This window comes from Methylobacterium tarhaniae, from assembly GCF_001043955.1.
GTDB lineage: Bacteria > Pseudomonadota > Alphaproteobacteria > Rhizobiales > Beijerinckiaceae > Methylobacterium > Methylobacterium tarhaniae.
The window spans coordinates 1-41,965 of sequence record NZ_LABZ01000060.1; the positions used below are offsets into that span (position 1 = coordinate 1).

Sequence of the window (41,965 nt, forward strand, 5' to 3'; positions counted from 1 at the left end):
GGCCGGGCCCTCGTCGCCGGGAGCGGGCCGGCCGGGGCGGCGGGGAGGCGGGCGGGAACCGGGGCCGCCTCGCGGGTGAGGTGCGCGATGATCCGCTTCGAGACGGCGACGATGTCGGCGCCTCCAGTGAAGGCGTAGCGGCAGGCACTCACCAGGAAGCGCGGCGCCAGCCCGGCCGGCACGCTCCCGGCGACGAGGGCCCGGCCGGCCGCCTCGATGGCGGCCTGGTCGGCGGCGGTGAAGGGGATGACGCGCGCCAGCGATCGTTCGCTCAGGTTCCGGCGCGGCTGGTACATGATCTCGTTCACGATGGCCGGGATGGCCCGCGGCGCCGCATCGAGCAGCACCTGGGGGATCCGGTGGCCGCGCCGGGGGTCGTAGAGCCCGCGCCAGACCGTCTCGAGCGCCTCGGCCTCCCGGGCAAAGCCCATGCTCCTCATCGCCTCGGCCAGGATCAGGCCGCGCAGGAGACCGGTCGGATGGGCGCCGCCCGGGCGGTAGGTCATGACCTTGTCCTCCGGATGGGCCAGGAACTCCGCCATGCCCCAGCCGACGGCCGGGCCGCCGAGCAGGAGTGCCGCCAGATCGGCGAAGATCTCCTTGTGCCAGCGCCCGAAGATGCTGATCGCCCGGGCCGGCAGATCCTCCGTGACCAAGCGCTCCAGGACCGCGTGCTGGTTCTCCTCCCAGATCCCGAGATCCGCCTGGAGATTGTGGGCGACCTCGTGCAGGAAGGTGGCCTGCCAGGGCTTCTCGCGGTCCCAGGGAATCCGGATCAGCGGGAACGGGTTGCGCTCGCCCATCAGGCGGCCCAGCGTCACGCCGCGCCGCATCGTCATCGGCGAGTAGCCGTGCTCCAGATACGTGACGGGCGCCAGCAGCGACCCGGAGAAGATCCGCGGCGCGGCCTTCCGCACCGCCCTGTAGCAATCGGCCGCGATGACATCGTGCGCGGCCAGGGCCGGCGCGAAGGCGCTTCCCCGCTGGGCGAAGACCTCGAAGAACATCCCGAAGGAGCGCCGGGCCCGGTCGATCTCCCGCTCGACCATCGCGAGGGCCAGGAGCCGGTCCGAGGGCGTGGCCTGGGGTCCGATCCGGTCGAGCTCCTCCAGGCGCTGGCGGATGACCGCGTCGATGCTGGCGAGGCGGCGGTTCGCCGCCTCGAAATGGGCCCGGGAGGGGGCATGGCGCAGGTCCTGCGGGCGCAGGCCGACCGTGGCGGGGCTGAGGGTCGTCAGACGGTGAGCCCGGCTCTTCAGGGTCCTGGCCTTCGCCACCAGGAAGCGGTGCAGGGGACTGGCAGCCATGCGGACCTCCCGGTGCCGGCCGATCCGCAGGGGATCACCCGATCACGATGCGGATCTCTCCCGGGCCCGACACGCGCAGCGTGCGGCTGCGGCCGGGCTCCCCGTAGCCGCGATGGCCCTGGTCGAGCCCGCCGCCCGAGGCCAGCCGCCGCAACAGACGCTGGCCGCGCGGCGAGGGCTGGGCCAGGCGGCGCAGGAGGGCGGGATTCTGCGAGACCTTCGCGGCCGTGCTCGCGACGACCCGCGGCCGGAGGGCCGCCGGCGTACCCTTGGAGACGGTGGTGCGCAGGACGCTGCGGGCCACCTTCGGCAAGGCGCGCACCGCCGAAGGACCGCCCTGGCGCACAAGGGTCTGGGCGGCGCGGTTCATCGTGCGCACCGCCTGACGCCGCTGATGCGCGGAGAGCTGGGCGCCGCTCTGCTTCATGACGGTCCGGGCCGCGAGCCCGGCGACGACCGGAAGCGCCCGGCGGTCGCGGGCGGCGAGTTCGGCCACGGCCTCCAGGGCTTCCTCCTCGGACGCCCCTTCCGCGCGCAGCTTGCCGATCATCCGGGCCGCGGTGGCGGCGGCCTGGGCGGCGGGATGCGGGATCACGCTCAGGACCGGGGCGGCGGCGCGGGCGATCTTGCCGACGACCGGCAAGGCGCTGCGGATGCCTTTCACGATCTTGCCGAAGAACTCGTCCTCCTCCTCGGCCATGAGCGCGGACGCCATCACCTCCTCGAGGGCGTCGCTCTCCTCGGCCCCGTCGGCCTCGGCCTCGTAGCCGTCCATGCCGTCGAAGCCAGCCCCGTCCTCCTCCTCCCCGCCCCACTCGGCCTCGCCGGCGTCGAACCCGTCTTCCTGCTCGCCCTCGGCACCGTGGCCGTCGAGAAAGTCGGCGGAATCCGCATCGTCCGCATACATCTCGGCGGCGCCTTCGGCTTCCTGGTAAGCAAGGTCTTCGAGTAGTTCGCGCTCGTTGATCGCCATAGCACGTCCTCCGTCGAAAGGCGGCTTTGCCGGCCGCCTGGCTACGTTGCGGTCCGCCGGCCGGGGGCCGGTCACGAAAACTCCCGCTGCGCCGACGCTGCCGGACAGGGCAATGGCGGCGATCGGGAGCGTCATGAGGGACACTGAGGGTGAACCGGCTGAGCCGATCTCCAGGCGCCTTCATGCCGGCATGACATCAAGAATCGGCGCTTCTCGACAGACGCCTGTTCTTCGTAGAGGGGCCAGGCTAGCCGGGGCGCCGTAGACTGGGCGGGCTGGGCCGGCTGGTGTAGCTCGGATGAGCGATCTCGCCTGAACGAGGCTGTTCCTCGGAGGAGCGTGGCGCCTGATAGGCAGCGATTCCCGCCAGCGCGCCGCTCGCCGCCAGCGCGTGGCGCGATATGTCGCCGGTGACGGCGAGCGGGTCAGGGAGCCACACGCGACGCCGTGTCGCCAGCTCCCGGATGGCGTGGCGCCGCATGATCGCCCGAACCGCGATGGGCGGGCTCATCCCTTCGGGGTCCTCTGGCGCAGATCTTACACTTTTGGATGAGGTGCGCGGGAAAAGTGACGGGGCGATGCGAAGTTTGGCGATCGGCAGTACCACGATATGCAGGCTGCCCATCGCGGATGCGGTGTGATTTGCATGTGTTGCCACTGAATGTTGCCGGCGTGATCGGTGGAGTGAGTACGATATTGATGAATCGATGACAGAAATAATTGATTTTGTTCGTATTGATTTTAGAGATTTCATTTGATTTATGACAATTACTAAATAGGAGAGTAGATCATGGCGAATGATTCATGAGATATTCTTGTTGATTTATTTGAATTCCATCTCGCAAGGCGATCGGAGCTCCATGAATGACGATCTCGGATGAGAGCAACTCCGGTGTCCATCATGACTCGTGGATCGCTGTTTTTGCTCTATTGCTGCTATTTGCTCTCACAGCTGCAGCGCCGCTGACGTCCCTGACGGGTGGTGACGTCGCAGGCGAAGGAAGCTTGCTGCGGCAAGTCGGATTTATCGTAATATTTGGAGTCGCCTTTGTGGGTGTGAAAGGATATTCTGATTTATCAAAAATCATCGAACTTCCGCGCTCAATCATTTTAACGCTTATGTTCTGTGCGGTGACACTGTACTGGGCAATCGATCCGGAAATCGGTGCGCGGCGTCTCATTCTCACATGCGTGATCATTTCTACGATATTCATGTTGGTGCATTATCTGTCAATCGAACGGTCCATCGAGCAGGCACGTATTGTTCTATCCTGTGTTTTGCTTGCAAATTTTGCGAGCGTATTGCTCTTTCCTCAATACGCAATACATCAAGAGGAGGCTTTCGGTGATCCAGGCTTGGCAGGCGATTGGCGCGGAATCTACCCGGAAAAAAATGCGGCGGGTGCAATAACGGCTTTCACAATCATTTTATATATTTTCCACGCCGGCGCATCGAGCGTTATGTATCGCGCAGTTATCGTCGGCGCGAGCTTTGTTTTTCTCTATTTTAGTGGATCGAAGACTTCTTTCGCTCTCGTCATATTATCTATCATATTCGGATGGATTTATTCTAAATACAATTCAAAATACAATCATGTGATTTTTTGGTCGCTCTGTTTTGTATTGTGTGTCATGGGCATTATCATGATGAATTATTGGGACGAGTTGTTAATGCCGTTCAGTCGCGAAGATGCTTTGACCGGCCGCGTCCAGATTTGGCCGATCATGATCGCGTATCTTTCGGAGCACCCATTCGGAGCTGGCTTCGGTTCATTCTGGAACATTGGTGCTGATAGCCCGATCTACGTATATTCCATGAATAAAACTTGGATCAAAAAAATTACATCAGCTCATAATGGTTATCTTGATATCGCGTCTCAAATCGGACTCGTCGGGCTAGGCGCAGTGGTTATAACTTTTGTAATCATTCCTTTATCTGATTTGGCTATTAACGCGACGGTCTATAAACCAAGAGGTGCAATTGTATTTGCTATCTTGATATTCTGTATCGGTCACAATTTTACAGAATCAAGCATTCTTGATCGCGATAACATCGTTCAGATATTTTTTATGTTTTCCCTTGCCTTGTTGTCGACGATGCGTAAGGAATCGCCGTTGGATACTGTGTCGGAAGAGCCTTCGAGATCCGAGGCTGTAGCCCAAAAAATGTACAACGAAATTTGAAATATTTTTGCGGCATATTCAAATGACATCGATTCAGGAAGGGATGTCGATGATTGCGCCGACCCGCGATCCATGAAATGTGATCGCGGCGAAGGATGATAAAAGATATAAATTATTCTCAAGGCTAAATGTATGTTCTTATACCGCACGCTCAGATGTATTAATTTGACAGAAATAATTCTCTAATCTTTGATATACATAAAAATAATTACTCAAATACCTCAATGGTAAATCCCTGATGCAGGGCTATCATACCTTTGTTGTAGCAGGTGCTCTGGTCAGCTTGCGCAGCACGATGTGACATGCTCTTACTTGGCGACAATCTCGGCGAGATCCTCGGAGAGGAGTGGAATCTTGCGATTCACGATCGCGTTCGCCTTGTCCGTTTCAGCTTCGAGTAGAGTACAAACCCTCCGGGTCGATCTTGACGACGCATTTGCGAGATTCTGTCATTCGATCATACGTCTTGTTCTCTGCACAGCGCTGTCTGAGATGATACGATCAAACTTTCTGGTGCCGCGCAGATCTGTGGCGGGGCGCCGGTCGTCTGCCGTCTTCGCCTCTCTCAGGGCATCGCGCCGGAACCCAACTGCGCCGCACCCGACGGCAGGATGCTCGAACGGTAGCGTGTCCGGGCCGACGGGCATGGCATGCGTCGTCCTGCTGGCGGGAGCGGTGCTCGGCGGGTGCGTCGCCCAGCGCGCCGCAGCACAGCCTGAAACCTATTCCTGGAAGCGGGTCGCCATCGGTGGTGGTGGCTTCATCACGGGATACAGTTCAGATGATGCCGGCGTCACCCGTGTCGCTCGGACAGATGTGCATGGTGCTTACCTGTGGCATGCCGAGCGTGACCGCTGGGTACAGCTTGTCTCGAGCGCAACGATGCCGGAGAAATTTCATGTGCAGGACGGCTTCAACGAGGGTGTCTATGAGGCTGTTGTGGCTCCCTCGCGGAGAGATCGCATATACATGGCAGTGAAGGGGCGAGTATTCTGGTCTGACGATCGCGGGCGTCGTTTCTCGGCATCGGAAGCCGGCCTCCCCACCCCGCTGAACCTTCATCCGAACGGGGAATTTCGCGGCTATGGACCGTTTCTGGCGGTCAGCCCGGACAATCCCGATCTCGTTCTGTTCGGAACGCCGGAGAATGGGCTCTTCCGCTCGGAGGATGGCGGCAAGAGCTGGGCACGCGTCGAGACGGTTCCGCCAGCCGCAAGGCTCCGCCATCGCGATGTCGAGCCCAGCCCCGGCCTTCCGATCTGGTTCGAACGCGGCAGGCAGAATTCAGCGAGCCGTGTCTGGGTTATGTCCGCTGGTCACGGCATGCTGCTGTCCCAAGACGCGGGCCGCAGCTTTCTCCCACTCCCGATCTCCGGTGGCCCACGACCGACCGTGATCAGCCAGGGAGCATTCACGTCGGACGGTACCTTCTACGGGGTCGATCCCGAGCAAGGACGCGTGTGGCGGTTCCGGGACCAGCGATGGACGGATCTCGTCGGGAGCAAGGCGATCCCGACGGCGACATTCGTGTCGGTCGCCGCCGATCCGCATCGAGACAGGATCCTGGTTTTCGATCAAGGCGGCGTTGCCTATCGCTCGAGCGACGGGGGCGCGAGCTGGGTCCGCCTGTTTCATCGATCGCGGCCGGGCGAGCGCGACCCGCCCTGGTTGCGCGTCAGCAATCAATCGTATTTCGCGATGGGTCCCGTCCTGTTCGACCCGAAACGTCCCGACCGGATCTGGGCCGGGACGGGAACAGGCGTCTACTACGCCGACCTGCCGGACTGGCTCCCAACCGTGACCTGGATCAGTCAAACCCGTGGCATCGAGGAGTTGGTGGCGAACGATGTCGTTCAGGCATCAGGTCAGCCGCCGCTCTTCGCAGTTCTCGATTTCGGCGTTCACCGCAAGGTCGATCTGCAATCGTATTCCACCACCTACGGACCCAAGGAGCGGGTACTGATCGCGGTGCAGCAATTGGCGCTCACGCCGGCGGACCCGTCTTTCGTGGCAACGAACGCGTCGGACACCAGGACTGGCTGCTGCTGGCAGGACGGAGACGCCGTGCTCGCCGGGTTCAGCACCGATGGGGGACGGACCTGGACGAAGTTTCCGAGCCTCCCGACCCCCCAGGGCACGAGCAGCAGCGATCCATGGCGAATGTCGTTCGGGACGATCGCGGTATCGGCCGGCAGTCCCGACAACATCGTCTGGGAGCCGTCCTTCCATCGTGCGCCGTTCTACACCCGTGATCGCGGCCGGACATGGCAGCCGATCCGGCTCGATGGCCGCCCGACGGTACGAGGTTCGCACGGGCAGCGCTTTCTCCAACGCAAGACGCTGACTGCCGACGGTCGCGACGCCGGCACGTTCTATCTCGCCTATGGCGCAGGCAGCGGGGACGCAAAGCTCGCCGGCTTGTGGCGGACGGTGGACCAGGGCGCGACCTGGCAACAGGCTTACAAGGGAGAGATCGCACCCGGGAGCGATCACGCGGCGAAGCTTCGCGCCGTGCCAGGTCGGGCAGGGGACCTCTTCTTCACCTCCGCGGTGTCCGGCGAGAGCGATACCCGCCTCAGGCGAAGCTCCGACGGCGGCGCAACATGGACGCCGATCCGCACCATGGACCGCGTCGACGATATCGCCTTCGGCAAACCCTTCCGCGATCCCGGCCCGCCGACGATTTTCGTCTCCGGCCGCCTGTCCGGGCGCTACGGGATATGGCGCTCCATCGATGATGCCGCGACCTGGACGCGGGTCGGGCGCTTCCCCCTGGGATCACTGGATCAGGTCACAGTACTGGGTGCCGATCCAAACCAGTTCGGGCGTGTTTACATCGGGTATCTGGGTTCCGGCTTCGTCGTCGGGGAGCCGGCGCCCTGCCGTCCTGGACCTTACGCGTTTGCCGATCCGGACGAATGCACCGCCGTCGAAGCGGGTGAATGACGTTCGCAACGAGAGAGCGGGATCGCTTGCCGATGGACCTCAACGACGAAGCGAGTTTGCCGGTGCCGTGCGGGAGCGCCCCCGACCGGAGCCGCCTCCGCAGCCTGCCGGGCTGCGTCCGAGGTGACGTCCCGTCGATCGTCGCTCGCAGGGCCCGGCCTCGATGAGCTTCGGATCGGATTCCGTTCAGGGCAAGACCCTGTGGACGATCGGCACCTACGCCGCCTCCTTGGCGATCCGGCTCGGCACCAACGTGGTCCTGTCGCGCATGCTCGCGCCGGACATCCTGGGCGTGATGGTCGTCGTGCACAGCGTGAGGTACGGCGTCGAGCTTCTCACGGATGTCGGAATCGAGCAGAACATCATCCACAATTCTCGTGGAGCAACCAGGCCGTTCTTGAACACTGCGTGGACTTTGCAGATTATACGCGGCGGTATCTTGAGCTTGGTTTTTTTGTCGATGTCGCCGTTTCTTTCAAATTTATTCAATATTTCTAGGGATATTTTCATGGTCATAAGCCTGGCGCCGTTCATCAACAGTCTTTGCTCGACATCAGTCTTTCTTCTCGTGCGGTCCCTCAATGTCAGGGCGCGCAACTTGTTCGAGCTCGGCGCCGAATCCCTGGCGTTCCTGATCAGTGTTACGTTTGTGTATATCACGCCCACGATCTGGGCGCCGGTCCTCGGCGTGATCTGCGCTCTGATCGTGAGAAGCGCCCTGAGCTACCTCTTACCGCATCCCGCGCATCGATTGACCCTCGACGCACGCTCGACACGCGAAATCCTGAACTTCGGGAAGTGGATCATGGTGTCGAGCTTCACCATCTACGCTTCCACCAACATTGACAAGTTGTACCTCGGAACCTCGATCCCGTTCCAGCTGCTCGGCATCTACGGGCTGGCACGGACGATCTCGGATCTTCCGCCGATACTGGCGACACGCCTCAGCTACCAGATCGTCTTTCCCATGCTTGCGGCCACGGAAGAGCGGGGTGAGTCCGTCACGGGATCGCTGTCGGCCACTCGGTGGAAATTCGTTCTGCTCGCGTCGCTCTCCATCGGCAGTGCAGCCTCATGGTCTGACTTTGCGATCAAGATTCTGTACGATGCCCGCTATCACGAAGCGGGCTGGATGCTGTTCGGACTTCTCTTGGCGGCATGGTTCGCCGTGATCTCGAACCTGAACGAGGGAACACTGCTTGCCCGCGGCAAGCCGGCTTACAACAGCTTGTCCAATACCGTCCGGCTGCTGATCCTGGCAGTCGGTGTACCCTTGAGCGTCGCAAACGCGGGGCTCGTGGGCTGCATCGCCGTTATCATCGCGAGCGAACTATGCCGGTACGTCGTCGTCCTATATGGACAGAGCCGGTTCGGGCTGATGTATCTCCGACAGGATACGATATCGACGATGCTGTTGATCGCCACGATCGCAATCTGGGCCTGTCTACGCTCGGCCTTGTCGCTCGGACAACCCTGGCAATAGGACATGATCAACTGTTCTCAGCCGCGATCGTGCCCGACATAATGTATATATTCGAGAATTTACATGTAAAAAAGTTAATCGCTTGCATTCAGTAAGAAGGTCGGTACATCAAAGAACCATGCCGGCCACCGGCAAGGCCGTCGCACGATCCGACGACATCTCGATCAGGCATCCAGGCCATGGCGGGGCCGTCGGTCGTCCCCCTGCACGGACCGACAGCCGATACGCTCCGCCGGTCGCCTCCACCCTCCTCGGGCCGTCGCAGACTTCGCCTCCGGCAGGATCCCGACTGGTCGATGCGCGACCCCATGCGCATCGAGTTGCCGCCTGCCGCCCTGATGACGGCCTTCGACGGCAGCGACCAGCAGACGGGCTCGTCCGCCGAACCGCAGCGCTCTCGAGCAGATTCGTTCGAATGCGTTGTGGTTTGATGGTCTGCATTGGGTGCCGATCGCGCGGAAGCGATGGAGACCGGGCTCGGCGCCTCCATCAGGTGTGAGCAAGGCCTCACGCGGTGAAGACGCCGGAAGGCGACGACTGAGGCCTCGGCATCGGCTCAGATCCAGGAACAGGACAACCAGACATTGGTGCACCGGGCGCGGTCCATGGTGCTTCTGGGGGCATCGAGTGTCGGAAGGCCGCATCTGATCATCGGTCGAAGCGAAAAATGCGGTCATGTTCAGGCTGAAACTGGGCCTTAATCATATCAGGCGCCATTCATAACTGTGACATTCTCTAGCAATCCGCGTGGCACATGCGATAAAAAAAGACGATTACCAAGCTTGATTGGGGGCTCATGCCATTTTCGAGTCAAAAATCAGATTGTCGAGAGGGAATAAATTGATAAAAAACCTCCGATAGCCACGCTTTGTTCTGCAAGGGGTCACCCAGGCGCGCTGCCGTTTTGGAAATTTGAACGCCCGCCGCGCATCGGATCATCACTCGGTGCTTTCAGTGATCAAGCACCTCAGAAGACTATCTCTTCATCTGCCATAGGTTTTGCCATCTCGACCGATCGGTTGAAGCATGAATGATGCAAATTCGCATGATGGCCTATTCAATGAATATCCATTTCTCAGAGTTGTATCGGGCGGCGTCAGAGATTCGAAGCAAAAACGCGTCGGAACGTTGATCTGTAAGCAGTTAGAAAACAATTTGATCATCGGGTGCTCGTTCACTCATGCGGCGCGAGTGATTTGACAAAGCTATATACAACCCTAAATTGCGCTACATGAGTGACAAAGTCTACAAAAATGATCTATGACAATACTGTAATACGTTCGAGCTTGGCTATTGACAAAAGCTTGAATAAGATTAATCATTCGTATACATCCACTCATGGCAAGCAGCGTGCAGCATTGCCCGCAAATAAAAACCAGCTTGACTGTCGTGGAGGTCCGAAAATGACTGCCTATAAGGGTAATAATTATGATTTAGAAAATAATATAACACACGAAATTAGTAAAGAAACAGCTTATATTGCCGACAGAATCATCAGAAATATCGGAATAGAACCGGCAATTGCCGTTGGAGCTGTAGTTCTTCTTTCTCCGTTGCTGCTACTGATCGCAATCATCATCTGTCTTGAAACCAAAGGGTCGCCGATATTTACGCAGGCACGCACAGGCTTGAATGGGAAAATATTCCGCATCTATAAGTTCAGAACGATGACGGTCCAAGAAGATGGAAAAAATGTTGTACAAGCTGTTAAGTACGATAAAAGAATTACAAGATTTGGGAAGATTCTTAGAAAGACAAGTTTGGATGAGTTGCCGCAGTTAATAAACATCATCAAATCTGATATGTCTATCGTCGGCCCGCGACCGCACGCGACGGCGCACGATTTGTATTATTGCAATATAATCAAGAATTATAACAACCGTTTTGCTGTAAAACCAGGAATGACGGGGTGGGCACAGATCAATGGATGCCGGGGGGAGACCGAGCATATCGATCAGATGGATCGGCGGGTGGCTCTCGACTTATGGTACATCGAGAATAAATCCGTTTTACTTGACGCCTATATTATAATGATTACAGTAATGAAAGAGTTTATTACGTCGAAACGTGCCTACTAAAATCGACTCAAAAACAAAGATCGAAGGGAAGGATGATGTAATGTATGATTTTTATTCTGACAAGATTCTCGTCGGCGGCATTCCGATCAGCCGTCTGACGCGCTCCGAGCTCGCAAGCCAGATGGTGGCCGATTGTCGCGCTGCGAAGAGCGGAAAGTTGGGAGTTCCGAAAGTTGTGATATCTGCAAACGGCTCTGTCGTCGCAGCATACCACAGTGATCAGAAATTTTCATTCCACGTTGATCAGGCGGACATCGTCGATGCGGACGGCATGCCGTTGGTTTTTGCTTCAAAGATGCTATGTAAAGCACCGTTGAGGGAACGGGTGGCGACGACTGATTTCATTGAAGATGCGGGCAGGGCGGCTGCCGAGAACGCGATCCGCTTTTATTTCTTAGGCGGACGACCTGGTATCGCCGCCGATGCGGCCGGCAAGCTGACGGCCCGCTACCCGGGCCTGCAGGTGGTCGGTTGCCGGCATGGATACTTCTCCCGCGAGGACGAGGCATCCCTCTGCGATGAGATCGTTGCATCGGGGGCGCAGGTGCTCTGGCTCGGTCTCGGGAGTCCGATCCAGGAACGTTTCGCGATCGAGCACCGGGACCGCCTGCGCGGGCTGGCGTGGATCCGTACCTGTGGCGGCCTGTTCGATCACATCGCGGAGCGTGTGGCACGAGCCCCGGCCTGGATGCAGTCGAGCGGTCTCGAGTGGTTGCATCGCGCGGCGATGGAACCGCGCCGACTCGGATGGCGGTACATCAGCACCAACCCCGTCGCGGCCTACCACTTGCTGACCAAGACGTCGGATATGGTCGGCCCGGCCACTGAACAGGTTCCCGAGAATCAATCATCGCTCGCTTGATCAGAGTGATGGCTGCGATCGAACATCATCAATATAAGATTTTCAAAATGTGCGAGATAGATTAATATCGTTTTTTCACGTATTTCATCATGATTTGACAGCCGATCGCTTCTTGATGTCGCCGGTTGTGGTCTTATTGTATTGTGAAATCGCCGCGAGGTCATGATCCGTGTCAGCGCGCCGGAGTCTCTGTCGTGCCGGCCTCATGACGGAATCCCTCCGCGCCGCCTCGATCATGGTGGCGATCGGCTGACGGCAGGGCGCGCGGCCCGGCCGCCGCGCCGCCTCCGGGGGTGGGCATCGAATCGCACGATATCAGTCGGTGTCCTCCGCCTGAGCGGATGTGCTGAGGGCGGCCATGGCGTGGGGGTAGCGCGCGAAGCGCAGGCCCTCCTGCCGGAAGGCCTCGGCGATCCGGTGGTGGAGGTCCGAGCGCACCTGGCGCTTGTTCTCGAAGCGGTCGGCGCTGCAGCGGACCTCCAGCTCCTGACCGATCTCGGTGATGCGCACGAACAGGACGCGGGGCTTCGGGGTCTTGAGCACGTTGGCGTGGCCCTCGGCCGCCGTCACCACGACGGCGTCCGCCCGCGCCACGTCCGCGTCGTGGTCCAGGACCAGGGTGAAGCGCAGCTCCAGGTTTGCATTGGCCAGGTTGCGGTTGCGCACCACGGAGGCGATCAGGTCGGAATTCGGGATCACGACGCTCGCCTGCTGGAAGGTGCCGATCACCGTGGAGCGCACGCTGATGCGCTGCACGCGCCCTTCCTCCCCCTTGATCACCACGACGTCGCCGACCCGCACCGGACGCTCGGCCAGCAGGATCAGGCCCGAGACGAAGTTGCCGACGATGGATTGCAGCCCGAAGCCGATGCCGATCGAGAGGGCGCCGGCGATGACGGCGATATTCTGGGCGTTGATGCCCATCAGGGAGAGGGCGCCGAGCGCGGTGACGGCGAAGCCCGCATAGCCCAGCACGGTGCGGATCGAGTGGCGCAGGCTCGGGTCCAGGCTGGTCCGCGGCAGCAGGGCCGTGTCCATCCAGTCCACCACCAGCTTGGTGCCGACGATCCCGAGCACGAAGGCGAGGAGGGCGAAGCCGAAGGTGCCGAGCCCGCTGCGCAGGTCCGTCGTGGCGAACCAGGCGGCGAAATCGCCGAACGGGTTCACGTCCCCGTATTCCAGTCCCCACGGCGCGAGGACGATGAGGCCGGTGGTGACGATGACGGCCAGGCGGGTCAGGCCCGACAGGGCCACGCCGGCGAGATCGATGGCGTGATGGCTCAGCCCGAGCATGGCCGCCAGCGCCGCCCCGGCCCGCGTCTGGCTGGCCTGGCCGCGGCCGAGCAGCTGGTCGAGCGTCGTCACGATCAGGACCGCCACCGCCACGGCCAGGCAGGACATCGCGAGGGACACGTAATCGGCCCAGGATCGCAGCAGCTGCTCGGTCTGGACGGCGAATCTCGGCAGCTCGACCGTCGCCACGTCCCGCCAGAAGATCGGGTCGAGGATGCTGGCGACGTTCATCGTCAGGCGCTTCGCGAAGAGCGTTCGGCGGATCTCGGTCAGCCGATGCCACATCTGTTCGCTCTGCTGCGCGGCCAGGAGAACCGGCCGGTACTCGGCCTCGAAGGCGGCCTGGAGGGCGGCGAGTTCGCGGCGCTGCGCGGCGACCGCCTCCGTCTCGTCCCAGGCGGGTTTCGGCCCGAGTCGGGCTACCTGCTGGTCGAGATCCCGCTGGCGGCGCTCCAGCTGCTGCAGGCGGGCCCGCAAGGCCTCGCGCAGCGGCTCGATGGCGTTCCGCGCGCGCAGGGCGCCGGCGTAATCCTGCTCGATCCGCGGCAAGGCCTCCTCGGTCTCGCGGAGGAGCTGCCGCGTCTCCGGTACGAGTCCGCCCGTCTGCGCTGCAGCCGGCAGCGCAAGCCAGATCGACAGGAGGACGATCAGGAGCGGAGGCAGGGTGAGGCGCCGGGCCGCCCTCGCGCTGAGTCGGGCGTGCCCGGGAGCGTGGGATTTCAAGGAGGACGGTACGCGCATCAGCCTGCAACCTCGGCCACCCTGCGGCGTGCCGTTCGAAACGTCTCGATCGTGTCGTGGAGCGGACGCGCCGGAAGGCAGCCCCGGAGCGTCGGTTCGAGGGATCTGCCGGACGGCCGGGTCCGGGGCCGCATCTGCCGAACCATCAGGGCACCGTCCCTGGTCTCTTCGATGCGGCGGACGCCCTGCCGCCTCGGCGAGCCCGGATCGTCATCCGCGGCGGCGGCGGGCGCTTCCGCAGCACCGGCCCGAGACGAAGGCCGGCGCAGGATTCCCGCACCGGAATGGAACCACCGCGCGCACGGTGCCTGACGCAGGGAGGACGAGGGACGCGAAGAGGGGCCGGATCATCGTTGCACCTGGACACTCCCCGCCGGCATCATGCCGGATGAAACGCCGTCTCCCTCCAAAGTCTTAACGGGCTTGTGCGGGCCGGGGTGCACGTCTCCCCTTGGAACGCGGAGATCGTAAAATGAGACGCACGGGCAATGTGGATATCCCGGGACCGATCATCGGCCATGCCGGCGCACGACCGCAGCGAGCTTCATCTGTGATGCGTCGCCGAACCGTGGCAAGACCAGCGGTATCTCGAGCAACGGCTACCGCGTTACCAGCCGGCCGCGACGGCAGGTAAAATACTCTTCTTTCGGGAGCATTTTTAATTCTGCCTATGATTTGTCTTCTGTCTCTTAATGAAGATTGCCCGAATCGGGCTTTTTGGCGATACGCGCTTCCTGAATAATCCTGGGATCAGGCCAAATGCATTCACAAGCCAACCGGTCAAAGAATACAGACCTAAAGACAGTGATTTGCGCCGGAATGCAAGAAATATCAAAGGTGAGATGGCGATCGACAGGCACATGATAACCTTGATACGAGGGTCAAAATCAAGGCATGTTAGTATGATTAAAATACATAGCCACAGCCATACAATAATTGCATTGCGGACATGGCCAAGATTCCGAATAATTATGTTAAAATGCGGTTGAAACAGAGACCCTCTCACGATCTGCCCGATGGCCCCACTATTTCCCGATCGGATGCGCTTATAAAGAAGATGATAACTATTGATTGTGTGTCCAAAATGATAAACTGCTACGTTATCAATCCTCGCAAGCTTCCATCCTTTCGATAAAAGTCGAGCAGCTAGATCGAACTCCTCGAAAGCATGCAGATTTTGGTCGGAAAAATAACCGACTTGCGCGATGGCACTCGTTCTATATAATCCCCCACCGTCCAGTCTATCAACATCCCCGGAAATGTAGCTTTTCCCTCTGGCAAATGTTTCGGAACGAATGCGGAACTCACTATTGACCGCATTCATCTCTCGAACCTGCCCGCCGACGGCAGCATATTCCTCGTTACCATTAAGGAATTCTATTGCTGATGTCAAGAATTCACGGTCTAATATCATGTCTCCATCTAGCATATAAAAGTAATCGCCTGAAGAATATTGAAATGCCAACTGAGCCCCCACTCCCGGGGACCGCTCCGCCGACTTGGCCAATTGAACAATGTCTATATCAAATTTCGAAGCGATTTCGATAGTTCGATCGGTTGATCCGCTATCCGCTAAAATAATTCGCGTTTGAAACGGCGCGCCGGCCTGTATCGCGCTGGATATAGATTCTGCAATATGTTTCTCTTCATTGAAAGCCTTAATTCCGATTGTCAGTTGCATGTCGCCGACCCTCGATCCGACAGAAAATTGTTATGTTGAACATATACATAGGCGATCGGTCTATCAAAGACAATCGTGCTGCGTTGCTGAGGACCGTCGATGCTTTAGTGCGTATTGACCCCCATCATAGTGATGAGCCGAGTCGGTCGAGCGTTGGAGCCGGCCGGCTCGACAGCAGCGAAGCTGGTCAATGCCGAGAAAGGTCTGGTGCGGATGTTCTCCCGGTGGGTAGCAAGTGCAGAACCGGCCCGATCGACGCCTCCTCGCTCGAAGCTCAAGGTCACCGTGGCTCGTCTCGGCACAGATCCTGCGAAACTTCGTTTCGTCATAAGGTTGGTCGATCTGGCCCGGCTCCGGACCAAGCGGCACTCACCCGCCCGGTACCCCTTCAATCGGGAAGCGCCCAGGGTGCGCCTGCCACCGATCATCTGTCGGCTCCGGATCGATTGCGTCGTTGCCGTCATGTTATGCGGCGCGGTAAAAGTATTTATGTGTGCTGCTAAATAACGATGATCACATTTTCATAAATAACACCGCGCTATCTGTATCAACCCGGTGACGACATAAAATCATGAAGTATGATCGATCCGACGCTCAGCAGGGAGCTGATAAAAATTCCAACTGCAAGATATATCCATCCATTCGGCGCAATGCTCCGAGAGGGAAAAATTGCCGATTGGACAATTCTGACATTCGATATTCTTGCATTTCTGACATCCGAATTGAGCTTCTCTTCAACGTACCGCTTGCTATATGTTTCAGAATTCTGAGACGCTAGAGCCAGTTCGCGTCTCAATGTCAAGAAAGTTCCTTCCTTATGAGAAAGAATAGTGAGATCTTTGTTTACTTTATCTAAATCTCCAGCGATGCTCTTTTGCAGTTCCGAAAGACCGTGGAGATCGGCGTCGATCTTGAAAAGCAAAGCCAAAGAATCTTGATATACCCGAACTGTTATAAGGGGCGGATCGCCGGGGGACACTCGATCTTCGCGAGGACTGCCGATCCTATTCTTCGGAGAACCAAGTGCGTCTACGAGCTCAGAGACGAAAGGATTCTGGGCCACCTGCCGCAATCGACGCAGATGATCAGACACGGCGACCCTCTGTCCTTCCTTCTCCGCGATGGAGGCTCTGGCCGTCGATAAAGCCGCGGACAGGTCCGCCGCACGTTTCAGAAGGAGCGATCGTTGCTCGTCCGCCGCGTAAAGGCCCTGAGAGGACGAGAACGAGTCCAGCTCCCGCGAAACTCTTTGCACCTCCTCATCGAATTTCTTCTTCTGCGCTGCGAAGAAGTCTGCCGCGCCTGGCACTTGGTTCAACTCTATCTGGCGGTCGACGAAAGCTCGAGAAACGGCGTCGGCCATCTCGACGGCCAATTGCGGATTTGTGCTGCGGAAGGAGACGCGGATAAAATTTGTATTCGGCTCGACTCTGACAAACAATGATCTGCTTACAAAGGCGGTGGCGACATCAATTGGCTGTATTTTTGTAAAATCACCGATCGGCTTCTGATTGAAAAATTCTCTCAATTTTGCGCCAAGCCCGGATAGAAATGCCTCATTGCTCCCGAATCGCTCAATTCCAACCTTTTCGATTGCGGCGCGAATGACGGGCTGGCTATCAGCGATGCGAGCCTGAGAATTCGCCCATTCCGCGCTCCTGAAAGGCGCATCATCGGGGCGATTGATATCAGGTTGGCCCACGAGCAGAGTCGCAGACGCCTCAAAAACAGGTATTTTTAGTAAATATGCCGCAACAACTAATAATATTGAACCGGTAAAAATTGTTATTACCACTAATTTGCGACGCAATACTAGCCTTGAAATATATCTTAAGTTCATTACTTGCGGAGAGTGAGCTGTCATCATGATCGTCCCGATAGGGTTTGTCGGTATAAATAAGCGTGTAATATCCGAATGAGGCAAATTTTTCTAAATATTCAAAATACAAATACCGGTTAGATTTAAGGAATAAACTTTCTCGTGCCAACTCAAGAACAACGGATAAATATTTAATGAGATACGATCAGTGATAGATTGATTTCGTGACATTAGAGAGATCCCTGCACGTTGTCTTCATCGGAAGCAGGTTGAGTGTTTCGGTAATACCCCAATCATGCCAGGGAGATCACAGTACACGATGGATCATTCAGGCCTGACATTAAGGTGTATGGGTATGTCTGTCACTGATGGACATTCTAAGGAAATGCCGTGAGACGGTAAAATGTAATTTTTCGATTCGACGCCACTCCATCTGATCATAATAGAAATAATTATGATTGCACTATTAGATAATTATGTATAATATAGCTCAAACTTGTGTCGAAGATGTCTATCCTATTTCGGTAGGGGGCATCCAGGCGTAAGCCCTTGTAGGGAGCCAAGACGGCGTCAACCGACGTGGCTCACGGGTGTGGCGAGGGTTCGGGCCTTGCAAGCGCGACGAAGGCGGGGAGGTCGCCTCCAGGCTCCACTCCCGAGTCATCAGCACCGCGCCGGATCGGCAGTTCCGTGAGCAAGCCAAACGACAGCGTGATCCATGGTCGATGTGGTGCGGGCAGGGGGACGTGCAACAGGCCGAGCCGAAGCGTTCAGGCTCTTCCGTCCAGGCTCGAAGGAGGTGCTCACAGGGTGTGAGACCGGGCAGGATCGACAGCCGGTGGGCCTATGACCTCCTCAAGGGCGCAGTTCATCCGCCCGACTTGACCGCTGGTCCTCTTCGTTGGGCCCGGTAGGCGACGCGCGATGCCGTCCTCATGGCGGGCACGATCAATCATGAGGCTGATAGAGTTGGACGGAAAGGCGCCCTTACTCCGAAATATGGACATAGCGGCGAATGTTGAGTGATTGACGATTAATTCTCTTATAGTAATTTATTGAACCAGCAGATAAGGATGTCACAAGACAGTAATTTTCGGAGTTTCAGTTGACGATGTCCCCTGTCACAAAAAATCCTCCAGACATTGACCAGAAAAAAACCGTATTTTTGATCGTGTCCCATTCCCGTGCCGGTGGAGTGCAAGAGGTTTGGGCTTCTCTAGCTGAAAATATGCATGAAAGTGGCTTCGACGTTCGTCTCATCGCTCTTTATCGTCCTGCCGGCGCGATTCTGCAAGCTGACGGAAATTTGAAGTGGCAATATTTCGTAGAATGTCGCTCTCTGACACCTCTTCGGATGGCGGTTTGCGCACTCAGACTGAGCCGTTACATCAGAGTTCACAAACCCAAATGCGTTCTGACGGCCATGCCTTTTGCCAATTGCTTTGTAGCATGTATTAGTCTATTTTCGTCTCGGCGCGTGCGAATTGCCTTGTCCCATCATACGCCCATCAATACGTACGGCAAACTTTCTAAAATATTTAATATTGTCGCGGGATTTCTGCCGAACGTAAAATCTATCGTATGTGTTTCAAGCGCGGTTGCATCGTCTGCACGACAAAAATCAGACTTTTATAATGCAAAGCTGCGTATCATTAAAAATTCAGTCGCGCCCAGCGTGGAGCGCATGATTAAAGCGCGTGCTGGACACGCAAGTATAAACCTAAAATTGAGAAAGATCGTCGCGATCGGCCGATTGTCACCAGAAAAAAATCATTCCATACTTATCGATGCGGTGTCAATAGCAGAAAATATAGACCTTCATATCGGTGGCGATGGGCCGGAGCGTGATAATTTGATCGCTCAAGCTAAGAAATTGGGTGTCGAACATAGAGTTCATTTCCTGGGGCATCTCGACCGGGTTTCAGTGATCGACGTCCTTGCGGGCGGAGGAATTTTCGCTCAACCTAGTTTATTTGAAGGTCATAGCTTGGCACTCATTGAGGCTGCGCTGGCTGGGTTGCCACTGCTTGTTTCAAATGTTCCTGCGCAAATCGAAGGTGTGACCGATCGGCATGGGTGCGTCTGTGGCATAATTATAGATCCGCGCAGCGCAAAATCATGGGCAGAGGCCTTCTCACGGTTGGTCGATTGTGATGATGAATACAATCATTGGAGTAGGCGAGCGCTCAAATTATCTCAGGATGTTTCTTTTGCGGACATGGCTGAAGAATATATAAAACTGATCAAATAAAGATTAACAAATATCGATTGCCGTGAAATCTTTAATCTTGCAGGCAACCCGCGTTGGCGTCCGGCTGACGCTGCTCCGGATCATGGTGATCTGAGGGCTGTGCTCGGTCGCCCTCGCATCCATGACGGCGCCCTCGCACTATGACTTCCTGAGAACGCTGCTGGGTGCGGCCGAGGCCGGCTTCTTCCCCGGCATGCTCTCCTACATCACGACCTGGATCCCGGCGAGCCGGCGCGGCCGGTTCACGGCCTATTTCATGTCGGCGATCGCCATTTCGGGCATCCTGAGCGGGCCTCTGGCCGGCCTCACCATGCACGCGATGGAAGGCCTCCTCGGCCTGAAAGGCTGGCAATGGCTGTTCCTCGTCGGAGGGCTGCCGTCGGCCGCCATGGGAGTGGTCGCCTACTATGCCCTTCCGGACAGCCCGAGAACGGCCCGGTGGCTCACGCCGCGGGAGATGACGATCATCACGGCCGAAATCGGGGGTGAGCGGAAGGCGAAGTGACGGACGTGTTCGAGCTCGGCCTGATGAAGGCCATCCCGTCGATCGTCGGCGTGATCGCCCAGTAGCTCAAGGCGCGCCACTCGGACCGCACCCAGGAACGGCGCTGGCACGCCGCCATCCCGGCCCTGTTCTGCGCCCTCGACTGGCTGCTGCTCCCCTTCACCATGGACGATGCCTGGCTGTCGCTCGCCATCCTGTCGATGATGGCCGGGTTCCTCGGCGCGACGGGCGTCTACCGGGCCGTGGAGGCGCGATGGGGCGTGAGGGGCGTCGTCAGCTGAGCGCCGTCATCGGCTACTACACGATCGTCTCGATGATTCTCAACGCGCACCAGCTGCCCCTTCCCGAAAGCGCGACGGGCCTGCCGCCCGTGGACTACCACTGCCTGGCTAGAACAGGTACGGAATCGCCGGCCTGGGACGACGGACTGAAATGGCGCAGTATGTGCAACTGTGGATTGACGTGACTCTGAAGGTTTTCTTTTACAATCTGTACTCTTCCTGGCAGAAGAACACGACCGAGACAATCAGCGAGCTCCTGTGGCGATATTTCCGAGAGAGATGGCTTGGCGGTGTCGACGACGGCGGACGCTCGCCACCATGGTGGCGGCTGCCTGCGGCAGGGCTTGCGGGAGTCCCGCATGGTGGAGGTGCCCAGAGCCTCTCGACCTGACGACGCGATCCCTTCCCGGTCGTGGCATGGCCGCGGACTGAAAATAATTAGTAATTCCGGCAGCAATTTATTATATATTATCCCGGCCGCGGAGTAGAGAGTATGGGCAGAGAAGAAGTTTTTGCTGTATTTCGTTCCTTGCTCAATCGTGAGCCGGAGAACGAAGAAACTGTAAGATCGTTCTCCGGTTTGAGAGATTTCGAATCGCTGATCGGCACCGTCATGAATTCTGGCGAGTTTCGGCGCAAAACCCGCATCGACGATTTCGTCCGAAATGCTGTCGATGAACAGTTAATGCCCTGGAGCGGCTATCAAATCGCGTCAGATAATTATCGGCAAGCATTGGATTTTGAGAATATCAATTCGCCATCGACATTTGTCTATGAAATTGCTGGTAGTAACGTCCGGATAGTGCCGAAGTCGGGACAGGTTCCTGCTGTGTTTACGCTCAGGGCCGGGCAGTTCGAAAGCCTCTTTCGCGACATGCTGCTAGCTCGCCCCTATCCCGGCGACATATTGTTCGCGATCGATGTCAATGATGAGGCCCATGAGCGGGCGCCGTATCCCATTTTCAGTTTTCAAAAGCAATTTGGGAACAAAAACATCCTGCTGCCGGACTTCGAGTTCGTGACGACCAATTATCTTGATGATATCGTTCGTGACGGCGCGCCCTACGAAGACAAAGTCGACAGGGCCTCTTTTGCCGGATCGACGACAGGAAAAAACCTGATCACGCTATCTGATGTTCATGGCGAAACAATCCCGCGGATCCGGGCGGCGAAATACTTCCGTGGCCGCGGCGACGTCGATTTCAGATTGCCTTCGCTCGTGCAATGCACACCGGAGGCGGAACAAGCCTTGAGGGAGGACGGGTTCGGTCACGGCCTCATGGGGTGGGAGGAAGCGTATACATCAAAATTCATCATCTCCATGGACGGGAATGGCGCCACCTGCTCCCGTCCAGCGATTGTCATGCGCAGCAAATCGGTTTTGTTTAAATATAATTCCAATAATATTCTATTTTGGTCTAACCAGGCAAAACCATGGACTCACTACATCCCGATACAAAACGATGATGATGTGATTCAGGCTATCGAATTGGAGAAGAGAGAAAAAAACCGCTTTCGCTACGTCGCCGCAGCGAGCACCACGTTCGCCGAGGAGCTGCTTGGAAAGGATGCCATCCTGCAATACGCCAGCGAGCTGCTGCGAGGGTTCCGCCGGCTTGTCGCGGGCTGAGGCTGCCTCTGGAGCGTCTATGCGGTCCGACCGGTACGTGACGCTCTCGACCGCGCCGGTGGCACGGCTGTGGTCAATAGTCGTCAGTGTGGCCGGCTGGGCGCGGCATGACGATCCGGACGGTGTCGGATCGCGTCCGGACCACCGGCGACCGGTTGGCCGCGACGGACGCGCAGGACAGGTGGTCATGCCGATCGTCCGTTGCCGTCGCGACCATCCGTGCTAGTTCGATCCCCTGTGTGTGACCCCCCGTTCACGTCCATCGTTCCTCCGCCCCTGCCAATGAGCCGCGCCCATCACGCTCCCTCATCACGACCTCGGCTTGGCGCAAATCCGGCACTTTCGTAGACGATCGTCGGGCTGCCCTGCGGAGGCGGACAACGCCGCTGCACCTCGTTGCCGGCGGCGGCCGAAAGTGGCCGCATCGGTGACGGTGGATGCGGAATGAGCGTATCTTGCGTCCGCAAACATAACGCCGTCCGTTCGGATGGCTCTCAGGCGAGGAGATTTCTCATGAATTTCTATGATCGAGTTCAGGGAATATACTATACTGAAGTGCTTCGGCGGCTGAACGATGTTCTTTCTCCAACGAATTACGTTGAGATTGGTTCGCGAACAGGGGGATCTTTGGAGATATTTGGGTGCAATTCGGTAGCGATTGACCCGACATTTTCGATTTCAACCAATGTTATCGGAAAAAAGCCGACTTGCCATTTTTTTCAGATGACGAGCGACAAATTTTTCGAAAAATATAGCTTGAACGCCTTACTCGGGGGACCGGTGGATTTCGCATTCCTCGACGGGATGCATCTTGCGGAGTTCCTGCTGCGCGATTTCATGAATATTGAGCGGCAGGCTAAAGCAAATTCCATCATTGCAATTCACGATTGCTTGCCGGGGGAGTACAATATCTCAGCGAGGCAAGAGGGGAGCGAGAGTCAGAGATCGGCAACTCATCCAGAGTGGTGGACAGGCGATGTTTGGAAAATAATCCCCATACTTCAGAAATATCGTCCAGATCTTCACATCATTCCTGTCGACGCTGCACCGACCGGCCTGATTTTGATTACAAATCTCAACCCGGAAAATACGACCCTTAAGACTCATTACAGCGAAATTACGCGAAATATTGTTTCAAAATATAAAGAAGAAGAATTCATCGAATTTTGGCGAAGTATCTCTGTTGTTAGTGCCAACAAGCTGGTCAGCATGGAAGATATATATGAATATTTCTGGCTTTAGCTGTTGATTTTCAGGTGATCGCTAAGGGGTAGAGGCCGCGATACCATCTTGACCGTGACGATGGTACCTGGGGCCAAGCCTCTACGGTGGCGGGCGACATCGCCCATGCGATCACGGCGAGCACCGACTCGACGCTCCATCGCCTGCAGCTCTGGCTGCAGGCGATGGTCACGCCGGCCGAACACGTCATGCGCCGCGGCCCCTGGCCGGTCCGCGCCGGGGCTGAAGCGGCAGCCGTCCGAGAAGCGGGCCGGCCACATGCCAGGATCGGCACGGCCTCGCGGATGCCACCTTTCCGGACGATCCGGCGGTGGGGGTCCTCCTCCGTCATCGACCAATCAGGCTCCCCCACGATGCCCCGCTGGCCTCATCATCTCCCCATCTGCGTCCTGCTCGCGATTTTCCTTGCGTCGGATCATGCCCTCGCCCTCGAGGCACCCAGCCGCGACCCGGGCCCACCGGGCGACGCCTCGGGGCGAGGCCTCGCGCCGGCCCCTGCGGGCTCCCGGCCCGACGCAGCCGTCGAGCGGCCGGACGATGCGGTGGACGCGATGGCGTTCATCCCGCAGGGCCTGCGCGCGGGCGTGCGCGACCGGACCGGGACCGGCGACCTGACGCCCTATCTGCGGGCCGCCTTCGCGAGCGGCAGGAACGTGCATTTTCCCGCCGGCCGCTATCCGGTCTGCGACGGCCTCACGCTCGCATCGGGCCAGAGGGCGGTGGGGGAGGGGGTGACTTCCTCGGTGCTGTGGGCCGGGCCGTGCTTCAACCTTGCCGCACCCGCCGTCGTGACGGTCGCGCCCGGCGATTCGTCGGGCTGGGACGGGATCGGGATCGGCTTCGACCAGGCGGCGGCGACGAGCCGGGCCACGCTCCGGCGCTACCCTTGGGCCCTCGACATCCGTGCGGCCACCCGCTTCAAGATCGGCCGCATCCGCGTCTCGGCCGCCTATGACGGCATCCGCGGCGACGGCAATTGCGGCGGCCTCGATGCGGGGCTCCTCGAGATCGGCGCGTTCAACCGGGGGCTCCTCCTCGACGGGCCGCAGGACTTCACCCATATCGGCGTGCTGCACGCCTGGCCGTTCGATGTCGCCGCCTCGCCGGCCCTGATGGCGATCTACCTCGACGGGGCGACGGTGGCGGCCGAGTTCGGCCGCGTCGACGGTCTCGACATCCGCAGCCTCGACACCTTCGGCGCCGCGGTCGTCGGCAACCCGAACGGCAATGCCGGCGCGGCGCGCCAGGTCGCGATGATGCAGCTCGACGGCGACGGGGCGACCTTCGCGAACGCCGCCGGCGACTGGCAGATCGGCCTCCTGTCGAGCACCAAGTCCGGACGCCCGACCGCTCCCGCCGTCTCCTCGGCGGGCGGGACGGTGCTGGTCGGCTCGGCGCGCTTGTGGGGCGCCACCCGCGCGCCGTACCTGAAGGTGACGGGCGGCAGCGTGATCGTGTCCGGCGGCTCGTTCGAGCAGCTCGCCGACCAGCCGGCCGCCGAGGTCGCCGGCGGCACGCTCGTCGTGACCGCCACCTCGCTCCGGCCGCATGTCGGCTCCGCCGGCCCGGCGCGCAGCCGGCCGTTCCTCGCTCAAGGCGGCCAGGGCACCCTGATCGCGACCAACAACGCCGCCCTGCTCCCGGCCTCCGGCGGCGGCGGCCCGCTCGTCGGGATCGGGACCGATCACGCCCGCAACGTCGTCACCGGCAACGTCATGGCCGGCTGGGGCCTCGCGCTGCCGCCGGGCGCCGGGCTCGGATCCTACGGCGACAACGCCGCGCCGGCGCAGGCCACCGTGTCCGGCGTCGTGGTCGGGCGCGAAACCGTGAGGCGCATCGCGGGCCGGTTCGACGGCTCCGGCCGGGCGACCCTGCCGCACGGGCTCGGCGACGCCGACCGCATCGTCGGGGTGACGGCGATCGTGACCGGTCGCGACGGCGCGCGCAGCCTCGAGACCGATCCGCCCAGCTGGGACGACAGGGCCGTCACCGTGACGGGCCCGGCGGCCCGGCTCGCCCACCGGCCGGTCGAGGTCGTCCTGCGCTCGCGCTGAATCCCCGCCGGACGGATCGTCCGATCCGATGCCGTCCAGACAAGGCGCAGACACGATCCGTCATGATCGATCGATCATCGGAGGCGGCCGCAGCGGCGACGCGCCCGGCGCGCCGTCATCCACGATGGCTGCGCACATGTCTGTCGCGTGACGGAGGACAGGTCCGGACAAGGTGTGGACGCTCACGGCCAATCCCGCATCCCGCGAGCATTGATCGCCCGATCGATATAATCCCACAGCCAAATGGACTAGGCCGTTCGGGCCGGCCGTAGGGAAATCGCGTGCCGGGATGCGGCGTGCCAGCGGCATATCTGCCCTGTCGCTCAGGCATGCGCCGGCGGCCTCGGCTCTCGCATTCTGCTGTGCTTTCGGTGCCGCATCCATATCTATCTCAGTATTTAGGTATATCTATGAAATAAATAACATGAAAAACTTTGTGAAAATCAACAAAGACCTGGACATGTCTTTGATCTGAAACGTAATCTGCAAGCTTGTCAGCGGGTTGCCGGCCATCGTCGGCGCCACGTTCTGGCACATCGGGAGGACGCGGATGGCACTGACGGCTGTTTCGCCGGAGAGCGGCAACGAATTCGTTGATTCGTTCATCAATAACGGTCGGCACTACGTCAATGGCGAGGGCGTGACGGGCCCGTTCGTCATAAACTACTATTTCGGTGAGCTGGCTGGCACCGAAATCGATGGTCGTAACTACGGATATACGTGGCGGCCGATTGAGAAGGCGGCTTACCGCTCGGCGGTGCAAGGCTGGGAGCACGTCGCCAACGTCACGTTCAACGAGGTCTCGGCCCAGACCGATGCCCTGTTCGTCGAGCGCCTGGAGAACCAGGCGACCGCCGGCGGCACGGTCTCGGCCTCGCACAGCCTGCCGAGCGCCAACGCGAGCGCGCAGAGCCTCGGCACCTACAATTTCGAGGCGGTCAACATCCGTCAGTGGACGCCGGACACGCTGGAGCCCGGCGGCAACTTCTATCGCACCTTCATCCACGAGACCGGGCACGGCCTCGGCCTGAAGCATCCGCACGATTCCGGCTCGGGCGCATTCTCGCCGAACTACTTCCCGGGCATCGACCCGACCGACACCTCGGCGGAGCGCCAGCGCAGCCTCGGCGTGCTCGAGCTCAACCACATGTTCGGCTCGGTCATGTCGTACCTGCACGGCTACGAGTTCGACGACCAGGGCCGCATCGACCTCCAGCCGACCCGTCAGCGCCCGGTCGCCGAAGACTACTTCCTCGAGCACGGCTTCGCCGCCACGCCGATGGCCTACGACATCGCGGCGATCCAGTACCTCTACGGCGCCAACACCACCTACGCCAACGGCGACAACGTCTACGTCCTTCCCGACAGCAACGACCCGGCGCCGTTCGTACGCGGCGAGCCCAACGAGGCCGGGGTTCCCGAGTCGATCGTCTACCAGCCCGACACCGCGTTCTGGTCCTGCATCTGGGATACCGGCGGCACCGACGAGATGCGCTATGACGGCAACCGCAACGCGATCCTCGACCTGACCGCGGCGACGCTCGACCAGAGCGCGACCGGCTACGGCGTCCTGAGCTACGCGGCCTTCATCGGCGGCGGCTACACCATCGCCAACGGCGTGGTGATCGAGAACGCCACCGGCGGCGAGGGCAACGACCTCATCACCGGCAACGCGGTCGCCAACCTGCTGGTGGGCCGGGGCGGCAACGACACGCTCGTCGGCGGCGCGGGCGCCGACAGGCTGTCGGGCGGGGCCGGGGCCGACGTGTACCGGGGCACGGCCGCCGATCTCGACGGCGACACCATCCTGGAATTCGACAAGGCCGACACGGTCGAGGTTCAGGGCCTGGTGACGGCGGCGAGCCTCGAGGGCGAGAGCCTGAGCTTCGTCGTCGACGGCGTGACCCGCCGGATGACGATCAACGGGGCGAATGCGGTGCCGGTCTCGGTCACCGCCAAGGCGGACGGCGTCTCGACGATCCGCTTCTCGTCGGACGCCGCGTCCTTCGGCGACGTCGAGCGCGACCTCTCGGGAGCCGGCGGGCAGACCTATGCCGCCTACGACGCGCTGTTCGGCCGTGACGCGACGGGCCTCGAACTCGAGCGCGGCGCCGCCGCCATCGGCGGCGGGACCTCGCTCGCGGCGCTGGCGACCACGCTCCTCGCCTCGCCGGAGGGCCAGGCGCTCTACGGATCGCTCGACAACGCCGCCTTCGTAAACCAGCTCTACCAGACCGGGCTCGGCCGGACGGCCGATCCGGAGGGGGCCGCGGGCTGGGTCGCGTTCCTGAATGGCGGCGGCTCGCGCGGCGACGTGGTCGCGGGCTTCGCGGTCTCGGCCGAGAATGCCGCGCAGCTGGCGCCGGAACTCGCCGTCGGGGTGTTCGTGCCGGATGCGGACGCCGCCGCGGTGGCGCGGCTCTATCACGGGCTGCTCGGCCGGGCGCCGGACGCGGTGGGCCTGGCGAGCTGGACCGACTACGTCGAGGGCGGCGGGTCGCTCACCAGCGTCGCCGATGCGTTCCTGATCTCGGGCGAGTACCAGGCGCGGTCGCCGGGCCTGAACGACTCCGCCTTCGTCGACGCGCTCTACACCGACGCCCTCGGCCGCGCCCCCGACACCGCGGGCGCGGTGGGCTGGAACCTCGCCCTTGCCGGCGGGGCCTCACGCGCCGACGTGGCGATCGGCATCGCCGAGAGCCCGGAGGCAGCCCTGCACCTCGCCGGTGCGATCGAACAGTCCTACACCCTGGCGAGCTGACCTGAAGGCCGACGGCCGGGCGGGAGACCGCCCGGCCGTCACTGGTCCGCGGCAAGCCGGCTCAGAGCCGCGCGGACCTCCGCGATCACCGCGTCCCAGGCGCCCGGCTCCGGCTGCCGGAAGATGCGCATCGACGGGTACCAGGGCGTCGTCGTCCCGGTGCCGCCCCAGCGCCAGCAGGTGTCGAACCGGTTGAGCAGCCAGGCCGGGCGGCCGAGGGCCCCGGCGAGATGGAGCACGGCGGTGTCGACGCCGACGACGAGGTCGAGGCCGGCGACGAGGGCGGCGGTGTCGGCGAGGTCGGCCAGGTCGGGCGCCGCGTCGAGCATCGCGAAGCCCGCTTCCCGGATCTGCCCGGCCGACGGACCGAGCTGCAGCGACACGAGGCGCAGGCCCGGCACCGTGGCGAGGGGCGCGAGACGCGCCAGGGAGAGCGAGCGGCGGGCATCCGCCGCCATCGCCGGATCGCCCGCCCAGACGAGACCGACCCGCAAGCCCCCGGCTCCGTCGAGGCGCCGGCGCCAGGCCTCGGCCTTCGCCGGATCGGCCTGGAGGTAGGGAGTGGACGGGATCGTCGTCTCGGTGATGCCGAGATGCGCGGGCAGGCTCATCAGCGGCAGGGCGACGTCGTCGCCCGTCCCATCCGCATCGGGAGCGACCACCTCGACGTCCCGGGCGAGGTCCGAGCCGCGCAGGAGCCCGGCCAGGGGCGCCGGCGCCGCGAGCCGGATCCGGGCCGCGCCCGAGACCAGGGGGACGAAGCGGCAGAACTGGATCGTGTCGCCCAGGCCCTGCTCGGCGTAGAGCAGGATCCGGCGCCCGGACAGGGGCTCGCCGCGCCAGGGCGGGCAGGCGAGGCGCCGCCGGCGGCCGCGCCAGGCGCTCGCCGCCCAGCGCGCCTCGTGCCGCCGCCAGCCCTCGGCGTGGCGGCCGGCCTGGAGCAGCACGAAGCCGAGATGGACCGCCGCATCCGCATCGTGCGGCCTCAGCGCCAGCGCCGCCCGCAGAATCGCCTCCGCCTCGTCGAGCCGGCCGCGGTTGCGCAGCACGTCGCCGAGGGAGGAGAGCGCCTCGACGTAATCCGGGCGCAGGAGCAGGGCCTCGCGCAGGGCCGTCTCTGCCGCCGCGAACCGGCCGAGGAGCGCGCAGGCGATGCCGATGCCGAGATGGGCCTCCGGCGCGCGGGGTGCGGCATCCCGTGCGAGCGCGTAGGCCGCGAGGGCCGCCTCGTGGGAGCCGCCGGCGACGCGTAGGCTCCCGAGTTCGAGGGCGGCGGCCGCGTCGGCCGGATCGAGCCGCAGCGCCTCTTCGAGGCTCCTCGCCGCCTCCTCGCGCGCGCCGAGGCCGGAGAGTGCGAGGCCGAGCCCGCGATGGGCTGCCGGCGCGGCGGGGGCTGCCGCGATCGCCGCGCGAAAGCACGCGACGGCCGGCGCGAACCGGCCCGTGCCGGTGAGGAGTCCGCCGAGGCCGAGGAGGGCCGAGATCTCGCCCGGTGCGAGGGCGAGGGCGTCGCGGTAGCTGCGCTCGGCGGCCCGCTCGCGCCCGCAGGCCTGCAGGGCGGCGGCGAGCCGCGCATGAGTCCGGGCATCCCCAGTCCGGGCATCCCCAGGCTGCAGCCGGACGGCCTCGCGCAGCGCGCGCGCCGCCTCGTCCGGGCGGGCGAGCCGGAGCAGCAGCCCACCGAGCTCGGCATGAAGCGGCGCGGCGAGGGGTTTCTGGGCGATGGCCGCGCGCAGCAGGGGCTCGGCCTCGCCGAGGCGGCCAGTGGCCACCAGGGTGCCGGCGAGGGCCGCGCTCGCCCGGCCATCGCCGGGCGCGAGGGCCAGGGCGGCGCGAAAGCAGCCTTCGGCCTCGCCCGGCCGACCGGCCCGCACGAGGTCGGCGCCGCGCCGCAGCCAGGCCTCGGCCTCCTCCGTCCCGGTCACGCCGGCCCCGTCCGGCCGGCGAGCCGCCCGAGCGTCGCCGTCGTGGAGAACCCGTCGAGGAGCGGCACCAGCACGACCTCGCCGCCGCGGGCGCGCACGAGGTCGCCGCCGACGACGGCCTCCAGGCGGTAATCGGCGCCCTTGACCAGGATGTCGGGGCGGATCGCCTCGACCACGGCGAGCGGCGTGTCCTCGGAGAACGGCACGACGGCATCGACCCCCGCGAGGCCGGCGAGGAGGCGCGCCCGGTCGCCGATGGGCTGGACCGGCCGCGACGGGCCCTTGAGGCGGCGCACCGACGCGTCGTCGTTCACCGCCACGATCAGCCGGTCGCCCCGCGCCCGCGCCTGCGCGACGAGGTGCAGATGGCCGGGATGCAGGAGATCGAAGCAGCCATTGGTGAGGACGACCCGTGCGCCCTGTCCGCGCCAATCCTCCGCCGCGGCGGCGGCCTCGGTGAGGGTCATCACCTGCCCGCCCGCGGCAGGCGGCGGGGCGAGCGCCAGCCGGAGAGCGTCCGCTCCCACCGCCGTCGTCCCGACCCGCGCGACCGCGAGGCCCGCCGCCCGGTTGGCGAGGCGCGCCGCCGCGACGAGGTCGTCGCCTCCGGCGAGCGCCAGCACGGCCACCACCGTGTCGCCGGCGCCCGACACGTCGTAGACCTCCCGGGCCTCGGTCGGCAGATGCGTCGCGCGGCCGGATCGGTCGAGCACGGTCATGCCCGCCGCGCCGCGGGTCAGGACGACCGCCGCCCCGCCGGTCAGCCGCCCGAGCGCCCGCGCCGCCGCCTCCACCTCGGCGTCGCTGCCGACGGCAAGACCCGTGACGGCGGCGGCCTCGGCGGCGTTCGGGGTGATCAGGTCGACGCCGGCATAGAGCGCCAGGGTCGCGGGCTTGGGATCGGCGACGACCATGGCGCCGCGGCGGCGGGCGAGGGCACAGGCCTCGCGGATCACCGCGGGGCTCAGCACGCCCTTGGCGTAGTCGCTGAGCACCAGGGCGTCGGCCCGCGCCAGGGCGGTGCCGAGCCGCCCGAGGAGCGCGGCGGCGACCGTCTCCGGCATGGGATGCACGTCTTCGGCATCGACGCGCAGGAGGTGCTGGGCGCCGGCGACGAAGCGGGTCTTCTCGGTGGTGCGGCGCCCGCGATCGACCACCAGGGCGCAATCCGGCCCGATCTCGCGCGCCGCGCGCTCGGCGAGCAGGCGCCCGGCCGCGTCGTCGCCGACGACGCTCACCAGCACCGCCCGGCCGCCGAGGCTCGCGGCGTTGCGCGCCACGTTGGCGGCGCCACCCAGGGCCGAGACGGTCCGGCGCAGGGCGAGCACCGGCACCGGCGCTTCCGGCGAGAGCCGCGCGACCTCGCCGCCGACGAGGTGATCGAGCATCGCGTCGCCGAGCACCACGACGCGTCGGCCGGCCAGGCGACCGAGCAGCCCGGCGAGTCCGCCTCCGGATTGGTCGGTCACGCGCATCTCCCCACGTCGCTGCCTGCGTGCCGGCGCTCCCGCCAGAGCCGCGTCACCGTCCTGGCGGCGTCCAGGAAGGACGGCACGACGAGGTCGCCGGCGCGCGCGGCCTCGCCCGTCCCGGACACGAGGATGCCGGTGCCGCCGACCCGGGTCGCGAGGTCGACATCCGATGCCTTGTCGCCGATGACGAAGCAGCCCGCCGCCGCGCAGGCTTGGTCGCGGCAGGCGGCCTCGACCAGGCCGGGGGCCGGCTTGCGGCAGAGGCAGCCCTCCTGCGGCCCATGCGGGCAGACGTACCAGCCGTCGAGATGCAGCCCCTTGCGGGCGAGCTGCCGGTCGATCGCGGCATGGACCGCCGCGACGGCATCCCGCGTGAAGTAGCCCCGCGCGATGCCGGACTGGTTCGTGACCACGACGAGGCGGGCGGAGGCCCCGCGCAGGTGCCGCAGCCCCTCGACCACGCCGTCCTCGAGCCTCACCCCCGCCGGATCCCCGAGATAATGCCGCTCGACGATCAGGGTGCCGTCCCGGTCCAGGAAGACGAGCGGGCCCGACGCGGGCGGATCCGCCTCAGCGCGCGCGGTCATCGTCGAGCTCCTGCGCGATCACCTCGCAGAGGATGTGCCCGAGGAGCAGGTGGACCTCCTGGATGCGGGGCGTCTCGCAGCTCGGAACCGCCACGACGACGTCGCACAGGGCGCGAAGCTCCGTCCCGGCCTCGCCCGTGAAGCCGATGGTCGCGAGGCCGGCCCGCCGGGCCGTGCGCAGGCCGGCGATCACGTTCGGGCTGCGGCCGGAGGTGGTGAGACCGACGGCGACGTCGCCCGGCCGCCCGAGCGCCTCGATCTGACGGGCGAAGATCTCGTCGAAGCCGAGGTCGTTGCCGGCCGCGGTCAGCGCCGAGGCATCGGTGGTCAGCGCCAGGGCGGCGATCCCGCCCCGGCGCCGGCCGAACCCGATCGTGAGCTCGCTCGCGATGTGCTGGGCATCCGCGGCGCTGCCGCCATTGCCGAACAGCAGGAGCTTGCCGCCGCCGCGCAAGGCCCGCAGGCAGGCGGCGGTGACGGCCGCCATCGGGGAGCCGAGGAGTTGCGCGGATCGCGTCGCGACGGCGAGATGGGCCGCGAAGCCGGATTCGAAAGGGGTCTCGGGGGAAGGGGGGTGGATCGTCGGCATCCCTGGCCTGCTCGGGGCCCCCGCGGTGATCGTTCGATGGAGGTCGTCCGATCGTGGGCGGCTGTTCGATCTCGGCAGTTTGTCAGATCTTGGAGGCCCGCGCGAGCCTCGCCCGGGATCGCCGGGACGCCTTCCGGGCAGGATCCGGCCGGAACGATGCCGCGCCAGTACCGGCTCGCCTTGACGCACAAGGCCGGTTAACACCCGGGATGGCAATGTCGCAGCCATGGACGCGCGTGCGGTCCGTCGGGCGGGGCCTTCCGGCACGAGAGATGACTGATTTTCGAAATCCGCGCCATGATCCGCGTCACGACCCGCACCGAGACCTGCCTCAAGACCCGTCCCGGGATCCGCTCACGATTCGACCCGGCTTTCGCACCGCGTCCGGGGGCGTGCTGCACGTCGCCGTCGCGGACGGCTTCGGCTCGGTCCTGATCGAGGTCGTCCACGGTGCGGGCGAGAGCGTCGAGGTCGACCTGCCCGAGGCCGCGCGCTCCCGGCTCGATGCCGGTGCCGGCGCGCCGGGCGGTCCGCTCAAGGCGAGCTTCCTTCTCAGCGGGCCGAAAGCGGACGGCGGCACGGTCCCGTTGATCCTCGGGGACGCGTCCGGCCGCCGCGAGCGCTTCCTCGTCGCGCCGACGCTCCTCGCCAAGCCGCGCTTCGACGCCGCGCTGGCCGAGCTGTTCTGGCGGGCGACCGAGACCAGCCTCGACGCCGCCGCCGGCCTGGTGCGGGCCGACAAGACGGGCGGCCTCCGGCGCCGGGGCGCCGGCGCCCCGGACCCGTCCGGCAAGGCGCGGCCCGGCTCCGTCGGCACCCTCGTCTGCGGCGGCGACACGCCGTTCCGCGAGGCCTCGCGCATCGCCGCCGGGGCGGCGCTCGCCCGCGGCGATGTCGCGCTCCTGGGCGACCTTCACGTCGGAGACGGCCGGCCGCCGGAGCGGGGCGAGGCCGCCTGCACCTCGATCTACGAGCTGGAGGGGACGTTCCTGTCCGCGCACGACGTCGTGCTGCTGTTGCCCGCCGGCGCGCTCCTCGCCCCGGCCGCCGACGGGCTTCTCGGCGAGATCCTGGAGCATTTCGAGCCCGGCACGGTGGTGCAGATCCGTACCGGCGGGGAGGCCCGCCGCCTCGACGCCCTCGCCCTCATGGACGGCCCCGCGATGCGCCCGCGCGACTTCCCGCTCACCGCCTTCTACCCGGTCCTCGCGCGTGCCGCGGATATCCGCACGGTGCTGGCAGGCCGGCGCTGCTACGCCTCCGCCCTCGGGCTCGTCTTCGACCTGTTCCGGAGCTTCGAGGTGCTGGAGACCCCCGCCGAGGCCGCGGACGGGATCGTGCAGATCGCCCCGCCTCCCGTCCCGCTCCATGCGCGCGAGGCGATCGCCCTGGTGCGCGACTGCCTCGAGGCGATCGTCCCGGCCGGCCGGAAGGCGACGGCATGACCGATCTGCGCATCGCCATCCTGGCCCATGCCCACCCGGCCTTCAGCAAGGGGGGCGGCGAGATCCTGGCGCAGCGCTCGTTCGCGCAGCTGCGCGAGCGCTTCGGCCGGGCGACCTTGCTCGCCGCCCTGCCTCGCCACGTGCCGGCCGCCGTCTCGCTGTTCTCCCGGGACGAGAGGATCGTTCCCTACGACCGCGACGAGTTCCTCCTCAACGCGCAGGGCTACGATCCCTTCCTGGGCACGGGCAGCGACGAGGCCTTGTTCGACGCCATCGCCGACCTGTGCGCCGAGCGCGACGTCAACGTCTTCCACTTCCACCACTTCTTCGGGCTCGGCACGAATGCGGCGGCCGCCCTGCGCCGGCGCTTCCCCCGCGCGGCCTTCGTGCTCACGCTGCACGAGTACCTGGCGATCTGCCACCAGCACGGCCAGATGGTGAAGCGGAACTCCCGCCAGCTCTGCTCCCGCGCCGCGCCGGTCGATTGCCACGTCTGCTTTCCCGAGCACGCCCGGGAGGAATTCGCCCTGCGGGCCGCCCTGATGCGCCAGATGCTCGCGACCTTCGACGCCGTGACCGCCCCGAGCGCGTTCCTGGCCGAGCGGGTCTCCGCGGCCGGGCTGTCCGAGGCGGTCCGGGTGATTCGCAACGGGACCTCGGATCCCGGGCCCGAGGCGTTCGGAGCGGGCGACCACGATCCCGCGGGGGATCTGCCGCAGGACCTCCCCCGCAGCTTCGCGTTCTTCGGCCAGCCCACGCCCTACAAGGGCATCGACGTCTTCCTCAGGGCGGCGCTGGCCTTCCTCGAGCGGGAGGGCGCGGCGGCGCGCTTCGCCGTCTTCGGCTGCGACGCGGCGCGCGTGCGCGCGATGCCCGAGTGCCAGGACCTGCTGCCCGGCCTCGACCGCTGGACCGGCAGCCTGCTCTTCCACGGCGTCTACGACCCGGAGGCCGTCGTCGCGCATATGCGCGCCTGGGGCTTCATCGTGGTGCCGTCGATCTGGTGGGAGAACGCCCCGGTCGTCGTCCAGGAAGCCTTCCTCGCCCGACGGCCGGTGATCGTCTCGGGAATCGGCGGCCTGCGGGAGGCGGTGACCCACGGACGCGACGGCCTGCACGTGCGGCCCAACGACTGGATGGACCTGGCGCGGACCTTCGCCCGCTGCACGCAGGAGGCCGGATTGTGGCGCACCCTCCAGGCGCAGGTCGAGACGCCGCGCAGCATCGAGGCGATGAACGACGAGTTCGCCGCCCTCTACCGCACCATCCTGGCGCGCTGAGGGCGGCCGCCATGTAACCTGTCGCAGTGCGACCGTGATGAGGCTCACCTATGTCGTTAAGGCAACATGAATCTTTTTGATCCGGTCAGCCGAGGACAAGTCGACACGTGCTTTGACAGCCGTGTCGAGGAATGCGACCCCTGGGGACAAGTGAGCGCTTCGGGTCCTCGGTCGGCATGCCTTTCTCCTACACCATCGCCCTCAACGATTCGCAGAAGCGTCCCGAGGACGCGACGCTCCTGAGCAACATGCGGGCCGCGCTCGACGCCTGGTCCCGCTACATCACCGGCAAAGGCTCGGTCGACGTCCAGCTCAACGTGACGTCGCTGGCCGGGGGCTACCTGGCCGATGCCGGCCCGGCGCTCGAGATCGCGGTCGACAGGGACGGTGCGCGCACCGTGACCCAGAGCAACGTCGTCACCGAGCTTCTCACCGGCCTCGACGCGAACGGCGCCGCCGCCGACCTGACCATCAACGTCAATGCCGACCTGCTCTCGAGCCTCTACCTCAATCCTGCGCCGTCCCCGGGCGCCGTCGTGCCGCGCGGCAAGTACGATGCGGTCACGATCCTGACCCACGAGCTCGCCCACGCCTTCGGCGTCTCCGGCGCCCGCGATCCGTCCACCGGGGCGCTGCCGGCCAATACCGAGACCACCTGGGACCGGCTGGTCGCGCTGCAGTCCGACGGGACCGCGTATTTCACCGGAGCGAACGCGACGGCCATCCATGGCGGCCCCGTCCCGGTGACGACGATCAAGAACGGCGAGCAGTACTATCACCTCGCCAACAGCGCCTCCGATCCGCTGAGCAAGGATCTCCTGGGCGGCACCGGCCTCATGGCGGGTGAATCCCGGTCGATCTCACCCCTCGACCTGGCGATCCTGCGGGATCTCGGCCTCACCGTCGCGACCGTCGACAGGCTCCAGTTCGGGACGATCGTGCACGACGCGCAGGGCGTGGGCGGGCAGATCTACCTGCTCTACGACGCGCTGCTCGGCCGCGCTCCCGACCCGCTCGGCTTCGGGTCCTGGATCGACGCGGTGCAGGACGGCACCTCCCTGCGCGACATCGCCCAGGCCTTCCTCGCGTCGCCGGAGGGACAGGCCCGGACCGGCGCGCTCGGCAATGCCGGTTTCGTCGAGCAGCTCTACCGCACCGCCCTCGATCGCCCGTCCGATTCCGGCGGCCTCGCGGCCTGGACGGCCGCCCTCGACGCCGGCATGAGCCGGGCCGAGGTGGCTTTGGGCTTCGCCCTCTCGCCCGAGCACGTGGCGAACCTGAAGCGCACCTTCGATGCCGGGGTCTACGTGCCGAACCCGGAAGCCGCGGAGGTCGCGCGGCTCTATTACGGCGTCCTCGGCCGCGCGCCCGATTCGGGCGGCCTCGCGGACTGGACGAAGGCGGTCGATCACGGCACCTCGCTCGAACTCGTCGCCGGCTCCTTCCTGCAGGCCTCGGAGGTCCAGGCCAAGGTCGGGGGATTGAGCAACGCGCAGTTCGTCGATGCGATCTACGTCAATGCGCTCGGCCGGCACGCCGAGGCCGGCGGCCTCGCCACCTGGACCGGCCATCTCGACGGCGGGGTGTCCCGCGCGAGCGTGACCGTCGCGATCACCGAGAGCCTCGAGGCCACCCTGTATCACGCCGCCGACATCGAGACCGGCTGGCGCCTCGCCTGATTCCGGCTCCCTTCGCGGAAGGGAGACCCGTCTCCGGCGGAGGGGCCCGCCTACCATGCCACGGGCCGGCCTCGACCGCCGGCCCGCTCATCCAGCGCCTACTTCTCGCGCCACGCCTTGGCGATCTGGTCGCTCAGGGGCTTGACGAGGTAGCTCAGCACCGATCGCTCGCCGATCTGCAGGAACGCCTCGACCGGCATGCCCGGCACGAGGCGGGCGCCGCCGAGGCGATCCTTCTCGGCCTGCGGCACGAGGATTCGCAGGGTGTAGTGGCTGGCGCCGGTCTTCTGATCGGTCGTGACGTCGGCGGAGACGCGCTCGACGGCGCCGTCGATCTCGGGGGTGGTGCGCTGGTTGAAGGCCGGGAACCGCAAGAGCGCGTGCTGCCCCTGCCGCACGCTGTCGATGTCCTGGGGCTGCACCCGGACCTCGACGGCGAGCTGGTCGCTCGTCGGCACGATCAGCATCGCGGGCTCGGCCGGCGTGACGAGGCCGCCGACGGTGTGCACCGCCAGCTGGTGCACCACGCCGTCCTGGGGCGCACGCAAGTCGACGCGCTTGAGCTGGTCCTCGGCCGCGACGCGCTTCTCGATCAGCTCCGACCAGCGCCCGCGGATCTCCGCCAGCTCCTTGCCCACCTCGGTGCGCATGTCGCCGTCGACCTGGAGGATCTGCAGCTCGGTCTCGGTGATCTTGCCGCGCGCCGAGGCCATCGCGGCGACGAGCTGCCCGCGCTCGCCCTGGAGCCGGGCGGCGTCGCGCTCCAGCGCGGTCACGCGGCCGAACGGCACCAGGTTCTTGGCGAAGAGCTCGCGCACGCCGACGAGCTCGGTGCCGATGAGCGCGATCTCGCGTTCCTTGGCGGCCGCCTGCTCGGTGAGGCCGGCGATCTCCTGGCGCAGCTGGGCGACGCGCTCGCGCAGCTGCGCCTTCTGCCCCTCGCGGCTCGCCACGCGGGCGGCGAACAGGGTCTCCTCGCCGCTCAGGAGGCGGGCGACCGCCGGATCGCCCGCCCGGGCCACGAGCTCGTCGGGAAACCGCACCCGCGCCGCGCCGTCCCGCTCCGCTTCGTCCCGGGCCCGCCGGGCCGAAAGCTCGTCGAGGGCCTTCAGCACGATCTCGAGATTGGCGCGGGTCTGGGTGTCGTCGAGGCGGATCAGCACGTCGCCGAGGCGCACCCGGTCGCCCTCGCGCACCCGCAACTCGCCGACGACGCCGCCGGTGGGATGCTGCACCTTCTTGACGTTCGATTCGACCACCAGCTGGCCGGGCGCGATGACCGCGCCGGCAATCTGGGTCGTGGCGGCCCAGCCGCCGACACCCACCACGAGGGCGACGGAGAGCCCGAGCGAGAGGGCGAGGTGACGTCGGATCGAGGCCCGGGCCTGACCATCCGCCGGGGTGGCGGGCAGCAGGAGGGGGGCGGTCGGATTGAGGCTCGCGGCCATCAGGCGATCTCCTGCAGGCTGGCTTGGAGCCGGCGCACGGCGTTGTCCTGCGCGACGGCGGGCACGGGGGCGGTGGGCGCGCGCAGGACGTGCTTGAAGATCTCATCCTTCGGACCGATCGCCTGGACGCGGCCGCCGGCCATCACCAGCACGGTGTCGACGGCCGAGAGCGCGCTCGGGCGGTGGGCGACGACGACGCAGATCCCGCCGCGGCGGCGCACCGACTGGATCGCCTCGGTCAGGGCGGCCTCGCCCTCGCCGTCGAGGTTCGAGTTGGGCTCGTCGAGCACGACCAGGAACGGATCGCGGTAGAGGGCGCGGGCGAGGCCGAGGCGCTGGCGCTGGCCGGCCGACAGCATCGCGCCGCCCTCGCCGATCTGCGTGTCGTAGCCCTCCGGCAGGCGCAGGATCAGCTCGTGCACCCCCGCGGCCTTGGCGGCGGCGATCGCCAGGGCGGGATCGGCCCCGGGCTCGAAGCGGCTGATGTTCTCCGCGACCGTGCCGGCGAACAGCTCGACTTCCTGCGGCAGGAAGCCGAGATGCCTCCCGAGCGCGTCGCCCTGCCACTGGTCGAGGGCGGCCCCGTCGAGCCGCACCGCGCCGCGGAAGGCCGGCCAGACCCCCACGAGGGCGCGCACGAGCGAGGACTTGCCGGAGGCCGAGGCACCGATGATCCCGAGGCCCTGGCCGGCGGAGAGTCCGAAGGACACGTCCTGCACCACGAGGCGCGGCGCGCCGGGAGGGGCGACGAACAGGTTCTCGACGGCGAGGGAGGCGACCGGCGCCGGCAGGGCGTGGACGACCCGGTCGGCCGGATGACGCGCCAGCGCCTGGGTCAGCCGCGCCCAGGATTGCCGCGCTTGCACGAAGCTCTTCCAGTTGGCGATGGCGAGCTCCGCCGGCGCGAGGGCGCGGGAGACCAGGATCGACGAGGCGATGATGACCCCGCCCGTCGCCTGGTTGTGGATCACGAGCCAGGCCCCGAGCGCCAGCACGCCCGATTGCAGCGCCACCCGGAAGAGCTTGGAGAGCGTGCCGAAGCCGGCCGATACGTCGGCGACGCGGGTCTGCGCCGCCATGTAGTCCCGGTTGACCGCGCCCCAGCGCGCGTTGAACCGGGCCTGCATGCCGAGCGCCGCGATCACCTCCGCGTTGCGCCGGCTGGTTTCGGCCAGGATGTGGCGCTGGGCGCCGTGCCGGGTCGCGGAGCGGGCGGGCCGACGCGTCGCGACCTCGGTGCAGAGGGTCAGGAGCGCCAGCACGCAGGCGCCGACGAGCGCGGCGACCCCGATCATCGGATGGAACAGGAAGCAGATCGCGACATAGACCGGCAGCCACGGCAGGTCGAAGAGGGCACACGGCCCGGATCCCGCCAGGAAGGCCCGTACGCTGTCGAGGTCGCGCACCGGCATCGTCCCCTCGGGCTGTTCCGACCGGATGGGGGCCCGCACGAGGACGTCGAAGACCCGGCCGGAGAGGGCCGCATCGAGGGCGACGCCGATGCGGGCGAGGATTCGCGACCGCAGCGTTTCGAGCGCGCCCTGGAAGACGAACAGGGCGAGCGCGAGGACCGAGAGGCCGACGAGGGTGGGGACGCTGCGGCTCGGGATGACCCGGTCATAGACCTCGAGCATGAACAACGAGCCCGTCAGGCACAGCACGTTGACCAGCCCGCTCACCAACCCCACGCCGATGAAGCTCGCACGGAAGCGGCCGAGTGCCGTTCCCAGCTCGGAGGCCCCCGCTGGCAGCCCGTCCGCCCGGCTGCCGCCACTGCTTGTCACCGACATGGTCGCTCCTGCACGGGCTGCCACCGTCGCGTCGCGCGATCGGGCTCGTCGTGGTGCCGCTCGTGCCGTCAACTCTAGGACCGGTCTTTAAATAACATCTTAAGTGACGCGCGTATTGTGTATTTACCATCAAATCATTTACGGATCATTGATAATAAAAATGGTTTATTGGATATTAAAATTTATACGTGCCATTTCGTTCGACTTCTGAACGCCATCGATCGCTTGGGCGTTCAAGGACTGTCTATCGACATCTTTTGGTGTGAATCGGAAAGCAGAGATGCAGGATCCTGCTCTCCCGCATCGGAAAGATCGCGCGAAGGGAGGAGGCTTCAGGGTCGGGCCTCGGATGGCGTGCTGGCAGCGCGGCGCTGTGGGCTTCATGCTGAACCGTCGCGCCCCACCCCGGCTTTCCTCGGCCGGAGGAGACGTGTTGCCGTCGTATCGATGGCGGGGCGCAAGACGGAGGCAGGTTACGCCCTGCGATGGATGGCCCGGGCGAGTCGCTCCGCCATCGTCTCGTCGCGGCAGAGGAGCCACAGAGCTTCGCGCGCCGAGAACTGCCGGTCGAACAGGTCGATCAACGCGGCGGGCGGCTGGGCCAGGTCCGGCCATCGGTAGAGCCTGAACCCGAGGGCTTCCAGGATGGCGAGGCCGGCCGCCGCGTCCCAGATCTTGTAGTTCACGCAGGTGGCGTCGAGCCGGCCGAGGGCGAGGAGCGCGGCATCGGCGGCCGCGCTGCTCTCGCTCCAGGGAAAGAAGCCCTGCTCGTAATCGAGCGTGTAAAGCTGGGCCGGGATCGGCAGCCAGCCGACATGATGGGTCCGCCGGTCCGGGCGCCGGAGGGGTTGCAACTCCCCGACCCGCCTGCCTGCGCGCGTCGGCGCCCAGTACGCCACGCCCCCCGCTGCCGCCAGGATCAGGCCCCGCTGGTCGGCCGAGCGCCGGACCGCGAAGGGATCCGTCCGGTCGTCGAACCAGGCCGGCAGGCTGATGACGCCGGCCCGCGGCCAGCCGGCGCGGCAAGCGGCCACCATCGTTCCCCAGCTCGCCAGGCCACCGGCATACGGCTTCGTCCCATCGACCGGGTCGCCGATGAACGTCCAGGATTCCTCGCTCAGAAGCGCCCGCGCTGCGTCATGGCCGAGATCGTCCGCGCTCTCCTCCTCGATCAGGCGCGGGCCGAAATGCGCGTGCAGCAGCCGGCTGATCGCGAGGTCGGCCTCGGTGAGAGCCTGGCCGAGGTCTCCGTCCTTATGGGTGACCTGAACCCCCCGGTCCTGATGGGTGAGCGCAAGGGCGCCGGCCTCCTCCGCGAAGGCGAGAAGACGATCGAGGATGGGGCAGGGGGTGATGATCGACATATCCGTGGGAGGCTCTTTCTACTCCAGAATCGGGGCTTCCGGACGCGAGGCCGCCCGTCGCCGTTCCACCGCGGGCAGCCACAGGCTCGCGGGGGCAGTATCGGCGGCCCGGGTCACAGGAGGGATGAACCCTGAAACGAGGGCGACCATCTGGATGTCTTGCCGGCGAGCGAGGCCATGAACCGGTGCCTACTGAAGCCGTGAAGCCTGAACGCGACGAAGCCCGCCAGAAGGTTCTGGCGGGCTTCGTCGTGAGGGTCGTGAGGAGGGAATGCGGCGTGCTTGGCAGGTCTGG

The 41,965-nt window shown here is 64.2% G+C and carries 27 protein-coding genes; 15 read left to right on the forward strand and 12 right to left on the reverse strand.

Going from position 1 to position 41,965, the window contains the following annotated elements; translation table 11 throughout:
• The coding region (locus tag VQ03_RS09780; RefSeq protein WP_048450692.1) for a hypothetical protein at positions 1-1,307 on the reverse strand (1,307 nt) is incomplete at its 3' end.
• Positions 1,308-1,341: 34 nt separating this feature from the next.
• Complete coding sequence (locus tag VQ03_RS09785) at positions 1,342-2,280, reverse strand: hypothetical protein (protein WP_053078480.1); 939 nt, start codon at positions 2,278-2,280, stop codon at positions 1,342-1,344.
• Between the two features lie 864 nt (positions 2,281-3,144).
• Here VQ03_RS09785 and VQ03_RS31740 point away from each other — a divergent pair.
• From VQ03_RS31740 to VQ03_RS09800, 6 genes are all read left to right on the forward strand, one after another.
• A complete protein-coding gene (locus VQ03_RS31740) occupies positions 3,145-4,464 on the forward strand; it encodes an O-antigen ligase family protein (RefSeq protein WP_083467897.1) in 1,320 nt (439 codons plus the stop codon).
• Between the two features lie 627 nt (positions 4,465-5,091).
• A complete protein-coding gene (locus VQ03_RS09790) occupies positions 5,092-7,410 on the forward strand; it encodes a WD40/YVTN/BNR-like repeat-containing protein (protein WP_208605493.1) in 2,319 nt (772 codons plus the stop codon).
• Between the two features lie 163 nt (positions 7,411-7,573).
• A complete protein-coding gene (locus VQ03_RS09795) occupies positions 7,574-8,893 on the forward strand; it encodes an oligosaccharide flippase family protein (protein ID WP_048450694.1) in 1,320 nt (439 codons plus the stop codon).
• Positions 8,894-9,189: 296 nt separating this feature from the next.
• Positions 9,190-9,324, forward strand: coding sequence for a hypothetical protein (locus VQ03_RS34995; RefSeq protein ID WP_280948474.1), 135 nt, complete (start codon positions 9,190-9,192; stop codon positions 9,322-9,324).
• A gap of 972 nt (positions 9,325-10,296) precedes the next feature.
• On the forward strand, positions 10,297-10,971 hold the full coding sequence (locus VQ03_RS31745) for a sugar transferase (protein ID WP_245292029.1): 675 nt from the start codon (positions 10,297-10,299) through the stop codon (positions 10,969-10,971).
• A 40-nt stretch (positions 10,972-11,011) separates the two neighbouring features.
• Positions 11,012-11,833: a WecB/TagA/CpsF family glycosyltransferase gene (locus VQ03_RS09800; RefSeq protein ID WP_245292030.1), complete on the forward strand. Its 822-nt coding sequence runs from the start codon at positions 11,012-11,014 to the stop codon at positions 11,831-11,833.
• A gap of 315 nt (positions 11,834-12,148) precedes the next feature.
• On the opposite strand, the gene VQ03_RS30945 is transcribed toward VQ03_RS09800, so the two are convergent.
• The 3 genes from VQ03_RS30945 to VQ03_RS32945 form a co-directional block, all read right to left on the reverse strand.
• A complete protein-coding gene (locus tag VQ03_RS30945) occupies positions 12,149-13,867 on the reverse strand; it encodes a DUF3772 domain-containing protein (RefSeq protein ID WP_083467899.1) in 1,719 nt (572 codons plus the stop codon).
• A gap of 658 nt (positions 13,868-14,525) precedes the next feature.
• Positions 14,526-15,548, reverse strand: a complete 1,023-nt coding sequence (locus VQ03_RS09810) for a glycosyltransferase family 2 protein (protein ID WP_048450695.1) — start codon at positions 15,546-15,548, stop codon at positions 14,526-14,528.
• A 547-nt stretch (positions 15,549-16,095) separates the two neighbouring features.
• A complete protein-coding gene (locus VQ03_RS32945) occupies positions 16,096-17,415 on the reverse strand; it encodes a GumC family protein (protein ID WP_157064049.1) in 1,320 nt (439 codons plus the stop codon).
• Between the two features lie 1,063 nt (positions 17,416-18,478).
• On the opposite strand from VQ03_RS32945, the gene VQ03_RS32950 reads away from it, so the two are divergent.
• The 6 genes from VQ03_RS32950 to VQ03_RS09830 all read left to right on the forward strand — a co-directional run bounded on the left by VQ03_RS32950 (position 18,479) and on the right by VQ03_RS09830 (position 28,091).
• Positions 18,479-19,618 carry a glycosyltransferase gene (locus tag VQ03_RS32950; RefSeq protein WP_157064050.1) on the forward strand — a complete coding sequence of 380 codons (1,140 nt, stop codon included), beginning with the start codon at positions 18,479-18,481 and terminating at the stop codon, positions 19,616-19,618.
• 121 nt (positions 19,619-19,739) lie between these two features.
• Positions 19,740-20,123 (forward strand): MFS transporter, encoded by a 384-nt coding sequence (locus VQ03_RS30950; protein WP_053078482.1) that lies wholly within the window; start codon positions 19,740-19,742, stop codon positions 20,121-20,123.
• Positions 20,124-20,897: 774 nt separating this feature from the next.
• The gene (locus VQ03_RS31760) at positions 20,898-22,034 is read left to right on the forward strand and encodes a glycosyl transferase family 90 (RefSeq protein WP_083467900.1); all 1,137 of its coding nucleotides are present in this window, start codon (positions 20,898-20,900) and stop codon (positions 22,032-22,034) included.
• Positions 22,035-22,547: 513 nt separating this feature from the next.
• A complete protein-coding gene (locus VQ03_RS32960; protein ID WP_157064051.1) occupies positions 22,548-23,276 on the forward strand; it encodes a class I SAM-dependent methyltransferase in 729 nt (242 codons plus the stop codon).
• Between the two features lie 551 nt (positions 23,277-23,827).
• The gene (locus VQ03_RS09825) at positions 23,828-25,330 is read left to right on the forward strand and encodes a hypothetical protein (RefSeq protein WP_157064052.1); all 1,503 of its coding nucleotides are present in this window, start codon (positions 23,828-23,830) and stop codon (positions 25,328-25,330) included.
• Positions 25,331-25,880: 550 nt separating this feature from the next.
• Positions 25,881-28,091: a DUF4214 domain-containing protein gene (locus tag VQ03_RS09830; protein ID WP_048450696.1), complete on the forward strand. Its 2,211-nt coding sequence runs from the start codon at positions 25,881-25,883 to the stop codon at positions 28,089-28,091.
• A 38-nt stretch (positions 28,092-28,129) separates the two neighbouring features.
• Here the strand turns inward: VQ03_RS09830 and VQ03_RS09835 are convergent, their stop codons facing one another.
• The 4 genes from VQ03_RS09835 to VQ03_RS09850 are packed head-to-tail and all read right to left on the reverse strand — an operon-like array spanning position 28,130 to position 32,664.
• Complete coding sequence (locus VQ03_RS09835; protein WP_053078484.1) at positions 28,130-30,016, reverse strand: tetratricopeptide repeat protein; 1,887 nt, start codon at positions 30,014-30,016, stop codon at positions 28,130-28,132.
• On the reverse strand, positions 30,013-31,485 hold the full coding sequence (locus tag VQ03_RS09840; RefSeq protein ID WP_048450710.1) for a PfkB family carbohydrate kinase: 1,473 nt from the start codon (positions 31,483-31,485) through the stop codon (positions 30,013-30,015). Before VQ03_RS09840 ends, VQ03_RS09835 begins: the two co-directional genes overlap by 4 nt.
• Complete coding sequence (locus VQ03_RS09845) at positions 31,482-32,075, reverse strand: D-glycero-alpha-D-manno-heptose-1,7-bisphosphate 7-phosphatase (protein ID WP_048450697.1); 594 nt, start codon at positions 32,073-32,075, stop codon at positions 31,482-31,484. The genes VQ03_RS09840 and VQ03_RS09845 overlap by 4 nt, the downstream gene beginning before the upstream one ends.
• Positions 32,059-32,664 (reverse strand): D-sedoheptulose-7-phosphate isomerase, encoded by a 606-nt coding sequence (locus VQ03_RS09850; RefSeq protein ID WP_048450698.1) that lies wholly within the window; start codon positions 32,662-32,664, stop codon positions 32,059-32,061. Before VQ03_RS09850 ends, VQ03_RS09845 begins: the two co-directional genes overlap by 17 nt.
• A 392-nt stretch (positions 32,665-33,056) precedes the next feature.
• Here VQ03_RS09850 and VQ03_RS09855 point away from each other — a divergent pair, with 392 nt between their 5' ends.
• From VQ03_RS09855 to VQ03_RS09865, 3 genes are all read left to right on the forward strand, one after another.
• Positions 33,057-34,109 (forward strand): hypothetical protein, encoded by a 1,053-nt coding sequence (locus tag VQ03_RS09855; protein WP_048450699.1) that lies wholly within the window; start codon positions 33,057-33,059, stop codon positions 34,107-34,109.
• Complete coding sequence (locus VQ03_RS09860; protein WP_053078486.1) at positions 34,106-35,389, forward strand: glycosyltransferase; 1,284 nt, start codon at positions 34,106-34,108, stop codon at positions 35,387-35,389. Before VQ03_RS09855 ends, VQ03_RS09860 begins: the two co-directional genes overlap by 4 nt.
• Before the next feature lie 176 nt (positions 35,390-35,565).
• Positions 35,566-37,068 carry a DUF4214 domain-containing protein gene (locus VQ03_RS09865; protein ID WP_048450700.1) on the forward strand — a complete coding sequence of 501 codons (1,503 nt, stop codon included), beginning with the start codon at positions 35,566-35,568 and terminating at the stop codon, positions 37,066-37,068.
• Positions 37,069-37,166: 98 nt separating this feature from the next.
• Here the strand turns inward: VQ03_RS09865 and VQ03_RS09870 are convergent, their stop codons facing one another.
• The 3 genes from VQ03_RS09870 to VQ03_RS09880 all read right to left on the reverse strand — a co-directional run bounded on the left by VQ03_RS09870 (position 37,167) and on the right by VQ03_RS09880 (position 41,670).
• Positions 37,167-38,516 (reverse strand): HlyD family type I secretion periplasmic adaptor subunit, encoded by a 1,350-nt coding sequence (locus VQ03_RS09870; RefSeq protein ID WP_048450701.1) that lies wholly within the window; start codon positions 38,514-38,516, stop codon positions 37,167-37,169.
• The gene (locus tag VQ03_RS09875; protein WP_048450702.1) at positions 38,516-40,306 is read right to left on the reverse strand and encodes a type I secretion system permease/ATPase; all 1,791 of its coding nucleotides are present in this window, start codon (positions 40,304-40,306) and stop codon (positions 38,516-38,518) included. Before VQ03_RS09875 ends, VQ03_RS09870 begins: the two co-directional genes overlap by 1 nt.
• Positions 40,307-40,779: 473 nt before the next feature.
• A complete protein-coding gene (locus VQ03_RS09880; RefSeq protein ID WP_048450703.1) occupies positions 40,780-41,670 on the reverse strand; it encodes an inositol monophosphatase family protein in 891 nt (296 codons plus the stop codon).
• Positions 41,671-41,965: the final 295 nt, after the last annotated feature.

Coding starts and splice junctions, on each gene's coding strand:
- VQ03_RS09785 (WP_053078480.1), bottom strand. CDS start 2,280: ATGGCGATCAACGAGCGCGAACTACTCGAAGACCTTGCTTACCAGGAA.
- VQ03_RS31740 (WP_083467897.1), top strand. CDS start 3,145: ATGACGATCTCGGATGAGAGCAACTCCGGTGTCCATCATGACTCGTGG.
- VQ03_RS09795 (WP_048450694.1), top strand. CDS start 7,574: ATGAGCTTCGGATCGGATTCCGTTCAGGGCAAGACCCTGTGGACGATC.
- VQ03_RS34995 (WP_280948474.1), top strand. CDS start 9,190: ATGCGCGACCCCATGCGCATCGAGTTGCCGCCTGCCGCCCTGATGACG.
- VQ03_RS31745 (WP_245292029.1), top strand. CDS start 10,297: ATGACTGCCTATAAGGGTAATAATTATGATTTAGAAAATAATATAACA.
- VQ03_RS09800 (WP_245292030.1), top strand. CDS start 11,012: ATGTATGATTTTTATTCTGACAAGATTCTCGTCGGCGGCATTCCGATC.
- VQ03_RS30945 (WP_083467899.1), bottom strand. CDS start 13,867: ATGCGCGTACCGTCCTCCTTGAAATCCCACGCTCCCGGGCACGCCCGA.
- VQ03_RS09810 (WP_048450695.1), bottom strand. CDS start 15,548: ATGCAACTGACAATCGGAATTAAGGCTTTCAATGAAGAGAAACATATT.
- VQ03_RS32945 (WP_157064049.1), bottom strand. CDS start 17,415: ATGATGACAGCTCACTCTCCGCAAGTAATGAACTTAAGATATATTTCA.
- VQ03_RS32950 (WP_157064050.1), top strand. CDS start 18,479: ATGTCCCCTGTCACAAAAAATCCTCCAGACATTGACCAGAAAAAAACC.
- VQ03_RS30950 (WP_053078482.1), top strand. CDS start 19,740: ATGACGGCGCCCTCGCACTATGACTTCCTGAGAACGCTGCTGGGTGCG.
- VQ03_RS31760 (WP_083467900.1), top strand. CDS start 20,898: ATGGGCAGAGAAGAAGTTTTTGCTGTATTTCGTTCCTTGCTCAATCGT.
- VQ03_RS32960 (WP_157064051.1), top strand. CDS start 22,548: ATGAATTTCTATGATCGAGTTCAGGGAATATACTATACTGAAGTGCTT.
- VQ03_RS09825 (WP_157064052.1), top strand. CDS start 23,828: ATGGCGTTCATCCCGCAGGGCCTGCGCGCGGGCGTGCGCGACCGGACC.
- VQ03_RS09830 (WP_048450696.1), top strand. CDS start 25,881: ATGGCACTGACGGCTGTTTCGCCGGAGAGCGGCAACGAATTCGTTGAT.
- VQ03_RS09845 (WP_048450697.1), bottom strand. CDS start 32,075: ATGACCGCGCGCGCTGAGGCGGATCCGCCCGCGTCGGGCCCGCTCGTC.
- VQ03_RS09850 (WP_048450698.1), bottom strand. CDS start 32,664: ATGCCGACGATCCACCCCCCTTCCCCCGAGACCCCTTTCGAATCCGGC.
- VQ03_RS09860 (WP_053078486.1), top strand. CDS start 34,106: ATGACCGATCTGCGCATCGCCATCCTGGCCCATGCCCACCCGGCCTTC.
- VQ03_RS09865 (WP_048450700.1), top strand. CDS start 35,566: ATGCCTTTCTCCTACACCATCGCCCTCAACGATTCGCAGAAGCGTCCC.
- VQ03_RS09870 (WP_048450701.1), bottom strand. CDS start 38,516: ATGGCCGCGAGCCTCAATCCGACCGCCCCCCTCCTGCTGCCCGCCACC.
- VQ03_RS09875 (WP_048450702.1), bottom strand. CDS start 40,306: ATGTCGGTGACAAGCAGTGGCGGCAGCCGGGCGGACGGGCTGCCAGCG.
- VQ03_RS09880 (WP_048450703.1), bottom strand. CDS start 41,670: ATGTCGATCATCACCCCCTGCCCCATCCTCGATCGTCTTCTCGCCTTC.